This is a genomic window from Streptomyces sp. NPDC052687, assembly GCF_040678395.1.
GTDB lineage: Bacteria > Actinomycetota > Actinomycetes > Streptomycetales > Streptomycetaceae > Streptomyces.
Map to the genome: position 1 here is coordinate 169272 of NZ_JBFATR010000004.1, position 55548 is coordinate 224819.

The window sequence follows — 55548 nt, forward strand, 5'->3', positions numbered from 1 at the left end:
GAGATCCGCAAGGCCGCCCCCGACACGGTGGTGCGCTGCGAGAACTGCCGCCGCATCCTCGTGCGTACGGCCGAGTCGGGGCTGTAAGGGATCTCGGGGTGCGGGAGTTCATCGTCGAGGCCGACGGCGGGTCGCGGGGCAACCCTGGGCCCGCGGGCTACGGGGCCGTGGTGACCGACGCGGCCACGGGCGAGACGCTGGCCGAGCGGTCGGATTTCCTGGGCACGGTGACGAACAACGTCGCCGAGTACCGGGGCCTGCTCGCCGGGCTGCGCGCCGCGCACGGCCTCGACCCGGCCGCCCGCGTCCACGTCCGCATGGACTCCAAGCTGGTCGTCGAGCAGATGTCCGGCCGCTGGAAGATCAAGCACCCCGACATGAAGCCGCTCGCCATGGAGGCGTCCCGGATCTTCCCGCCCGGTCAGGTGACGTACGAGTGGATCCCGCGCGAGCTGAACAAGCACGCGGACCGGCTGGCGAACGAGGCGATGGACTCCGGGACCGCCGCGCAGGCCGGGACCGCCGCACAGGGCGAGGCCGCCGTTCAGGCTGGGAGTGCCGCTCAGGGTTGGGCCGCCGCTCGGGCCGGGATTGGCGCTCAGGCGGGGACTGCCGCTCAGGGTGAGGCCGCCGCGCAGGCCGCGAGTGCCGCGCAGGGTCAGCCCGTCGCGCCGGCCGGGACCGACGCTCAGGCGGGGACTGCTGCTCAGAGTGGAGCCGCCCCGCCGGCCGGGACCGCCGCTCAGGGCGAGGCTGCCGCCCAAGCCGGGACCGGCGCACAGGCGGGGACCGCCTCTCAGGGCAAGGCTGCCGCCCAAGCCGAGACCACCACGCAGAACGAGGCCGCCCCCGGTGACGGTGGTGAGAAGGCGCGGGCCGACCTCCGGGCGGCCCGTACCGTCGCCACCCCCTCCGTCGGTTGGGGCTCCGCCCCGGACCTGGGCGCGCCGGCCACCTTCGTGCTGCTGCGGCACGGCGAGACACCGCTCACCCCGGAGAAGCGCTTCTCCGGCAGCGGCGGCAGCGACCCGTCCCTCTCCGCCGTCGGCCGTGAGCAGGCCGAGCGGGTCGCGGCGGCGCTGGCGCGGCGGGGCACGATCCAGGCGATCGTGTCGTCGCCGCTGGCCCGCACCCGGGAGACCGCCGGGATCGTCGCCGCCCGCCTCGGCCTGGAGGTCGGTATCGACGACGGGTTGCGCGAGACGGACTTCGGAGCCTGGGAGGGGCTGACCTTCGCCGAGGTGCGCGAACGCCACCCCGAGGACCTGACCGCCTGGCTGGCCTCCCCGGACGCCGAGCCCACCGGCGGCGGCGAGAGCTTCGCCACGACCGCCACCCGGATCGCCGCGACCCGCGACAAACTGGTCGCCGCCTACGCGGGCCGCACGGTCCTCCTCGTCACCCACGTGACCCCGATCAAGACACTGGTCCGCCTCGCCCTGGGCGCCCCGCCGGAGTCCCTGTTCCGCATGGAACTGTCGGCGGCCTCCCTGTCGGTCGTCGCGTACTACGCCGACGGCAACGCCAGCGTCCGCCTCCTCAACGACACGTCCCACCTGCGCTGAGCGAGAGCGCGCCGCGCGCCCGCCTGCGTCAGGCCGCGCCCGCCGCGCCCACCCGCGCCAGGCCACACAGCGCCACGCGCACCTGCGTCAGGCCGTGCCCGCCACGCGCACCTGCCCCAGGCCACGCCCCACCGCGCGCACCCGCCCTCGCTACCCCCGCCTCGCCCTCTCGCCGCCCCACCCCGCCCCCTCGCCACCCAGCGCCGCGGCCTCCCGGGCCAGGTGCTCGATCCGTGCCCAGTCCCGTGCCGCCAAGGCATCCGCCGGCAGCATCCAGCTGCCGCCGACACAGCCGACGTTCGGCAGGGCGAGGTAGGCGGGCGCGGAGCCGGGGCCGATTCCGCCGGTGGGGCAGAACCGGGCCTGCGGCAGCGGTCCGGACAGGGAGCGCAGGTAGGCCGTACCGCCGGCCGCCTCCGCCGGGAAGAACTTCATCTCCCGGACGCCGCGTTCCAGCAGCGCGACCACCTCCGACGTGGTGGACACCCCCGGCAGGTACGGCACCCCGGACGCCCGCATCGCGGCCAGCAGCGCGTCGGTCCAGCCGGGGCTGACGAGGAACCGGGCCCCGGCGGCGACGGACTCCTCGGCCTGCGCGGGCGTGAGGACGGTCCCCGCGCCGACCACGGCCTCCGGCACCTCGCCGGCGATCGCCCGGATCGCCTCCAGCGCGCCCGGCGTCCGCAGCGTCACCTCGATCACGGGCAGCCCCCCGGCGACGAGCGCGCGGGCCAGCGGCACGGCGTCGGCGGGGTCGGCGACGACCACGACGGGGACGACGGGCGCGAGATCCAGCACGGACGGGGACGAGGACATGACCATGCCCCTCATCCTGCCCACCGCGAAGCGCACTGCGCAAAGGTTGTTGCACATGCTGCAATCGCCCTCGTGGCTGCCTCGGCGGAAGCATCAGGGCCGACTCAGTGCAGCTAAGTGCAGCTAAGACACCGTTTCATGCGGCTGTTGCGAGTGCTGCATGTCTGTCAGTGCGGTGTGAGAGCCTCCAGGCATGAGCTACGACCTGGCCGTCTGGGAAGGCGAGCGGCCGGCGGATGACAAGACCGCCAGCCGGGTCTTCAACGACCTGTACGACCGCTATCTCAATGGTGAGGACGAGGAATCTCCGTCCGAACGCATCGCGGCCTACGTCGCAGCCCTCTTGGAGCGGTGGTGTGACATCACCGAGGATGTGGAGGAAACGTCCCCTTGGGCTGCGGGACCGTTGATCGGTGAAGCCAGGGGCCCAGTCATCTACTTCGCGTTGCGGTGGGACAGGGCAGAAGAGGCGTCCGCCTATGCGGCAGCCCTCGCCGATTCGATGGGGCTGGTCTGCTTCGATCCCCAGCAGAGACAACTCAGGCCCTGATGCTCCTGGTCAGACGGCGGTAGCCGATCAGAAGGGCTGCTAGACCGACGAAGGCGAGGAAGTGCTCGGCCCTGCGTTCGTAGCGGCGATGCAGGCGGCGGCAGCCGACCAGCCAGGACACCGTTCGCTCGACGACCCAGCGGTGGTGGCCCAGCCGTTTGGAGGACTCGATGCCCTTGCGTGCGATGCGGTGCCGGATTCCGCGCTTACGGAGCCATCGGCGCAGGTGGTCGTAGTCGTAGCCCTTGTCGTCCCCCGCACGAGCGGCTTGAGGCCGAGGCTGTCGTGCAGGTTGGCGCCGGAGATACCCAGCGACAGCGGGACACCGTTTCGGTCGGTGATCAGGTGGATTTTCGATCCACTCTTGCCGCGATCGGTCGGATTCGGTCCCGTCAGTGGCCCCCTTTTGCCGCCCGGACACTGACAGAGTCGATCGCGCACCGCGACCAGTCCAGCTCGCCCCGGGCGCCGAGCTCATCGAGGATGACGCGGTGCAGCCGGGCCCAGACCCGCTCCCGGCTCCACCGGGCGAAGCGCCGGTAGACCGTGGGCCAGGCCGGCCCGAACACCGGCGGCAACTGCCGCCAGGAGCAGCCCGAAGTGGCCACGAAGATGATCGCCGCCAGGCACTCCCGGTCCCGGGCCCTCCGTCGCCCACCGTCCTGCGGACGTATGACCTCCGTCGGCGGCACCACCCGCCGAAACAGCACCCACAACTCGTCCGGCACCAACCGCTCCACCAGATCCGTCATGCACGGCTCAACGAACGATCACGCCATCAGAAACGACGTCTAAGTGCAGCTCAGTGCACCTCAGTGCACCTCCTCCACCAGCACATCCAGCGCCCACGCCCGCCCCGCCGTCGCCGGAGCCTGCGCCTCCACCTCGTAGCCGAGATCCCGCAGCGCCTCGACCAGCTCCGCCGGCCCCGACGGCTCCGCCCCGGCGGTCAGCAGACTCCGCACGATCCGGCCCTTGGTCGCCTTGTTGAAGTGGCTGACGACCTTCCGGGTCGGCGCGTGCAGCACCCGCACGGTCGCCGTCCGCCCCGCCGTCTCGCCCTTCGGCTTCCACGCCGTCGCGTACGCCGCCGACCGCAGATCCAGCACCAGCCCGTCCCCCGCCGCCTCGGGCAGCGCCGCGGCCATCGGCGTACGCCAGTACGCGCCCAGCGCGCCGAGCCCCGGCAGCCGCACGCCCATGGAGCACCGGTACGACGGGATCCGGTCCGTCACCCGCACCGCCCCCCAGAGCCCCGAGAACACCAGCAGCGAGCGCGCGGCCCGCTCCCGCGCGGCGCTCTCCAGCGAGGCCAGGTCCAGGGCGTCGTACAGCACACCCGTGTAGATCTCCCCGGCGGGCCGCGCGCCGGCCGTGCGCAGCTCCGCGTTCTTCGCGACCTCCCCGCGCAGGCCCTCGCTCAGCCCCAGCACCTCGCGCGCCTTGTCCTCGTCACCCGCGCACAGCTCGACCAGCTCGCCGAGGACGGCCGCACGGGCCTCGGTCAGCGCGGGCAGCGACAGCGACTCCAGCTTCAGCGGGGCGCCCGGGCCGGAGGGGGCCTTTCCCTCCGAGGGCGGCAGCAGGACCAGCACGCGTACTCCTTATGTCTCAGCTCCCCGCCAGCGTACGGCGTGCCACCCCGCGCCCCCCGCCCTACGCTCGCTGTATGCCCCGCCGCCCCCTCCGCGTGACCGGCGCCGCCCCCGACGACCCGCTGCGGGCCGCCCTCACCGCGCTGCGCGCCCGACTCGGCATCCCCGCCGGCTTCCCGCCCGAGGTCCTGGCCGAGGCGGAACGGGCGGCGCGGGAGCCGCGGCTGCCGGCGTACGACGCCACCGGCATCCCTTTCTTCACCATCGACCCGCCCGGCTCCACCGACCTCGACCAGGCGATGCACCTCTCCCGCCACGGCACCGGCTACCGCGTCCGCTACGCCATCGCCGACGTCGCCGCCTTCGTCACCCCCGGCGGGCCCCTGGACGCGGAGACCCACCGCCGCGTGATGACCCTCTACTTCCCCGACGAGCGCGTCCCCCTCCACCCGCCCGCCCTCGGCGAGGCCGCCGCCAGCCTGCTCCCCGACGGCCCCCGCCCCGCCGCGCTGTGGACGATCGACCTCGACGCGGACGGCCGCACCCGCGCCGTCGACGTCCGCCGCGCCCTCGTCCGCAGCCGGGCCCGGCTGGACTACGCCTCGGTCCAGCGGCAGATCGAGGACGGGCGCGCGGAGGAGCCCGTCGCCCTGCTCAAGACGGTCGGCGTGCTGCGCGAACGCCTGGAGGCCGAACGCGGCGGGATCTCCCTCGGCGTCCCCGAGCAGGAGATCGTCCCGCGGGACGGCGGCTACGCCCTCGCCTACCGCGCCCCGCTCCCCGCCGACGCCTGGAACGCCCAGATCTCCCTGCTCACCGGCATGGCCGCCGCCGACCTCCTGCTCGCCTCCGGCACCGGCGTCCTGCGCACCCTGCCCGCCGCCCCCGACGGCGCCGTCGGCCGGCTGCGCCGTACCGCCCGCGCCCTGCGCATCGACTGGCCGCACCACGTCTCGTACGCCGGCCTGATCCGCACCCTGGACCCGCACCGGCCCCACCACGCCGCCTTCCTCCTCGAATGCACCACCCTCCTGCGCGGCGCCGGCTACACCGTCTTCCGCGACGGCGCCCTCCCGCCCCTCACCACCCACTCCGCCGTCGCCGCCCCCTACACCCACTGCACCGCCCCGCTGCGCCGCCTCGCCGACCGCTACACCACCGAGCTGTGCCTGGCCGCGGCGGCCGGACAGGACCCACCGGACTGGGTGCTCGCCGCACTGGAGAGGCTGCCCGCCGAGATGACGGCGGGCGCGCGGCGGGCGGGCACGGTGGAACGGGAGTGCGTGAACGCCGTCGAGGCGGCGGTGCTGGCCGACCGCGTCGGCGACACCTTCGACGCCTGCGTCGTCGACCTCGACGAACGCCGCCCCACCACCGGCACGGTCCAGCTCACCGACCCCGCCGTCATCGGCCGCGTCGACGGCGAACATCTTCCGCTGGGAGAACGCGTCCGGGTCCGGCTGACGGAGGCGGACCCGGCGCGGGCGACGGTGCGGTTCGTGCCCGCGTAGCGGCACGGGCTGTGCCACGATCGAGGGAACGGTTCCCGAACCACGGTCAGGTGATCGGCCCATGTCCCAGTCTGGCGAGCGACCGAAGGAGGGGCGTGACATGACTGCCATGGCCCACCAGCCGCTGACGCAGGAAGAGATCCTGCTGGAGGGCTTTCTCGCCCTGGACACCCCGGAGGGTTTCCGGGCCGAGCTGATCGAGGGGGAGATCGTCGTGACGCCGCCGCCGGACGGGGATCACGAGCACTGCATCAGCAGGATCGTGAGGCAGGTGATCAGGAGGTCCGTGACCGACATGGATTTCTCGGGCAACAAGGGGGTGAGACTGCGTTTCGCCGCGGACTGCCTCCGTGACCACGTGATCCCGGACGCGACCTTCGCCCCTGCGGAGCTGGACCTCTACAAGAGCGCCGATCCCTGGATGCCCTGCGACAGCGTCGCCATGGTGCTGGAGGTCACCTCCACGAAACCCCAGGTCGACCGCGAGACCAAGCGCCACTGCTACGCCCGGGCCGGCATCCCCCTCCACCTGCTCGTCGACCGGGACGTCGCCTCCGTCACGCTGTTCAGCGACCCGGGAAAGCGCGACTACCGCGAGCTGCGCACCGTCCCCTTCGGCAAGTCCCTCACCCTCCCCGACCCCTTCGGCTTCGACCTGGACACGAGCGACTTCCTCTGATCCCCTGTCCCCGGGGGTGCGAGGTGAGCGTACGGATACGGGAAGACGCCCGGTGGACACGGGCCAGGCTCGGGCGGTGCGGGCCGGCCCTCGACCTGCTCACCGCCCGCTTCGACCGGCACGTCTACGCCCCGCACGCACACGACGAGTTCACGATCGGGGTGACCGTCGGCGGGCTGGAGGTCATCGACTACCGCGGCGGACGCATCCAGTCCGGACCGGGCTCGATCGTCATCCTGGAACCCGGAGAAATGCACACCGGCGGCCCCGCCTGCCCCGACGGCGGCTACGCCTACCGCGCCCTGTACGCCGCCCCCGCCCTCCTCGCCGACGGCACCCTCGGCACCGGCCCGCGCCACTTCCGCGAACCCGTGGTGGACGACCCCGAGCTGGCCGCCGCGCTGCTGCGCACCCACACCGACCTGAGCGCCTGCCCGGACCCGCTCGAGGCGGAGTCCCGGCTGCCCTGGCTGCTCACCGCGCTCGCCCGCCGCCACTCCACCGCCCGCGCCGCGAGCGACACCGTGCCGGGCGCCCACGCCATCGCGCACGCCGTCCGCGACCGCCTCGCCGACGAACTCACCGACCCGCCCTCCCTCGCCGCCCTCGCCACCGACCTCGGCCTGTCCCGGTACCAGCTGCTGCGCGCGTTCCGTACGGCGATGGGAGTGCCGCCGTACGCCTGGCTCGCCCAGTACCGGGTGCACCGGGCGCGCGGCCTGCTGGAGTGCGGACTGCGCCCGGCGGACGTCGCCCCGCTCGTCGGATTCGCCGACCAGGCGCATCTGACGCGCTGGTTCCGGCGGGTGCTCGGGGTGACCCCGGCGGCGTACCGCAACAGCGTTCAAGACGGCGGGTGAGCGCCGGCCCGACACTGTGGGGCATGACCGCACGTGGCTGGGCCCTGTTCTCCGTGATGGGAGTCGTCTGGGGCATCCCCTATCTGATGATCAAGGTGGCGGTGGACGAGCTGTCCCCGTCCGTGGTGGTGTTCGCGCGGTGCGCGCTCGGCGCCGCGCTGCTGCTGCCCTTCGCGCTCCGCCAGGGCGGCCTCGCCCGCACCGTGCGGACGCGCTGGAAACCGATGCTGGCCTTCGCCGTCATCGAGATCGTCGGCCCCTGGTGGACCCTGACCGACGCCGAGCGCCACCTGTCCAGCTCCACCGCCGGGCTCCTCATCGCGGGCGTGCCCATCGTCGGCGTCCTCCTGGCCCGCTTCTTCGGCGCCGAGGAACACGTCGGCGCCCGCCGGATCACCGGCCTGGCCCTCGGCCTCGCGGGCGTCGCCGTCCTCACCGTGCCCCACCTCACCGGCGGCGACGCGCGCTCGCTGGCCGAGGTGCTGGTCACGGTCGTCGGCTACGCCGCCGCCCCGCTGATAGCCGCCCGGCACCTGAAGGACGTCCCCACCCTCCAGCTGATCACCCCCTGCCTCGTCCTGGCCGCCGTCGTCTACGCCCCCGCCGCCTTCCTGACCCGGCCCGCCGCCATGCCCTCGGGCGAGGTCCTGGCCGCCCTCGCCGGCCTCGGCGTCATCTGCACGGCCGTCGCGTTCGTGGTGTTCCTTGAGCTGATCAAGGAGATCGGCCCGACCCGCGCCGGAGTCATCACGTACGTCAACCCGGCGGTCGCCGTCGCCGCGGGCGCCCTCTTCCTCGGCGAGGACCTCACCCTCGGTATCGGCGTCGCCTTCACCCTGATCCTGGCCGGCTCCGTCCTCGCGACGGCCGCCACCGGTCCGCGGCGGGAGGTCCGCCGGGTACCATGGTCGACACGGCAGACGAGCCGGGCGGACGGCCGCGTGGAGTCCCCCTAGGGGACTTCCCGAGGAACGTCCGGGCTCCACAGGGCAGGGTGGTGGCTAACGGCCACCCGGGGTGACCCGCGGGACAGTGCCACAGAAAACAGACCGCCGGGGGCCTCGGCCCTCGGTAAGGGTGAAACGGTGGTGTAAGAGACCACCAGTGCCCAGGGTGACCTGGGCAGCTAGGTAAACCCCACCCGGAGCAAGGTCAAAAGGAGACACCTGGTGTCTCTGCGCGGACGCATGAGGGCTGCCCGCCCGAGTCCGCGGGTAGACCGCACGAGGCCGGCGGCAACGCCGGCCCTAGATGGATGGCCGTCACCCCGACGACCGCGAGGTCCCGGGGCACAGAACCCGGCGTACAGCCCGGCTCGTCCTGTCGCACCCCCTCCGGCTTATGTCAGAGGGGGTGTCCAGTCTGCCATTCGGCTCCGGGGTCGAATCGGGATCGGATCGGGGTCGAATCGGGTGGCCAGACCGTTCGACGGGTCAACTCACCCTCGCGCCACGATGGTTCGCCTCGTTGCGTCGAAGAGACTTGCACCTGCGGTGCGGTCGGTGTCAACTCCCGCATCGACGTCATGCGGCCGCGCGCCTGACGCCGTCGGCCCGCTGCTGGGTGCCGGGCTGAGAGTTGTCCCGTAACTCCTGGTCGGGGGTTAGATGATCTTGACGTGGCTGGTGGGATCGCGGCGTCGGAGCCGTCCTGGCCGGCACCGTTCACCGGGCTGAGCCCGCGTCGGATCACCCTTCCTCCTGACCTTGACCGGCAAGGCCAGGGTCGGACGAAGATCACCAAGTGGGTCACTTTCGATACGCCGCCAGAGGGTCGGAGTTCGACCCGTCGCCGAGATCAGCCCTCGGTCGCGGATGCCGGCGAAGAAACCCTGGGCAAGTCAGTGCTGCATCCAGCGCCAGTCCGGCATGGGCGGCATATGCGCCATGGAGGGCATGTGCGGCGTCCTGCTCATGGCCCGCTGCCACATCCCCCTGGCCTGTTCCTCGGGGCGCTGCTGTTCTCCGTGTAGCGCGTTGAGGACGAGCAGCCCGCCTGTCAGCGCTGGGATTGTCCACTGCAGGAAGGCGAGTTGCCGCTGTGCCTTTTCCGTGTCGACGGGGTGCTGCTCGGCCTTCTCGGTGTCCTCCGGGTCGCTGGAGGACGCCAGCTCGATCTTCTTGCCCAGCACCCGGCTGTACGCGGTGGCCGCCAGGGCGGCTGCGGTCAGGACTGTCTTTGCCGCGGTGGAGGCGGCCACTCCCTGCTGGTTTGCAACCCGTGCGGCGTTCGCCGCGAGCAGGCCACTGCTGCCGACCAGATGGGCACCGACGGCCGCGGCGTTCACTGGGGCCCACTTGGCCCAACCGGAGCTGGCGATCCGCGCGGGGGGCGCCTGCGTGCCGCCTTCAGCTCGTGCCGCGCCGTTGAGGCCCACTGCGCCCATCAACGAACCGCCGAACCACGCGGCCAGCCCCAGGTCGTGCAGACTGCGCATGACGGTATTGCGTTCCGACATCTCGTGACTTCCTTTCGACGGACAGCGAGGTCAGCAGCACATCGGCGCTGCGTCCACTGTCGCCCGACAGAAGACAGGCCGCACCTCGGGCGCTGACGAACGGACCACAGTCCGGAGCAGCCGTCGTGAGAGGCAGCCCATGAGCGACACGACCGGTCTTCCTGGTGTGGCTGTGGATCGCCGACCTGGCGATCCTGCTGGGCCTGGAGTTCGACGCCGGGACCGACGGAGGGGCGTCCCTCCGCGCGGCTGCCCGGCGCCGCGCTCCCGCACCTGCCCGGCGCGAAGTGCACAGCGGCTCCCGGCAATCATCCAGGCGTGCGGGGGGTACCCGGGCTGCTTGGAGTTCCGCCCCAGGAGCAGGTGCCTGGCTGGTACCGGCTGTTGAGCGGCGAACCTTCGCGGATCCTCGAACGGTCTCCGCCACACCCATACCCGGACCCCCGCTGGATCCACATCTGACCGGTTCAATGCCAGAAGGTAGGGCACGCCATGACAGCGGTGACGATGGATGCGCTTGTCCCCGCGCTTGAGGACGCCCGTGATGCCCACACTGCGGTCATCGACCGTTTCCGGACCGATATCGCCGTCCACGCCGCGGGACTTCGACGGGACGTTCTGGAACGTCATATCAACGACACGCACGACTGTGTGACCCGCATCGACGGACACCTGCGTGAACTTCGCCCCCGCCGCCCGCTGCGAGACACCGCCGACCGGGTCCGCCGCAATGCCCGGGCAACCGTCCGGATGGCCGGGCTGCCGCTCAGGATCGGTGCGGCGATCACGACCGCCCTGCTGCATCATCGCAACGGACCCAGCCCGCGCCAGATACTGAGACACACCGAGAACGAATACTCGATCACCGCCCGGGCGGTGGCGGCCTGCCGGGCCGGGGAGAGCGTCGCCGAGCAGGCGCATGACCAAGTCGCCGCCGACCTGCTCGCCGCGCTGCGCCGCCAGGACGAGGAACTGCTCACGACGCTTGAGGACAGCCTCACCCTGCAGGCCCGGGCCACGGCGGCCACCGGCAGCGGTTACCGCACGCAACCCGGTGACGACGGCCTGCCGCATGCCGCCACAAGCGCCATGCGCTCTGCCGTCGAACGGTTCCGAAAGGCGGCCGACGGCGGGGCGCGGCAGGCTGCGCCCACCACGAAAGGCGCGCTCCTTCACATGCCCGAGGAGGACGAGGAGGACGAGGGCGCGATCACCAGGGAACAGGAGCCGCCGATCCTCCGGTACGAGCACTTCAGCGTCGCCGAGATCATCCAGCGCCTGCCCGGGCTCTCCCAGGCGCAACTGTCCGCGCTCGACGGCTACGAGCGCGCCCATGCCGGCCGGCCGGAAATCCTGAAAGCCATTGAGCGGCTGCGCGGCAGCGAACCGTGGCCGGGGTACGACGCCATGATTTCCGACCAGATCACCGCCCGGCTGCAGACTGCCACCCCCGCCGAAGCCCGGCAGGTGCTGGACTACGAAAGGCGCCACCGCCGGCGCGGCACACTCATCGCCATCGCCAAGGCACGCAGCATCGCATGACCGGACAACCACTGACCGGCCCTGTGCGCCGAACCCCCTGGCAGAGGGCGCCCCGGGAGAGCTCGTAGATGCGGGCCGGGCGGCGGTGGAACATCAACCACCCGAGCGAGCACCCCACGGTCCACCTGCACGGGAGCGGTGCGAAGCCTCTGGGCTCGGCAGTGCGTTGGACGATCTCCTCCCCGAGCCGGAAAGTTCTCCGCACGCTCGGCGAGCACCGTGGGCACCGTGTCGTCGCCCGGAAAGGCGCCCCTCGGGGCGCGGGGGACTACCCCCCGGAACCACTGACGAGCACGTCCAGAGCTGTTTCGCATGTCATGACCCGGATACTCGCAAAGACGTCTCAACACGTCTCAATAGGTACATAAGCACACGGGTGTGGTAAGGCCCGGTACCGATGCGAGAGACGACGACCGTGGCGAGCGGGTGCAGCGATTCCCCCGCACGGTCTTCGGAGCCTGGAGGCCGACCGCGCCCGGAGAAAGGGTGAGGGCCATGAGTGCTCAGTCCGCCGACAGCGGGGCCGGGCGTGTACAGGCGGCCGGACAGACCGCGAAGGAGCAGGCATCGGCCACAGCCGGACAGGCCGGAGGAGCCGCCGGCCAGGTGGCGGGGACCGCGATGGATCAGGCCAGGACGGTAGCCGGGGAGGCGCGTCGCCAGACCGGAAGCGCCGTGGGCGACCTTCGAGGCCGTGTGACCGAAGAGGTGGAGGGCCAGACGCGGCGGGCGGCCGGGACGGTGCACCAGTGGGCGGACGATCTGGCGGAGTTGGCGCGCAACGCGCCCGGCGACTCCCCGGCCCGCAGCCTGGTGTCCAAGGCTGCGGATGGTGGCCACCGGGTGGCGGACTACCTGGACGACCACGGTTTGGAAGGCATGACCGAGGAGGTGAAGGGATTCGCGCGGCGCCGGCCGGGGGTGTTCCTGGCGGGGGCGGCGCTGGCGGGGTTCGCGGTCGGCAGGATGGCCAAGGCCGGCAGCAAGGCGCAGTCCGGACAGGGGGCGCAGCAGGATCAGGGCGTTGGGTCGTCAGGGGCGCCCGAAGGGGCCGTACGGCCGGAGTACCACGGTTACCCAGAGGCGCCCGAGAGGACCGTGGAGCCGGAGCCGCAGCCCTACCCGCAAGGGGCCGTAGAGCCGGAACCGCAGCCCTACCCGCAAGGGGCCGTAGAGCCGGAGCCGCAGCCCTACCCGCAAGGGGCCGTGAAGCCGGAACCGCGGGCCTACCCGGAGGTGTGACATGTCATCGATGGCACCGGAACCGCGGGGCCAGGACTCTTCGGTCGGCGAGCTGTTGTCGGAGGTGACCTCGGACATCCAGGCGCTCTTCCGGCAGGAGGTGGAGCTGGCCAAGGCCGAGATCCGTGAGGAGGCCGGCAAGGCGGGCAAGGCCGCCGGAGTGTACGGCGGAGCCGGGTTCGGCGGCTACATGGCCGCCCTGTTCGCCTCACTCGCGGCGATGTTCGCTCTGGCCAATGTGATGGACACCGCCTGGGCAGCACTGATCGTCGCCGCGGTGTGGGCGGTGATCGCGGCAGTGCTGTTCGTGATGGGCCGCTCCCGGATGCGGGAGGTGTCCCCGAAGCCGGATCAGACCGTGGAGACGCTGAAGGAGGACGCGCAATGGGCACGTCACCCGACCAGGTGAGAACCGAGATCGAGGCGACCCGCGAGCGCCTGTCGGAGAACGTCGACCGGCTGGCCGACCGCACCAGCCCGGGACGGATCGTGCGCCGCCGCACCGATCGAGTCCGTAGCGCGGTCTCCGGCGTGCGCGAGCGCGTCATGGGCACCGCTTCCGCAACCTCCGACAAGGCCAAGGGCCGCACTCAGCAGGCCGCAACTTCCGTCCAGGACAGCGTCGGCCAGGCCGCGGACACGGTGCGCCAGACGGCCGGCCAGGTCGGCGAAGCGGTCAGCAGCGCGCCGGAGCAGGCGGTCCGGCAGACGCAGGGCAATCCGCTGGCGGCCGGGCTGATCGCCTTCGGGGCCGGGCTGCTGTCCGCCTCGCTCCTGCCCACCTCGCAGGCCGAGGAGCAGGCGGCCTCCCAGCTCTCCGAGCGGGCCGGTGAAGCGATCGAGCCCGTCAAGCAGGCGGCGATGGAGTCCGCACAGCACCTGAAGGAAGACGCCACCGAGACGGCCAGGCAGGCCGCCCAGGAGGTGAAGGACACCGCTGCGGAAGCTGTTCGAACCACCAAGGAGGAGACAAGCGAGCAGGCCGGGCAAGTGACGGAGCAGGCCCGGCAGTCCGGCCGGCAGGTAGCCGATGAGGCGCGGCAGCGCCCTGGCGCCATGTGAACCACCAGTGACCGCCGCACCGCCCCGCATTCGCGCGCTGCTGGTGCGGCGGCACGATCAGAAGGGGTGAGCCATGGCCCGCCACCGCACCGGTCACAACGAGACCTCCCGCCTGGACAGCCACCCGACCTCCCCGGCAGAGAAGCCGACCGACCTGCCCAAAGGGTCCTGGGGAGGCGTCCTGAAACGCACCTTGAAGGAATTCAAGGAGGACAACCTCACCGACTGGGCGGCCGCCCTGACCTACTACGGCGTCCTGGCGATCTTCCCCGCCCTGCTCGCCCTGGTCTCGATCCTCGGGCTGCTGGGCAGCGCGACGATCAAACCGATGGTCGACAACCTCGGCAGCCTCGCCCCCGGCGCCGCCCGCGACATCCTCAACAGCGTCCTCAAGCAGATCCAGGGAAACCAGGGCGGGGCGAGCATCGCGCTGATCATCGGAATCGCGCTGGCGCTGTGGTCGGCTTCCGGGTACATCGCCGCGTTCATGCGCGCGTCCAATGCCGTCTACGACATCGGCGAAGGGCGGCCCGCCTGGAAGACCATTCCCACCCGGCTGGTCATCACCCTGGTCGTCGTGGTGCTGCTTGCCGCCATGGCGGTCGGCGTGGTCTTCACCGGCACCCTGGCACGGAAGACCGGCCAGGTCCTCGGCCTGGGCGACACCTTCATCACGGTGTGGAACATCGCCAAATGGCCCGTGATGGTCCTGCTCTTCGCCGCGATCGTCGCCCTGCTGTACTGGGCGGCCCCCAACGTGAAGCGCAAGTTCCGGTGGGTCAGCGCCGGCAGTCTCATCGCCATCGTCATCTGGCTCATCGCCTCCGCCGCGTTCGCCTTCTACGTGGCGAACTTCGGCAGCTACAACAAGACCTACGGCAGCATGGCCGCCGTGATCATCTTCCTGGTCTGGATGTGGATCTCCAACATCGCCATCCTGCTCGGCCTGGAATTCAACGCCGAACTCGAACGCGCCCGGGCCATCGACAGCGGCCACCCTCCTGGGGAAGAGCCCTACGTCGAACCCCGCGACACCCGCAAACTCTGACAAGCCCCCCGGCTGCCGTGCCGGCGGTCGGGACGTGGGTTACCCGGCCGGCCGCCGCTTCCCATCCGGCACACCGCCCGCCGGACGCGGCCCGCCGGACGCGGCCCGCCGGCCGGGAAGGACACGGGCAGATGACCATGCGAACCGCATCACCTCGCCCGTCCCCCGTGGGCGGCGGTGATTTGTCCGGTTCATCGTCGTGGGCATCGCCTACGTCGGCGGCTGGGCCGCTTTCGTCCTGGTCGGCGTCGGCTGGTGGACCCTGGGGGGCGCCGCGTTCCTCGCCGTGATCTTCGGGCAGGTCGCTCTGCTCGCCCACGATGTCGCGCACCGTCAGGTCCGCGTGCCCCGCACCGGCACGGGCAGGCCCCGGACCCGGCCCCTGGCCGTTCTGGCCGACCGCGCGTATTCCTCACGTGCCGTCCGCGCGCACCTGCGGCGCCGGGGCATCCGTGCGGTCATCCCAGAGCCGTCCGACCAAGTCGGCGACCGCCTGCGGCGAGGGCGACCCGGTGGCCGCCCGCCCTGGCACTGAGCCGCCTTGCTGTGCCTGTCGGCAGTGCCTATGCATCGATGAGCACTGGCCGGCGCAGGCCCGGGCGAAAGGGGCCCGGCCTGCGCCGGAGATCTCGGGTCAGTGGTGCTTGCAGTCCCAGTGACCCTTGACCCAGTGGTGGTCCCAGTGACCCGGGACATAGAACCACTTGTAGGAGTAGTGGTACTCGTAGTGCCCGTGGTGCCAGGTGCCGTGCTTGTCGTGGTGTCCCTGGTGCCAGGTCTTGTGAAGGACCCGCTTCTTCTCCCAGTGACCCTTGACCCAGGTCTTCTCCCAGTGGCCCTTCTTCCACTCGCACCTGTCGTGGTGGTCGCCCGTGACGACGGTGACAGCGGACGTGGGCGTCGAAGCCGCGCCGGCGGTGCCGGACACGCCGAGCGCGGTGCCTGCGGCCAGCAGTCCCGTCACGGCGGCGCTGGTCACCAGACGCCGGACTCGCATGGATGCGGTCATCGCACGCATCTCCTTACGAAGTTGAGATTGAACACGTTGAAGGGGTGGTGGCGTCCTTGCCGCACTCCGGTCACGCAGGTGCGTGGCCGGTGGTGGGGGGATATCGCTCTCCGCCTCGCTGTGCCTGATGTAAGGGATTCGAAGCCGCCGACGAGACAGATGAGAAGAAACAGGGAAATTTCCCGGGCTCGAAGAACGGCCACTTGTCGTGGTGATGAGGAGGGTCGGTCGGTACCGACGGGGTGCTGTGTCCGCGACAGCGGAAGCGCCTGGGCGAAAGCTACGTCGGCGGTTGCCGTGGATTTTCCGGCCTCAGGGGCGACAGCAGGCTCTCGCCCAGGGTGAGACGCAACAGACACCAAAAGGGTGCCTGGTCTCGCCATCCGTTGGATCTGCGGCTACGAATCAACCGCAAAGGGTGCGTTTGCATCGCTGAGTCTTACCGAGGAGCGGTCATGCCTGCCACCGCATCACAGCCGGCGACGGCGCAGCACGTCGTCGCCCTGCCCAACGGCCTGCGTGCCCCGGCCGTCGCCCGCCGCATCGCAGAACGGTGGCTGAAGGCAACCGAACCGGCTGACCATGTGGAGGACGCGGTGCTCGTTGTCTCTGAACTGGTGACCAACGCCGTCCGGCACACTCATGACTCTTGCCGGTTGACGCTCACTGTTCATGGAGGACAGCTGGACATCGCTGTCGCCGACCACAGCGAAGACCTGCCCGACCTTCGTCGGCAGTCGCCCGGCGACGAGCGCGGCGGCTTCGGTATGGACATCATCCGCCAGCTGGGTGGGCAGGTCACCGTGGTCCCCGCGATCGGCGGCAAGACGGTGCATGTCCTGCTCGAGCTGGAGTCATGAGCGCAACATCCCAGGGCCGCCCGGATGCGCCGGACAGCTCCCGGCTGTCAGTGCTGGTCTCACTCTCTTGCCGCCGCCACCCTGCGCCTTCCACCGACCGGTGCCAGAGTCGGACTCGGCAGACGACGGCAAACGATCAGCTGAGGGCACCAGCTGCGAGGAGAGCGGGGCGTGCTGCACAGAACCGAGCCGAACATGCGAGCGGAGGACCTGCTGACCCGTGTGGCCGATGGCGACAAGGACGCGTTCGCCGAGGTCTATGACGCCTTCTCACCCACGGTGATGGGGCTGGCCCGCCGAATCCTGCGGGACGCCGCGCAGGCGGAAGAGGTGACGCAGGACGTGATGGTCGAGATCTGGCGCACCGCCGATCGCTACCGCCCCGAGCGCGGAACGGCCAAAGCGTGGGTGCTCACCCTCGCGCATCGCCGTGCGGTGGACCGGGTGCGTGCCGCCCATGCCAGCTCGGAGCGCGAGCAACGCGCCGGACGGCTCCTTGCCGAACGCGCATTCGACCAGGTGGCGGAAACCGTCCAGGAGCATGACGAGCAGCGGCGCATCTACCGATGCCTGGCCGCTCTGGCACGTCTGCAACGGGTTCCTCTGGTGCTCGCGTTCTACCAGGGCATGACCTACCTGGAAGTGGCCGCGGCGCTGTCCACTCCCGAGGGCACGGTGAAGTCCCGCATGCGCGCGGGCCTGCGGCAGCTGCGGGCCTGTCTGGAGGCCGGCACATGACGTCGGAGGAGGATCCGCATCTCGCCGTCGGCGCCTACGTCCTGCACGCCCTGCCCCCGGCCGAGGAAGCCGCGTTCGAAAACCACCTCTCCGGGTGCGAGGACTGCCGGGCGGAAGTGTCCGCGTATCTGGAGATCACCACTCGCCTCGCCGAGGCGGAGTCGGCCTCTGTGCCGCCGCACCTGCGCGCCCGCGCGCTCGACGCCATCAGCCGGATCCCCCAGAGCCGCCCTCGGCGATTGCCGGCGGCCGGGCAACGTGCCGTGCGTTTCGCACTGGCTGCGAGCATCGCCGCAGCCGCCTTTCTCGGCGGACTCGCCGTATGGCAGTACTCCCGGGCCGAGGACGCCCGCGCCGAGGCCGCCCGAGCCCACACCGCCGCCCATACGCTCACCGACGTCGTGACCGCGTCCGACGCCACCCTCAACACCGCGGCACTGGCCGGCGGAGGTACGGCAGCCGTCGTCGTGTCGCGCGCCGAGGCCCGGGCGGTCTTCGCGGCTGATGGCCTTCCGGCGCTGTCCGAAGGCAAGGTCTACGAACTCTGGTACGCCGCAGAAGCGGGCGATCTGCGTCCCGCGGGCCTGCTTCCGGGCACTGCGGAACAAGTCTCTCGCGCGCTTGAAGGCCCTTTGGCCGGGGCTGTGGCTGTCGGCATCACGATCGAACCCGCCGGCGGCTCCCGGCAGCCCACCACCGACCCGCTCGCCCTCATCCCCCTCACCGCCTGAACGCCGGCCCGGGACAGCCGGAATTGGGCCGAAGCGTCCTGGGCTGGTATGACGTTCAACGACAAAGACCAGCAGAAGCGCGCCCCGAGGGACCCGGAGAACCGACCACACCACCGTCCGCGGCGCTGGGAGTGACCGGGGCGGCATACACGAACAACGACCTCAGCCCGGCGACCGCGACCACGCTGTTCGACATCGACATCGACATCGACATCGACATCGACATCGACATCGACATCGACATCGACATCGACACCGTCAACGACCGCGTCGTGGTGCAGTCACCCGCGAACGCCGGCAACCTCGCTCCCACCGGCAACCTCGGTGTCGTCGTCCGGTCACCCGGCAGCAGGCGATCGAGGCACTGCGCATCAGAAGCGTGCTTCTGCAGAACCCGGCGTACAGCCCGACTCGTCTGCTCCACACCCCGGATTTCTCCCCCACTCACCCCAGGCCTCACCCGCACCCACCCCCGCCCCCCTCCGCCGGCGCCAGCCACGCCCTGTTCGCGGGGAGTTTCACCGGCTGGTCGGTGGAGTGGTCCCACAGGACGATCGTGTCGCCGGTGACGTTGATGAGCAGGTAGGGGCGGTCGGGGTGCAGGGTGGGGCCCTCGCCGGGGATGGTGGGGAGGGTGGTGGTGGGGTGCAGGCAGGTCCAGGAGGGTTCGACGCCGAAGTACGCGGGCGGCCGCGTGCCGCGTTCGGCGGCGGTCCGGGTGCGTTCCGCCGCCGTACCCGCGGAGTCGAGGGCGAAGCCGCCCGCCACGGCCAGGACGGCGATGAAGAACAGCACGTGCAGGATCACGTTGGTGCGCTCGCCGGGCGCGGCGTAGGAGTGGTGGCGGTGCCGGGCCACACCCCACCAGGCGGGCAGGAGCAGCACGTACGCCAGGGTCGACAGCAGTTTCAGCGAGGCGAGGAGCTGCCAGACCGGCGGGACGTCGAGATCGCCGGTGCTCAGGTCGAGCGCGTCGGCGTACAGGGCGTGCAGCACGGAACCCGCGGCGACGAAGCTCGACACCGCCAGGGTGACCACGAGCGGCACCGCCCACGCGACCCACTCGCCCCACGTCCACTGCCGCACCAGCAGCCACAGACCCGTGACGACGCCCAGGACGAGAGCCGTGCGGACGAGGTCCGGCGGCGTCCAGCCGTCACCGCCGGCCAGGCCCAGGCCCGTCACCGTGAAGAAGCCGGAACCGGCGAGGGTCACGACGGCGCCCGTCAGCCGGCCGTCGGGGAACAGCCGCCAGCCGGCGCGGGCGGTGCCGACGGCGCCGACGGCCGTCAGCACACCCCAGAACCACCAGCTCGCCGGGACGGTGTGGGCGGCGCACACCAGGGCGAGGGCCGGTACGAACGCCCACGCGACCGCGTGCACGGCCCGGCGCTCGCCCTCCTCCTCCGGCCAGCGCCGTACCGGGTCCTTCCACATGCCGTCCAGCGGCCGCACCGCCACCGCGGACGGGTCCGCCGGACGTCCGGCGCGGGCCAGGCGCAGCGCCTGGCGCGCCGGGCCGGTCACGATGCCGCCGGTGTCGTAGGAGCCGCGCGTCAGCGCCCAGCCGGCCAGGCGCGAACGCCAGGGGGAGCGCAGGGCGCTCCGTCTGCGCCGCGCGTCGATGACGCGCCACGTCGAGCGCGTCTCCCGGTCCCGGTGGAGCGGGTCGGCGCGCAGCACGTACGCCTCCAGCCGCGCGGCGCGCGCCATCTTGCGGACCCGCGCCGCGGCGCCCCGGTCGCAGCCCCGGGCGATGCCGAAGAGGCGTACCTCGATCTCGTAGACCCGCGCGTCCGGGTCGGGGGCGACGGCGTTGCCCAACGGGCCGTGGCCTGCCGGGTGATGGGCGCGGACCGGCCAGCCGTGCCGGGCGAACCGGTCCTCGGCCTCCTGCCAGTCGTCCTGCCCGCCCCGGACCTCGACGAAGACCCGTACCCGCTGGTCGTAGCGGGTCTGTGTCATCGGACCGTCCCTCCCTTCCCGCGCCGCCGCCGAACCGCTGCCGGCGAAAGTCGCTCTCAGCGGAGTCGCTCTCAGCGAGTCGCTCTCAGCGGGGGAGGGTATGGGGGCGGGTGTGTCCGGGGCCAATTCCGGGGCGGGGATGAGCAGTCGGTAGGCCGGTGGCTGTGGGGGCGGGGCCGTCGGACTGGCCCTGAGGGCTTCCGGCTCACGTTCCGGGGCGGCCGGGAACCCGGGAACCCGGGAACCCGGGAACCCGAGAGCCCGGGTTCGGGCTCGTCGTTCAACGCCTTCGCGTGCCACTTGTTGAAAAATCGTCACATCGGTATACGGCGCCACCAACCGCCCGTATAGTGCCGAATATGGCTGCTGGCGGGGGAGTCGGAGCCGCCTCGTCGACGAGGACGCCGAGCTGGGCGGTGCGCATCCGGGGGGCGGACGGGAAGATCATGGGGGCCGGTGTTCTGCTGAGCCCCGACCGGGTCCTGACCTGCGCCCATGTCGTCGAACAGGCGGCGGACCGGATCACCGCGGAGTTCGTCGCCGCCGCCGGCCCCGGCAACGGCGCCGTGCCCGCGGCGGAAGCCCACGTGGAGGCGCTGGTCCCGAACGTCGTGGACGCCGACGGCGAATTCAGCGGGGACCTCGCCCTGCTGCGGCTGGCACGGCCCAGGCCGAAGGAGGCTCCGACCCGGCTGCACCGGCTGTCCGCCTCCGACCGCCAGGTGCGCATGTACGGCTTCCCGGCCGGCTACGACGGCGGCGTATGGTTCCGCGCCACCGCCGTCGGCGGCACGGGCCGCGACGGGCTCGTGCAGCTCGCCCCCGCCACTCCCGGCGAGGTGGCCACCCGCGGCTGCAGCGGCGCCGGAGTGGTCGACATCCTGACCGGCGAGGTCATCGGCATCATCCTGAACCGCAAGGTGGACCGGAACGGCAATCGGTTCTCGTACATGAGCCCCGCCGAGACCATCGTCCGGTACCTGCCCGGCGTGCACCGCTGGACCGAGGGCCCCACCGCCGTCGACGCCGCGCTGAGATCCACCGCGGACGACACCTCCGAGGCGCTGCTCGACGAGCCGTTCGCCCAGCGCCTCACCGCGTGGCTGCGCGGGGACGACGCCCGGCAGGTGAAGATCAGCGTGGTCCGCCACGACGAAGCCGCCCGCGACGCCACCCTGCGCCGCACCATCACCCTCGCCGACCGCGAGTTACGCACTCCCGTGTCCGTCGACCGCGCCTCGCTGGACCCGCCGGACACGGTCCCCTCGGCCGGCGGCCACGACCTGGCCCTGGACGCCACCCGGAAGACCACCGCAGAGATCGCCGAGCGCATCGCCGAACGCATGGGCCTGCGCAACCCCCCGGAGCGGCCCGCCGTCGACCGGATCAAGGACGCGAAGGTCACCGTCTCGCTCGTCGTCTTCGGCGTCGACGAGGCACGGGACCCGCGCGCCCTGCTGGACCTGCTGGACGTGCTGCGCTCCGGGGGCAGCCGGCTGCTCCTCGTCTTCCGCACCGCCGGTGACTGGCACGACGAGGCGTGCCGACGGCTGGTGACCGAGCCCGCGCTGGAGCGCCGGGCACGGCTCGTCGAACGGCTCAGGGAGATCACCGGCCCGCTCGCCCGGGCGCTGCACGAACGCCGGGCCACCGTGGTGCCGTACGGCGTCCGGCCCTTCGACGCCGACCTGGTGGCCGCGCACGCCGCCCTCGCCGATCTCACCCACGGGCGCACCCACGGCCGGGACGACCCCCCGCACGGCCCGGACCTCGGCGGCTACGAACGGCTGGCCGAGCGGGTCGCCGCCCGGCTCGCCGGGACCGTCGCCCGGCTCGACCGGCTGATCGACCGGCGCGAGGAACTCCGCGGCCGGCTGCGCAGCTACCACGTCCTGCACCAGCGCACCACCCACGGCAAGGAGGATCCGGCGGTGGACGCCCTGTACTTGCGGGCACACGAACTGCTCCAGAGCAGACCCTGTGACATCCGGGCGGCCGAGGCGGCGGTGCGCGCCTACACCCGCCGCGTCGAACAGCCGCACCGCGGCGAGGAGTTCTCCTCATGACCGGCCCGGCCTGCGTCAGACCCGACTGCGAGGGCGGCCACATCATGGGCACCGGGTTCTGCGACACCTGCCTGCGCCGGCCGCTCGCGCCCGCGACCCCGCCGGACGCGGCCGGCACCGCGCGGCCACCCGGCACCGCGCCCCCGGGCCAGGGCCCGGGCGAGGGGGACGGGGGCGGCGGCGGACGGTGGCCCTCCACGCCGGGCCCCGGCTCCGTCGAACTCGACCGCGACGGCCTGCCGGTGCTGCCGTACCTGCCGTCCCCCGCCCCGTCGGAGGCCGCCGAGACCACCGCCCGCCCGCCCACCGGGGGACGCCGCTGCGGCACCCCGAACTGCACCGGCGTCATCGGGATCTCCTACGACAGCGGCCCGGCACCCGACGAGGGCTTCTGCCCGCAGTGCGGCACCGCGTACTCGCTGCGGCCCAAACTGCACCCCGGCGACCTCGTCGGCGGCCACTACAAGGTGCTGGGCTACCTCGCGGTCGGCGGCCAGGGCTGGATCTACCTCGCCGAGGACACCCGCGTCCCCGGCCTCCACGTCGTCCTCAAAGGGCTGATCAACACCGGGGACGCCGTGGCCCGCCGGGCGGCCGTCGAGGAGCGCCGCTCGCTCACCACGCTCCACCACCCGGACATCGTCCGCATCATCACCTACGTCGAGCACCAGGCGCCGGGTGACGACCAGCCCACCGGCTACACCGTCATGGAGTACGTCGGCGGGCGCTCCCTCGCCTGGCTGCGGTACGCCCCCGACGAGGAGCTGACCCGGCTGCTCGGCGGCCCCCTGGAGTTCGGGCACGTGATCACCTACGGGTGCATGATCCTCGGCGCCCTGGAGTACCTGCACGGCCAGGGCCTGCTCTACTGCGACATGAAGCCGGAGAACGTCATCCACTACGGGCGCCGCATCAAGGTCCTCGACCTCGGCGCCATCCGCTCGATCGGCGACCGCAGTTCCACCCTGACCTACACGAGCGGCTTCGCGCCCCCGCCCACGGAGCTGAAGGAGCGCGGCTTCCACATCGACAGCGACCTGTACACCGTCGGCCGCACCCTGAAGTCCCTCGCCGACCGCGCCACCCCGCCGGTCGGACTGGCCGCCCGCTCCTTCGAGAAGCTGATCCACCGCGCCACCGAGCGCAACGTGACCGCCCGGTTCACCTCGGCGGCCGAGATGTCCCGCCAGCTCTGGGAGGTGCTGCGCGAACACCTGGCGCTCGGCGGCCACGAGCCGTACCCGGAGCGCTCCACCCGCTTCCAGCCGACCGCCGAGGTCTTCGGCGGCCGACTCGGCGCCGTCCCCGGACTGGAGCACTGGACCGGCCGGCCCGGCGGCGAGCCCCCGCGGCTGCCCGTGGACGCCCCCGCCCCGCGGGCGACGGCCGCCGCCCTGCCCGTGCCGGTCCCCGACCCCGCCGACGGCGCCGCCCTGCTGCTCGACGGACTCGCCGCCGACACCCCCGACCGCATCGCCGACCGGGCCCGCCAGGACACCCGGCTGCACACCGTCGAGGCCGCGCTGTGGCTGTGCCGCGCCTACCTGGACGCGGGGGAGACGGGCCGCGCCGAGGAGTGGCTGGAGACGGCCGAGAACCGCAACGGCCGCCTCGACTGGCGGACGCACTGGCACCGCGGCCTGCTCCATCTCGTGCGCGGTGACGTCGAGAAGGCCGAAGGCGCGTTCGCCGCGACCTACGACGCGCTCCCCGGGGAGGCCGCGCCCAAACTGGCCCTCGGCTACTGCGCGGAGTACCTCTCCGGGCGGCTGCGGGAGACGGCGGCGCGGGAGAGCGCGGTGGCCGTGGACACCGGGACGGCCGCGGGGCGGCCGCACCGCCCCGACGAGACGCAGACCCGGCGGGCCCAGGCCCGTGAACGGCAGGCCGAGGAGTTCTACGAGGCCGTCCGGCGACGCGACCCCACCCAGGGCAGCGCCGCCTTCGGCCTGGCCCGGATCCGGCTGCGCGGCGGCGACCGGCGTGGGGCCGTCGCCGTACTCGACGAGGTGCCGCCCACGGCACGCCACCACGACGCCGCGCGCGTCGCCGCGATCCGGGTGCTGGCCGGGCGGCTGCCCGACGGGACCGGTCCCGGCACCGGGGAACTCGCCGAGGCCGCCCGGCGGCTGGCCGAGCGGCTGCCCGACGCGAGCGAGCCCGGCACCGCGCGGGCGACCGCGGCCGCCGCCGCCGCCGAGCGGCCGGCCGGACCGGGCCTGGACGGCGCCGGCTCCCGCGAGCAGCCGGCGCGCGACCGGCTGGTCACCGAAGTACGGGAGTACGCGCTGGTGTGCCGGCCGCCCGGTGGCTGGGGCGACGGCTTCCCCACCGGGGCACTGTTCGGCCCCGAGGACACCCCCGAGGCGCTGCGCGCCCTGCTGTCCCGGTCGCTGAAACGGCTCGCGGATCAGGCCGGCAGCGCGGACGAGCGCGGCGACCTGCTCGACCGGGCGTACGCGGTCCTGCCCGAACCTGCGGGCCTGCGGGAGCGACTGCGGGTGCGCCGGCAGCGGCGGCCCCGGCGCGCGGCCTGACGGGCGGCCTGGCAGGTGGCGGCACGGCGGTGACAGGGCGGGGGTGGGTGGCAGGGCGCGGCGAGTGACGGGATGCGGGGGTGACGGGAGCGGCGAGTGACGGGGTGCGGGGGATGACATGGCGCGGTGGGTGACAAGGCGCGGTGGGTGACGGGACGCGGCGGATGGCACGGCACGGCAGGTGACACGGCACGGCGGAAGACACGGCACGGCGTGAGACGGCGTACGGCGGCGACGACGAGGGCGAGGTGCACGGACGTGGAGACGGGAGAGCCCCGGGCGGGCGGAACGGCCGGGCAGGTCACGGTCGGGCTGGAGATCAGCCAGTGGAAGTACCTGTCGAGCGAGGCGGACGACCCGCAGATGCACGCCATCCTCAGCGTGCGCGTGGACGGCACCGGGGGCGGCGGGTCTGCCGGGCCGCTGCTCGCGCAGGTGCTGGCGGTGGACTGCTCCAGCTCCATGACCTGGCCCCCGGACAAGCTGCACGCCGCCCAGCAGGCGGCCGTCGCCGCGATCCGGATGCTGCCCGACGGCACCCCGTTCGCGGTGGTCCGCGGCAACGACCAGGCGGGCATGGTGTATCCGGACACGCCCGGCATGGCCCGCGCCGACGCCCGGCGGCGGGCCGAGGCCGAGCGGGCCGTGCTCCGGCTCGTCGCGGGCGGCGGCACCTGCATCGGCGCCTGGCTCGACCTGTCCCGCCGGCTGCTCGCCGAGCAGGACGCACCCATCGGACACGTCCTGCTGCTCACCGACGGCAAGAACCAGCACGACGAGCAGATGCCGCTCGCCCGGGTGCTGGAGACCTGCGCGGGCCGGTTCGTCTGCGACGCCTGGGGCATCGGCGACGGCTGGGACGCCCACGAGCTGCTGCGGATCACCAGCAGACTGCACGGCAGCGCCTCCTCCGTGCACGACGAGGCCGAACTGCCGGCGGAGTACGAGAAGCTGATGGCCCGCCTGCTCACCAAGACCGTGCCCGAGCTGGCGGTCTCCGTGACCCCCATGGGCGGGTCAGCCGTGCGCTACCTCAAGCAGGTCTTCCCGACCGAGGTGGAACTCCTCGCGGAGCCGGCCGAGGAGGGCACGGACGGTACGGACGGCAGGGACGGCATCCGGTTCGTCACCCGCGCCTGGGGCGACGAGACCCGCCGCTACCAGCTGTGCCTGTCCGCCGACCCCACCGGCCACCCGCGCGGGGAGGACCTGCAGCTCGCCGTCGTCTCCGTCGGCGTCCCCGGCGGCGAGGCGCTGCTGCCGCCCCCGCAGGCCTGCGTCGTCCACTGGACCGACAACCCCGCCCTGTCCCGGCACACGGACGCCCAGGTCGAGCACTTCGAACACCACCAGCGGCTCGGCGAGGCCGTCGCCGCCGCGGCCGACGCCCACCGCCGCGGCGAGCGCGACCTCGCCGAACACCAGCTGGGCCGGGCCGCCCAGCTCGCGCAGGCCATGGGCGCCGACGAGCAACTGGCGCGGCTGGCCCGCCTGGTGGAGATCGTCGACGCCCGGGCCGCACAGGTCAGGCTGCGCCCCGACGTGACGGCGGTCGACTTCCAGCGCCTGATCACCGGGACCAGCCACACTACCTACGGACCCGTCTCCGGCACCGGCGCCTCGGGCAGCTCGGGCGTCGGCGGGACGGGCGAGGCCGCGGGAGTGACCGTGCCCTGCCCGGCCTGCCACCGGAAGGTGCCGGCGAAGTCCCGGTTCTGCACCTTCTGCCGCCACTCCTTCGCGGAGCGGCCATGAGCACCACCCGCCAGGAACTCGTGCGCCGACTGCGGCGGTTGCTCGCCCTCATCCTCGCCACCACCTGCGCCCTGTTCGTCGCCTACCGCGGCGTCCACGACGACACCGTGCCGCTCGCCTCCTCCAGCACCCCCGGCATCCTCGCCGTCGACACCGCGCGGCACGCCATGCGCCAGGCCCACGAGGAGATCCGCGACAGCGGACCGGAGGGCGACATCAGCGGCGAGTTCCACACCTGGACCTCGGTCGCCCACCAGAGCCTCGCCCTCGCCGCGTCGGAGAACGTCACCGGTGCGAAGGGCCGCCACGACCTGCAGACCATCACCGGGCTGATCGCCGTCTACTCGGCCTGGGTGGAGCGCTGGGGCCAGGAAGCCGACACCGGTTCCCCGCTGCGCGCCGCGTATCTGCACTACGCGGAACGGGTGCTGGGCCTGGACAGCGCGCCCGGCACCGACGGGGACGTCATGAGCCGCCTCGACGCCCTGCGCGCCGAGCAGCTCGCCGAGGCCGAGCGGCAGGCGGCGTTCACCTGGCAGCAGGCCCTGTGGTGGAGCGCGGTCGCCGCCCTGTACGTCGCGCTGTGCCTGGCCCTGCTGGAGACCCAGCGGTTCCTGCGGCGCCGCTTCCGCAAGCCCGTGCAGCTGCGGCTGCTCGCCGCGACCGGGGTGTGCGCGCTCGGCGTGCCGGTGCTGGCGTGGCTGACGATCGAGGCGCACGGCGCGATGGCCGACACCCTCGGCTGGATCCGCGTACGCCGCCAGGACCCGGACCTCGTTCCGGAGGTCGCCGACAACGTGGAACGCTCCCTGGCGGACGCCGGCCTGTGGTCGTCGCTGTCCGACTGGGTGCTGTGGGGAGGGGCCGTGGTGATGGCACTGACACTGTGGGGGCTGCGGCCGCGGATCGCCGAGTACCGGTTCCGGGGGACACGATGAACCGGCCCCTGCCCCAGGACCCGCCCCTGCCCCAGGACCCGCCCGGTCCCCAGGCCCGGGCCCGGACCCGCCCCCGGCCGCGTACGCTCGTCGCGCTCGCCGTCTGCCTGGCGCTGCTCGCCGCCGGCGGGTACGCGGGGGTGCGGTGGGCGCAGGCCCGTGAGGGCACGGTCACCCTGCTCGCCAGCTGGACCGGCCGCGAGGCGACGGAGTTCGAGGAACGGGTCATCGAGGACTTCGAGGACGCCTACGACATCGACGTCGTCTACCAGGGCAGCTCCGCGCTCAGCCAGGTGCTGGCCGCCGACATAGCGGCCGGCAACCCGCCGGACGTGGTGGTCGTGCCCGGCCCCGGCGAACTGCTGACCTACGCCGGCGACGGCCGGCTCCGCCCCCTCGACGGGCTGTTCGACGCCACGCGGTACGACGAGATGTGGGCGCCCCGGGTCCCGGGCGAGCACGGCGCCCTCCACACCTACTGGCTGCCGGTCAAGACCAGCCTGAAGAGCATGGTCTGGTACACGGGCGACAAGCCGACCGCGGCGTCGGCGGACAGCCCCGGCCGGTGGTGCCTGGGCCTGGAGGACGGTGCCGCCTCCGGCTGGCCCGGCACCGACTGGGTCGAGGACATCCTGCTCCAGCAGGCCGGACCCGAACGGTACGAGGACTGGGTGAACGGCACGCTGGGGTGGACCCACGACGACGTGCGCGAGGCCTGGCGCACCTGGGGCGAGACGGTCGGCGCGGGCGACCGGGAGCGCGCCGCGAAGCTGCTGACGACCGGGTTCGCGCAGGACTGCGCCGACACCGGGCGCCTGGAGCACCAGGGGTCCTTCCGCGCGGACCACTGGCGGGCGGCGGGCGGCGACTACGTCCACTCCGCCCAGGTGATCCCCGGCGCCGGGCCCGAGGCCGGGGCCTGGGAGGTCTCCGGCGACCTCGCGGCCCTGCTGACCGACAACCCGGACGCCCGGCAGCTGATCCGCCACCTCGCCGACCCCGCCACCGACCTGCCCGACCACACCGTCAACCGGGCCGCGACCGAGGACCCGGGCACAGACACCATCGAGGCCCGGATCGCCGGGACACTGCGCGAGGACGGCCCGACCCGCTGCTGGGACGCCTCCGACGCCATGCCCCGCACCCTGCGCGACGCCTTCCACCAGGCGGTGCTGCGCCACCTCGTCGAACCGGAGGCGCTGGACGAGCAGTTGAGACACCTGCAGGAACTCAGCGTCGAGCAGCGGCTGCCGGTGTGCGGCGGCGACGGCTGAGCGGGGGGGGGGTGAGCCGGGGGGACCGCTGAGCCAGGGGGTGTCCGCGGAGCCGCGAGCCCTCAGCTCTCCGTCGTCTCCTCGAACAGCGCCTCCTGCTCGCCGCCCTCCTGTTCCGCCTCCCGCTGGAGCCGCTTGACCCGGGCGCCGACCACGACCGCGGTACCGGCGGCCACCGCGCCGAGCGCCACCGGGACCATCCAGCCGCGGTCCAGCACATGGCCGAGGGCGTGGTCGAGGGAGAGGCGGCCGGGGCCGGCGACGGCGATGCCGGTGGCGGCGAGGCCGAGGGTGGCGGCGTACTCGTAGCCGCCGCCCTGGTTGAAGAAGCCGTTGGGGGTGTGCACGGCCGCGGCGCCCGCCATCGCGCCGGCCGCAGCCGCGCCCGCCGCCGGAGTGGCCAGGCCCAGCGCCAGCAGGGTGCCGCCGCCGGTCTCGGCGAGGCCCGCGGCGGTGGCGCTGGCCTTGCCGGGCCGGTAGCCGACGGACTCCATGAACTGGCCGGTGCCCTCGATGCCGTGGCCGCCGAACCAGCCGAACAGCTTCTGCGTGCCGTGCGCCACGAGCACCCCGCCCGTGCCCAGCCGGAGCAGCAGCATGCCCAGATCACGTCGGTCGTAGAACGTCACGTTGACTCCCGGAGCGAACGAACGGAACAAGCGTGTGAGGCGACCCCGCCCCGGTTCCCCCGGCCCACGGTTCCATCCCCGCCGCCCGGGGACCCGTCCGCGACGGCCGTTCGGGTGAGGGCGGGCGCACACGCGCGCACGACACGACCGCGAGCGATGCGAAGGATGCGAGGGACTTCTCCTGCCGCGGGCACCTTCCAGACGGCCCTGAACCGCGTACCGCCGACGGTGTGACACGGCAGCCGTTCCACGGCCCGGTGCCCGCCCCGCGGTGTGTCGCGGGGACCCCCCGGCCCGGTGCCCTGGAACGGCTGCCGTCTCTCCCCCCACCCCCCGGTGATGGTCTGCGGAAGCCCGGCACTCCAAGTGTGAAGTTCCTGTGGAGGAAGTTGAGCACATGTCACCCATCCGGGGCAATGGGGCGGATGGTGAAACTCCGTTTGCGCGGGCGGGCCCGGCCGCCGGTCAGCCGCGTCCCACGTACGGCATCGCCGTCGCCAGCACCGTCGCGAACTGCACGTTCGCCTCCAGCGGCAGCTCCGCCATGTGCCGCACGGTGCGCGCCACATCGGCCACGTCCATCACCGGCTCCGGCACGATCCGCCCGTCCGCCTGGAGCGCCCCGGTCTGCATCCGCGCCGTCATGTCGGTCGCCGCGTTGCCGATGTCGATCTGCCCGACGGCGATGCGGTACGGCCGCCCGTCCAGCGACAGCGACTTGGTCAGGCCGGTCAGCGCGTGCTTGGTGGCGGTGTAGGCGACCGAGTGCGGACGCGGCGTGTGCGCCGAGACCGAGCCGTTGTTGATGATCCGGCCGCCCTGCGGGTCCTGCTCCTTCATCTGCCGGTACGCCGCCTGCGCGCACAGGAACGCCCCGTTGAGGTTGGTGTCCACCACATGCCGCCACGCCTCGTACGGCAGCTCCTCGACCGGCACGCCGCCCGGCCCGAACGTCCCCGCGTTGTTGAACAGCAGGTCCACCCGTCCGAACCGCCCGACCGTCGCCGCGAACAGCGCCGTCACGTCCTCCGGGCGTGACACGTCCGTCCGTACGGCGAGCGAGGCGCCCTCCGGCACCAGCGCCGCCGTCTCCTCCAGGGTCTCGCTCCGGCGCCCCGCCAGCGCCACCGACCAGCCCGCGCGCAGCAGCTCCACGGCCACCGCCCGGCCGATGCCGGAGCCCGCGCCGGTCACCACGGCGATCCCCGGCCGGTCCGTCGCCCCGCTTCCCGTTCGCTTCTCGTTCATGGGCCCGCAGCGTACGGGAGGGTCCGCCATCCGGAACTCATCCATCCGACATGTGGTTGTCGTGAACGCGCCTATCGCGAGTCGTCCCCGGCCACTCCAATGCGTGAGGCATCCATCTGTCAGGGGAGGACCGGATGACTCACGCAGCCCGTCAGCCACAGCACGCCGCCGAACTGCGCGCCGCCGCCCGCCACATCGGCCGGCGCCGCTTCCTCACCGCCACCGGCGCCGCCGCCGCCCTCGCCTTCGCCGTCGGCCTCCCGGCCGCCGGCACCGCGAGCGCCGCCGAACTCGACGCCGCCCGCCTCACCGAGAACCCCTTCACCCTCGGCGTCGCCTCCGGCGACCCCCGGCCCGGCTCGGTCCTGCTGTGGACCCGCCTCGCCCCCGCCCCCTACCAGCCCGACGGCGGACTGCCCGCCCAGCGCGTCACCGTGCACTGGGAACTCGCCCACGACGAGCACTTCCGCCGCCCCGTCAGACGCGGCACCGCCCACGCCCACCCCGAGTTCCACCACACCGTGCACGTCGAGGTCACCCACCTCGCCCCCGGCCGCGTCTACTACTACCGCTTCCACGCCGGCGACTGGACCAGCGAGACCGGCCGCACCCGCACCGCCCCCGCCCCCGGCGACCCCACCACCGCGCTGCGCCTCGCCGCCGTCTCCTGCCAGGCCTACCACGACGGCTACTTCACCGCCTACGGCCATCTCGCCCAGGACGACGTCGACCTCGTCCTCCACCTCGGCGACTACCTCTACGAGTACGCCGTCGACGCCGCCGGCGGCCAGCGCCGCTACACCGACCGCGTCCTGCCCGCCCACTTCAACCGCGAGACCGTCACCCTCGAGGACTACCGCCTGCGCTACGCCCTCTACAAGACCGACCCCGACCTGCGCGCCGCCCACGCCGCGCACCCCTTCGTCGTCACCTGGGACGACCACGAGACCGAGAACAACTACGCCGGCGACACCCCCGAGAACGACGTCCCGCCCGAGGAGTTCCTGCTGCGCCGCGCCGCCGCCTACCGCGCCTACTGGGAGAACCAGCCCCTGCGCCGCCCCCAGCTCCCCGACGGCCCCGACATGCGGCTCTACCGCCGACTGCACTGGGGACGGCTCGCCCAGTTCGACATCCTCGACACCCGCCAGTACCGCACCAACCAGGCCTACGGCGACGGCGCCCGCGTCCCCGGCCCCGAGGTCGACGACCCGGCGCGCACCATGACCGGCGAGACCCAGGAGCGCTGGCTGCTCGACGGCTGGCAGCGCTCCAAGGCGCTGTGGAACCTCATGCCGCAGCAGGTCGTCTTCTCGCAGCGCAAGTTCGACCTCACCGAGCCGTCGCGGGTGTCGATGGACGCCTGGGACGGCTACCGCGCCTCACGCCGCCGGGTGCTGGACGGCGCGCGGGCGGCCGGCGTCGAGAACCTGATGGTCCTCACCGGCGACGTCCACGTCGGCTACGGCTTCGACATCAAGGAGGACTTCGACGACCCGGACTCCCGCACCGTCGGCACCGAGATCGTCGCCACCTCGATCGCCAGCGGCCGCGACGGCGCCGACAAGCCCGCCAACTGGGACACCTACATGCGCGCCAACCCGCACCTGAGGTTCTACAACGGCCGGCGCGGCTACGTCGCGGTCACCCTGGACCGCGAGCAGGCACGCGCCGACTACCGGACCGTGCCGTACGTGACCACGCCCGGGGCGCCGGTCACGACGGCCGCGTCCTTCGTCACCCGCGCGGGGGAGCCGGGGCTCACACCGGCATGAGGTCACCGGCGGAGTCCCCGGTGGGGTCCGCGTCGGGGTCCGCGTCGGGGGTCTCACCCGGGTAGCGGACGCCGACGCGGTCCCGGATCGCGTCGAGCGTCCGCATCACCGCGAGGGTGCCGTCGAGCGGGACCAGCGGGGACTCGGTCTCGCCGGCCCGCAGCGCCCGCATCACCTCGCGGGCCTCGTGCCTGAAGCTGTTGTGCGCGCCGGCCGCCTTGTCGTGCACGAACTCCTCCGGCTCGCGTCCCGCGCGGTGCAGCACGAACCGCTCCGGGTGGAAGAAGCCGTGCGGGATGTCGATCCGGCCCAGCGAACCGGTCACGGACGCCGCCGTCGGCGTACCGCCCACGATGGAGCAGTGCACCGAAGCGAGAGCACCGCTCTCATAGGAGAGCACCGCACCCGTCTGGAGATCGACGCCCTCCTCCGAGAGCACCGCACTCGCCGCGACCCCGGCCGGCTCACCCAGCAGCAACTGCGCGAACGACACCGGATACACCCCCAGATCCAGCAGCGCGCCCCCGCCCTGCAACGGATCCCGCAGCCGGTGCGAGGGCGGGAACGGGCCCGCCAGCCCGAAGTCCGCCTGCACACTGCGCACCTCGCCGACCGCCCCGTCCGCCACCAGCGCCTTCAGCCGCCGCATCAGCGGGGAGCAGTACATCCACATGGCCTCCATCAGGAAGCGCCCGTGCTCCCGCGCCAGCGCCACCAGCTCCCCGGCCTCCCGCGCGTTCAGCGTGAACGGCTTCTCCAGCAGCACGTTCCGCCCCGCCGCCAGACACAGCCCGGCCGCCGCCCGGTGCGCCGCGTGCGGGGTCGCCACGTACACCACGTCCACGCCCTCGTCGCGCGCCAGCCCCTCCCAGCCGCCGTACGCCCGCTCGATCCCGAACCGCTCCGCGAACGCCGCCGCCGACGCCTCGCTGCGCGACGCCACCGCCACCACCTCCGCGTCCGGCAGATCCACCAGATCCGCCGTGAACGCGGCGGCGATCCCGCCGGTCGCCAGAATTCCCCACCGCACGCTGTCCGCCGTCATTCCCCGCCCCACGCTCCACTCAGTGACACCAGGCACTCCGTTCGAGCTGAGAGCATAGGGACCGTACTGCGGAAAAAGGGAGGGCCACATGCCCGAAGGCGGGGCATCCATACCGGAACTGTCACAGGCGGCCGCCCCCGAGGCACGGCCGCCCCTGCGTGCCCGGCGCGCCGCCGGACTGCTGCTGACCCTGGTCCTCGGCGGCCTCACCGCCACGCCCCCGCTGGCGATGGACATGTACCTCCCCGCCCTGCCCGAGGTCACCCGCGCCCTGCACGCCCCCGCCGCCACCGTCCAGCTCACCCTCACCGCCTGCCTGGCCGGCATGGCGCTCGGCCAGCTCGTGGCCGGCCCGATGAGCGACCGCTGGGGCCGCCGCCGCCCGCTGCTCACCGGGCTCGCCGTGTACGTCGTCGCCACCGCCCTGTGCGCGTTCGCGCCCACCGTCGAGACCCTGGTCGCCTTCCGCCTGGCCCAGGGCCTCGCGGGCGCCGCCGGCATCGTCATCGCCCGCGCGATCGTGCGCGACCTCTACGACGGCGTGGAGATGGCCCGCTTCTTCTCCACCCTGATGCTGATCTCCGGGGTCGCCCCCATCGTCGCCCCGCTGATCGGCGGACAGGTCCTGCGGGTCACCGACTGGCGGGGCGTGTTCGTCGTCCTCACCGTCGTCGGCGCGCTGCTCGCCGTGGTGGTGTGGGCGAAACTCCCCGAGACGCTGCCGCCCGCCGGCCGGCACTCCGGCGGCGTCGGCGAGACCCTGCGCTCGATGCGCGGCCTGCTGTCCGACGCCCCGTTCACCGGCTACCTCCTCGCCGGCGGCTTCGCCTTCGCCGCGCTGTTCGCCTACATCGCCGCCTCCCCCTTCGTCATCCAGGAGATCCACGGCGCCTCACCGCAGACCTTCAGCCTGCTGTTCGGCCTGAACTCGGTCGGCCTCGTCCTCGCCGGGCAGATCAACGGCAGGCTGCTGATCGGGCGGGTCCGGCTGGACCGGGTCCTCGCCGTCGGCCTGACCACCGTCGTCCTGGCCGCGACCGCGCTGCTGCTGATGTCGCTCGGCGTCTTCGGCGAGATGGGGCTCACCCCCGTGGCCGCCGCGCTGTTCGTCCTGATGTCCGCGATGGGCATCACCCTGCCCAACACCCAGTCCCTCGCCCTCATGCGCACCCGGCACGCGGCCGGCTCCGCCTCCGCGCTGATCGGCACCTCCTCCTTCCTCATCGGGGCCGTCGCCTCCCCGCTCGTCGGGATCGCCGGGGAGGACACCGCCGTGCCGATGGCGGTCGTCCAGCTGGTGGCCGCACTGGTCGCCACGGCGTGTTTCGTGGCACTGTGCCGCCCCTGGAAGGCGGGCACGAGCACCGAAGGGGCGATTTCGCGCGCGCACGCGCCGAAGCGGAACGAGGAGGGGGAGGAGCGCTGAGCGCACCGAAACTGCGCAGCGGCACACCGGAACGGGCCGGGCTCGACCCGGCCGAACTGGACCACCTGGTCCGCGAGGTCCGCGACCTCACCACCGGCGACCGCCCCTGGGCGGCCGGCGCGGTCGTGGTCGCCGGACGCGGACCGGTGATCGCGGTCGAGGAAGCGGCGGGCTGGGCCGTGCGCTACGCCGCCTACGACCCGCAGCGCGACACCGGAGTGGAACTGCCCGAGACGGCCCGCGTCCCGATGACCGTCGACACCCCGTTCGACCTGGCCTCCCTGACCAAGCTGTTCACCTCGGTCGCGGCGGTCCAGCAGATCGAGCGCGGCACCCTCGGCATCGACGCGGCGGTCGGCGCGTACCTCCCCGAGTTCCGCGCCGCCGCCCGGCACGGCATCACCGTACGGCAGCTGCTCACCCACACCTCCGGGCTGCGGCCCGACCTGCCGCTGTACGACTGCGCCGACGACGCCGAACGGCTCGCCCTGCTGCGCGCCGAGCCGCCCACCGGCGAACCCGGCGTCCACCGCTACTCGGACCTCAACATGCTGCTGCTCCAGCACGTCCTGGAACGCGTCACCGGCCGCCCGCTGGACGCCCTCGTCCGGGACGGCATCACCCGCCCCCTCGCCATGACGGCCACCCACTTCGGCCCCTGCCCCGGCGCGGCGGCCACCGAGGACCAGCGGCGGCCGTGGGCCAAGGCGGACCGGGGCATGCTGCGGGGCGTCGTGCACGACGAGAACGCCTGGGCGCTCGGCGGCGTGGCCGGGCACGCGGGCCTCTTCTCCACGGGACGGGACCTCGCCGTCTTCTGCCGGGCCCTGCTGGCGGGCGGCGCGTACGGTCCCGCGCGCATCCTCGGCCCGGACTTCGTGGAACTCCTGCTCACCCCGCCCGGCCTCGGCTTCGCCCTCGACCAGCCCTGGTTCATGGGCGCCCTGGCGGGGCGGGGCGCGGCCGGCCACACCGGCTTCACGGGCACGTCCCTCGTCCTGGACCCGGCCACGGACACCTTCCTCATCCTGCTGGCGAACACGGTCCACCCCCGCCGCCGCGCCCCGGACAGCAGACCCAGGGCAGCGGCGGCGACACGGGTGGCCCGAGCGGTGCGGGGGGTGTCGGCGGTACGGGGGGTGTGAGCGGTGCGGGAAGTGCCGGCGGTGCCGGGGGGGGGAGCGGTGTGTGCGCGAACCGGACCCCCACTCGCCCCCACCGCCGCCCGCCCTAGAATCGCAAGGTGAACGCCCCCGCCCCCGCCCCCCTCTCCGCCCCCGCCGACACCCTGCGCGCCGCGCTCGCCGGGCTGCTCGACGGGCTGCCGCCGAAGCAGGCCGCGCAGGCCGTGGAGCGGCTGATCGCGAACTACCGGGGGGCGACCCCGACGCACGCGCCGATCCTGCGGGACCGGGCGGACGTGGCGGCGTACGCGGCGTACCGGATGCCGGCCACCTTCGAGGCGGTGCGCTCGGCGCTCGGGGCGTTCGCCGACGCGGTGCCCGGGTGGGTGCCCGGCAGCCACACCGACGTCGGCGGCGGGACCGGCGCCGCCACCTGGGCGGTCAGCGCCACCTGGCCGGGCGTGCGCCCGGTGACCGTGCTGGACTGGGCCGAGCCCGCGCTCGCCCTCGGCCGGGAGATCGCCGCCGCGAACCCCGCGCTGCGCGACGCCCGCTGGCAGCGCTCTCGCATCGGAGCGGTGCTCTCCTTGGAGAGCACTGATCTGGTCACCGTCTCCTACGTCCTCAACGAGCTGTCCGAGCCGGACCGCGCCGCCCTCGTCGACGCCGCCGCCGCGGCCGCGCAGACCGTCGTGATCGTCGAGGCCGGCACCCCCGACGGCTACGCCCGGATGCTCGCCGCCCGCGACCGCCTCGTCGCCGCCGGCTTCCGCGTCGCCGCCCCCTGCCCGCACAGTGCCGCTTGCCCCATCGCCCCCGGCACGGACTGGTGCCACTTCTCCGCGCGGGTCAGCCGTTCCTCCCTGCACCGCCAGGTCAAGGGCGGCTCCCTCGCCTACGAGGACGAGAAGTTCAGCTACGTCGCCGCCACCCGCCTCCCCGTCACCCCGGCCCCCGCCCGGGTCGTCCGCAAGCCGCAGATCCGCAAGGGCCAGGTCCTCCTCGACCTGTGCGAGACCGACGAACGGCTGCGCCGCGTCACCGTCACCAAGCGCCACGGCGACGACTACCGCGCCGCCCGCGACACCGACTGGGGCGACGCGTGGCCACCGGCGCGGGACACCGACGGCCACGACACCCCCTAGGGGACCTCTCTTCGATCATCCGGTAGTGCCGTTGTCCCGGCTGCCCTCCCGACCGCTGTCCCGATCGTTGTCACGGCTGTTCTCCCGGCCGTGCTCCTGAAGCCTGCGCAGCAGCTCCCGCTTCTGCGCCTGCGGGTCCTGGCCGCCGCCGATCCGGCCGCCCTTGCCGCCGCCCCGCAGGGCCGTGCGGCCGAGCTTCTGGCGCGTACCGCCGACGCCCAGCAGGTTTCCGGCTCCGCCTCGGGTCATGGTGTGCCTCCTCGCTCCTCGTGAGGTGATGGACTCCCTCGATGGTGAGATAGTGACGAGACGTCTCGTCTCGCAAGTCCATCCCGCTCAGCGTGCGGCGAGACGCACCGTCTTGTCAACCTGATAGATTCGAGCCATGTCCTCAGCCACCAGGAAGCCCGCCCCCGACGCCACCCGCCGCAGCGAGAAGTCGCGCCGCGCCATCTACGACGCCGCCCTCGCGCTCGTCGGCGAGGTCGGCTACCCCAAGACCACCATCGAGGGCATCGCCGCCCGCGCCGGCGTCGGCAAGCAGACGATCTACCGCTGGTGGTCCTCGAAGGCCGACGTCCTGATGGAGGCCTTCCTCGACCTGGCCGAGCAGGCCAACGAGCAGGCCGGCGGCAAGCCCGGCGACCGCGCCCTCCCCGACACCGGCGACCTCGCCGCCGACCTCAAGCTGGTCCTGCGCGCCACCGTCGACGAACTGCTCGACCCGCGCTTCGAGGTCCCCAGCCGCGCCCTCGCCGCCGAGGGGGTCGTCAACGAGGAGATGGGCCGCACCGTCGTCGCCCGGCTGCTCGAACCCTCGCTCCAGCTCTACGCCGACCGGCTGCGCGCCGCCCAGGACGCCGGGCACGTCCGCCCGGACGTCGACCCGCGCATCGCCCTGGAGCTCGTCGTCTCGCCGCTCGCCCAGCGCTGGCTCCAGCGCACGGGCCCGATCTCCCACGAGTACACCGACACCCTCGTCGACTACGCCCTCTACGGCCTCGTCCCGCGCTGAGCCCCCCGAAGCCACCGAGACCCTTGAAAGCCACCGAAGCCACCGAAGCCACCGAAGCCACCGAAGCCTTTGAAGCCACCGGAGCCCCGGAAGCGACCGGCCCCAGGCTCCGGCCCCTGCCCATAAATCCCGGCAAAGCCCTTCATGGGCCCTGATCCCGGTGTGGGGTATGTCTCGCCCCGCCTACCCCGGTTGGGGACTTCGGCCCCCCGGAGCGCACGATGGTGGGACGATAGGGCATGCTGTTCGGCACGACAGGCGAGGCGAGGGGATAGATGAGCGCGGAGTTCGGCGGCCGGACCGGCCTGCGGGGCAAACTCACCCAGTGGCTGCGCGGAGGCGGCCGCGAGGACGCCGCCGGCGACGGCGGCCGTGAGGCCCTGCTGCTCGCCGCCGCCGCCGCGGGGCTGCCACTGGCCCCCGCCGCGCACCCGGCGCCCGGCTACCGGTGCTCCTGCGACCGGGTCGGCTGTCCCACCCCCGCCCGCCACCCGGTCTCCTTCGCCTGGCAGACGCAGTCCACCACCGACCGCGCCCAGATCGAACGCTGGGCCCGCCACCAGCCCCAGGCCAACTTCATCACCGCGACCGGCATGGTCCACGACGTCCTCGACGTACCGCTGGAGGCCGGCCGCGAAGCCCTCGCCGGGCTGCTCGCCGCGGGGATCGACGTCGGCCCGGTCGCGGAGAGCGACGACGGCCGGATGCTGTTCTTCACCCTCACCCGGGGCACCCCGGAGGACGAGGACGAGTGGTGGCCGTGCGAGCTGGACTGTCACCCCGAGACCATGGACGAGCACCCGGGCCTGCGCTGGCACTGCCGCGGCTCCTACGTCCTCGTCCCGCCCGCGCGGCTGCCCGGCGACGACCAGACCGTGCACTGGGTACGCGGCCCCGAGCACGCGCTGCCCGACCCGCTGACCCTCCTGGAGCACCTCACCGACGCCTGCGCCCGGTACGCCGGCGCGGAGTCCGACCACGCGAGCGCGGCCTGGCCCCTGCGCCACTGACCGAACCGGACGCGGCGCACGGCACGGACACCACCGGACGGCACGCACACCAGGCCCGCCACGCACACCAGGGACACCACCGGCGCCCGGCCGCGCCTACTCGCCCTTCGCCGACGTCAGCCCCTGGATCCGCCCCAGCACGGACACCTGCGCCCCGGCACCCTTCCGCGGGTCGAGGGCCACCTCGTTGGAGACGTACTCCATCGTCAGCGACTGCTTGATCTCGCCGGTCGTCAGCGCCAGCACGTCCTCGTCCGGCGTGGGCACGGTGGCGCCCGAGTGGGCGGTCTGCTTCACGTAGTGGCGGGTGCTGAAGAACACCAGCGCCCCGCCGTCCTTCGTGCGCAACGCCACCGGGGCGTACGCGCCCTCGGTCAGCGGCGTGTCGATGTACTGGGTGGCCAGACCCGGCTTGCGCGCGTTCTTCTGCCGCTGGGTGCGCCACTGGCTGGTGTGCAGGCCGGGCGCGAAGTCCGGGCCGTTCTCCTTGAGGTACGTCGTGTACGCCTTGCTCAACCCGCCCGGGGAGAAGGCCAGTCCGGGCGCGTTCGCGGGCACGGCCTCGGCCCAGCCGTCCTTGTCGGTCTTGAACTCCGGTACGGCGTCCGGCGCGACGAGCGTCAGGTACGACACCTCCCACGGCGCGTCGAGCGCGTTGCGGGTGAAGACCATCAGCCAGCGGGCCTGCCCGCCCTTGTTCGCCTTGGCGTCGGCCAGGAACCAGCGCGGCCAGCCGGCCTTCTTCGGGATGGTGTACTCGGCGTCGGAGAACTCCAGCGGGCTGTGATCCGGGTTGCCCGCCGGGTTGTTGGCCCGGCCCGCCTTCAGCCGGGCGCCGTCGATGTCGGCGAGCGGGCCGGTGACGTAGTCGGCGTCGAGGGTGCTGTCGTAGTCCTTGTCGGCCCTGTTGTACGCGGTCGTGAACTTCTCCAGCGCCTTCGCGGCCTCGGCGCGGGTGGTCGCGGGCAGCACCTCCCGCTCACCGTGCACGACCACACACCCGCTCGCCGTCAGCGACAAAGCGGTCAACGAGGCTGCTATGAGAGCGATTCGGGCACGCCTGCGATCCCTGGTCATCGGGCTCCTTCACCTTCCCCTTCCCGGGGGCGAACCCTACCGGGGCCGGACGCCCGGCCCCGCACGGGCTTCGGTTCCGGGACGGCGACTCCCGCGCGCCCCGCCGGCCGGGGGAGCCGCCCCGCGGTCAGACGTCCCGGTGCGGAGTCACCTCACCGGTCAGGTGTCCCGGCGCGGAGTCACCAGCACCGCTCCCGTGCGCGGATGCGGCAGCACCTCGACGGGCTGGTCGTAGACCTCGGACAGCATCCGGCCGGAGAAGACCCGCGCGGGCGGGCCGTCCGCGGCCACCCGGCCCGCCCGCAGGACGGCGGCCCGGTGCGCGTAGGCGGCGGCCAGGCCCAGGTCGTGCAGGACGACGACCACCGCGTCCCCGGCCGCGGCCCGCTCCCGGCACAGCCGCAGCACCAGCTCCTGGTGTCTGAGGTCGAGCGCGGCGGTCGGCTCGTCGAGCAGCAGCAGCGGGGCCCGCTGGGCGAGCACCCGGGCGAGCGCGACCCTCGCCCGCTCGCCGCCGCTGAGCGCGGAGAACGGCCGTACGGCCAAGGCGGTCACCTCGGTCGCGGCCATCGCCGCCGCCACCGCGGCGTCGTCCTCGTCCTCCAGCGGCGTCCCGGCCCACGGCGCCCGGCCCATCCGGACCACCTCCGCCACCGTGAACGGGAAGGACAGCGCCGCCGACTGCGGCAACACCGATCGCCGAAGCGCCAGTTCGGCGCGGACCAGTCGCCCGCCGGGCGGCCGTGCAGGCGTACGACGCCCCCGGCGGCCGGGAGGTCGGCGGCCAGCGCGCCGAGCAGCGTGGACTTGCCCGCGCCGTTGGGAGCGACCAGGGCCAGCACCTCGCCCGCGCGGACGGTGACGTCGACGCCGCGCAGCACCTCGCGCGCGCCGAGCCGCACACGCAGGCCCTCGGTCCCGGCGAGGACGTCGCCGGGGGCCGGGGCGGACGGGGGAGCGGGGCGCCGGGAGCGCAGCGGTGCCATCAGGCCCAGCCTCCTTGCCTGCGCCGGGTGCGGCGCAGCAGCCAGAAGAAGAACGGACTGCCGACCAGGGCGGTCAGCACGCCGAGCGGGAGTTCGGCGGGCGCGGCGAGGGTGCGGGCCGCGAGGTCGGCGGCGAGCAGCACCACCGCGTCGCCCAGCGCGCCGCCGGGGACGAGGAAGCGGTGGCCCGGCCCGGCGGCCATGCGCGGCAGGTGTGGTACGACGAGCCCGACGAAGCCGATCACGCCGGAGACGCTGACCGCGGCGGCCGTCAGCAGCGCCACGACCAGGACGAGCGTGATCCGCAGCCGTTCCACGTCCACGCCGAGGTGCCGGGCGGGCCGGTCGCCGAGCGCGAGCAGGTCCAGGCGGCGGGCGTAGAGCGGGGTGACGGCGAGACCGGCCGCCGCGCACGGCAGCACGGCGAGCACCTTGGGCCAGGTGGCCTGGGCGAGCGAGCCCAGCTGCCGGAAGGTGATCCGGTTCACCGCGGCGGTGTCGGCGAGGAAGATGAACAGCCCGACCAGTGCCCCGGCGAAGGCGTTGACGGCGATGCCGGTGAGGATGAGTGTCACGACCTCGATGCGGCCGCCGGAGCGGGACATCGCGTACACCAGCGCGACGGTGACCAGTCCGGCGGCGAACGCCATCGCGGGCAGGGTCCAGTTGCCGAGGAAGTCCAGGCCGAGCGAGATCGCGGCGACCGCGCCGACCGCCGCGCCCAGCGAGACACCGATGGTGCCCGGCTCGGCGAGCGGGTTGCCGAACACGCCCTGCATCAGGGCGCCCGCGCAGCCCGGCGAGACGCCGATGAGCAGGGCGAGCACGATCCGCGGGAACCGCACGTTCCACAGCACGGACTCGGCGCCCGGTCCAGTTCGCCGCCGCCGAGTCCGGCCCGGTGCTGCACGGAGGCGAGGACGTCTCCGACGGGGATCGGATAGGCGCCGACGCCGCCGGCGACCGGTACGAGCGTGAGCAGCAGGGCGGCGAGCCCGGCGGTCAGCAGCCACGCCGTGCCGCGGCGCGCGCGGGCCGGGGGGCCGGCGGCGGCCGTGTCCTCGGCGGGGGTCTTCTCCAGAACCGTCACCCGATCAAGGAGGCTCACCTAACTTCGCTGACGAATCGGGGCGTGCCCTCTGGCCGGATCTCGCCCTCGGCCCGGTCGTGAGGCCGCCGTTGTCGGCCACCGCGGTCATATTGTCGGCCCGCCGGTCATCCCGCCCGGATACGATCACGGCCTCCGCCCGCGAGAACTGACGCCGCATCACCCCGAGGAGCCGTCCACCATGCCCACCAGACCTCGCCGCCGTGCCACCGCTCTCGCCGCCGCCGTCGCCACGGCCGCCGCGCTGGGCGCCACGGCGCTCGCCACCGTCGGCGCCCCGGCCGCCGCGGCCGCCGAAGAGCCGCTGACCGGTTACGAGGTGACCTGGGGCATCAACCAGTCGTACCGCACGTACGTCACCACCTTCGCGGCCGGGACCTTCACGCCCGCCGAGGGCGCCTCGCAGGCCGAGGACAACGGCGCCTTCACCTTCGTCGACGGCACCGGCACGCACGACTCCACCGCGCACACCCTCCGGCTCGGCTTCCGGGGCAGCCTCGCGATCGAGTCCAAGGCGCACGGCTTCGCCCTCACCCTCTCCGACGTGCGCTTCGACAGCGGCGACGGCGAACTCACCGCCGACGTCACCCGGGGCGGCACCACCACGCAGGACGTGCCGCTCGCCGAGGTCACCGTCACCCGCGAGATGACGGACATGGCGACCACCCTGACCAAGGAGACCGCGGACATCCTCGGCAGCAAGAGCTACGAGGGCGCGCAAGGCGACCCGCTGACCGTCCGCAAGGCGGCCTCGTCCCCCTCGCCGACCGGCTCGGCGACGGCCACCGCCACGCCCACCTCCTCCGCCACCCCGACCGCGACGCCCACCGGTTCGGCCTCCGCGACCCCGTCCCCGACCGCCACCGGCGCCCCGTCCCCGACGCCCGGCGAGCCGACCCGCCCCGCCCCCACGGCCGACGACCCCGACGCGCCGATCGGCGCCGAGATAGCCGACGGCAGGCTGAGCTGGGGCGTGAAGAAGGCCTTCCGCGCCTATGTCGTGGGCGGCGTCGCCCAGGGCCGGATCACCGTCGCGGACGGCGCCTCCCAGGCCCCCGGCAACGGCGTGTTCACCTTCACCGACGCCAAGGGCACCTACGACACCGGCGCCGACACCCTCACCGCCGCCTTCGAGGGCGCCGTCACCTTCCAGGGCCACCGGCACAACGGCGCCCACGGCCTCGACCTCACCCTCACCGACCTCACCGCCACCCTCGACGCCGGCACCGGCGAACTGACCGCCGACGTCACCAGCCTCGGCGAGACGACCCAGGACGTCGTCCTCGCCGAACTCACCGCCCGGTCCGCCGAGCTGACCGCGAAGAAGGACGTCATCACCCTCGACGACGTCACCGCGGAGCTGACCGAGGACGGCGCCGACGCCTTCGGCCGCTTCTACCCGGCCGGCACCGAACTCGACCCGCTGGACCTGTCCGTCGCCCTCACGCCGGGCGCCGGCCTCCCCGGCGGCGGCCAGACCGGCACCCCGACCGCCACCGCCACCCCGACCGCCACCACCGGCACCACCGGCGCGGCCGGCGGCTCGACCGGCGGCGGCCTGACCGGGAACCTCGCCTCCACCGGCTCCGACGTGCCCGTCGGCGCCCTCGGGGCCGCCGCCGCGGTGACCGTGGCCGCGGGCGCCGGCGTCGTCCTGGCCGTGCGCCGGCGCCGTACGGAGGCATGATCCGCTGTCGGGAAAGGGAGCGGCTCCCTGAGACCGGCCCCCTGCACAGGGCACCCAGAGAGCCGCTCGGACCGGGCCGGCTGGTCCTCACCGTCCGGGACAGGCCCGGTCCGCCGCCGCTGCGCTTCGAGACCGACGGCGGCGGCCGCATCCTGCTGCGGCAGGGCGGCCGGCCCGTCCTGACCGGCCGCCACGAGGGCGAGGGCTGCTGCCGCGACCTCCTCCTGCACCGCCTCGACGGCTACCGCTCCCCGCTGCCGCCCCTGTCCGCGGCCCTGCAACGCTCGCCGGTCAACTGGCGTCACCAGTACGCGCGCCGGCTGGAGGACGCCCCCGAAACGCCGCTGCACGACGGCCGCTGGCAGCTCGCCCGGCGTGAGGTCTTCGAACCCGGCATCTGGGGCGAGGACTTCGTCCGCGAGTGGCCCGGCGCCCGCCTGGAACTGCTGTGCGGCGGCGGCTGGCACGGCGTCCTGCCCCTGCGCCCGCTGTCACCGCCGGACGCGGCCCGCGTCAAGGCGTACCGCAAGCACGCCCGCGAGGGCACCCTCGCGCCCGTCCTGCTGTGGTGGGTGTCGTTCCTCGACGGCTGGGTCATCCTCGACGGCCACGACCGGGCGGTCGCCGCGCTCGCGGAAGGGCGGCAGCCGCCGTGCGTGGAGCTGACCCTGCTGCGCGACGAGGCCGCCTGGCGCCGCACCGCCGACGAGCTGACCGAGGCCCGCGAGCGCGACCGGGAACGCCTGGCGGCCCTGCCCGAGCGGCAGCGGGCGGCCATGGAACGCGGCCACGGCGACATCGTCGCCGACCTGCCCTACGAGGCCGGCCCCACCCCGCTGTGGCCCGCTGATGTTTCAATGCCCCGGTGACTGACTACGACGTGCTGCGCGTGTTCTGCGCGGCCAATGGCGGATACGGCAACGAACTCGGGGTCGTCCGCGACGGATCGGTGCTGCCCGGGGAGAGCGAGCGGCAGGCGCTCGCGGCCAAACTCGGCTTCAGCGAGACGGTCTTCGTCGACGACCCGGAGCGCGGCGTCGTCGACATCTGGACCCCCACCCTGCGGCTGCCCTTCGCCGGCCACCCCTGCGTCGGCGCCGCCTGGCTGCTGGACCTGCCCGAACTGGTCACACCGGCCGGGGTGGTGGGGGCCCGGCAGGACGGGGAGTTCAGCTGGATCGAGGCCCGCGCGGAGTGGGCGCCGCCGCGCACCCTGCGCCGATACGCGACCGCAGCCGAGGTCGACGACCTCGCCGTCCCGCCCAAGGGGGAGTGGATCTATGCCTGGGCGTGGGAGGACGAAGCCGCCGGCCGGATCCGCGCCCGCGCCTTCCCCGGCCGCGACGACGGCATCGACGAGGACGAGGCGACGGGCGCGGCGGCCCTGCTGCTGACCGAGCGGCTGGGCCGGGCCCTGAACATCACCCAGGGCGCCGGCTCCCAGATCCTGACGGCGCCGCAGCCGGGCGGCTGGGTGGAGATCGGCGGACGCGTCGTCCTGGAGCGCTAGCCAGGGAGTGTCCTGGGGTGTGCCGCGTGTCCTAGGCGCTCAGCGGGAACTCCTCGCCGAGCGCCCGGAAGACCGCCGTGTTCAGGGCGAACGCTCGCTTGCACTCGGCGACGATCCGCTGCCGCTCCAGCTCGTCCGCGTTCACCGCGTCCAGCAGCTCCCGGTAGGCCCGCTTGAACGCGGCCGGGTTGGGGATCTCCTCGAAGACGTAGAACCGGACGCCGTCGCCCTTCTTCGCGAACCCCCAGGTCTTCTCCGCCTTGTCGCGGATGATCTGCCCGCCGGAGAGGTCGCCCAGGTAGCGCGTGTAGTGGTGGGCGATGTACCCGCCGGGCCACCGCTCGGCGCACTCCCGCACTCGGTCCGCGTACGCCCGGGTCGCGGGCAGCGCGCTCAGCGAGTCCCGCCAGCCGGGGCCGCGCAGATGCCCCAGGTCCCGCTCCAGCGCGGGCAGCCGGAACAGCTCGCCGCGGATGAAGGGCCCCGCCACCGGATCCGACGCCAGCCGCCGCGCCCCGCCCTCCAGCGCCTCGTAGACGAACCACAGCTGCTCGGTGTAGCGCGCGTACGCGGCGACGCCGAGCCGGCCGCCCAGCAGGTCGCTCATGAAGGTCGAGGTCTCTGCCTCCACGTGCTGCTCCTGGGACGCGGTGCGGATGAGAGTGGAGAACGAGTCCATGGCCCCGGATTCTCTGAGTCAGGTTGCCTGAGTCAATGCCTTGCCGACGCGCTGTCGGTAAATCCTTACCCCTCATCCTCACCCGCCGCACCCGGCACCGCACGCGAAAGGGCCCGCCCTCCGCGGGAGAGCGGGCCCGATGACCAGGGGGAGCGAGCGCTAAGGGAGGGTGAGGATCTCCGCCCCGGTCTCCGTCACCACCAGCGTGTGCTCGAACTGCGCCGTGCGCTTGCGGTCCTTCGTGACCACGGTCCAGCCGTCGTCCCACATGTCGTACTCGTGCGTGCCGAGCGTCAGCATCGGCTCGATCGTGAACGTCATCCCCGGCTGCATGACGGTGGTCGCGTGCGGGCTGTCGTAGTGCGGGATGATCAGGCCCGAGTGGAACGACGAGTTGATGCCGTGCCCGGTGAAGTCCCGCACCACGCCGTAGCCGAACCGCTTGGCGTACGACTCGATGACCCGGCCGATGACGTTGATCTGCCGGCCCGGCTTGACCGCCTTGATCGCCCGGTTCAATGCCTCCCGTGTCCGCTCGACCAGCAGCCGGCTCTCCTCGTCCACGTCACCCACCAGGTACGTGGCGTTGTTGTCGCCGTGCACCCCGCCGATGTACGCGGTCACGTCGAGGTTGACGATGTCGCCGTCGCGCAGCACCGTCGAGTCCGGGATGCCGTGGCAGATCACCTCGTTGACCGAAGTGCACAGCGACTTCGGGAAGCCCCGGTAGCCGAGGGTGGACGGGTAGGCGCCGTGGTCGCACATGTACTCGTGCGCCACCTTGTCCAGCTCGTCCGTGGTGACGCCCGGGGCGATGATCTTCGCGGCCTCCTCCATCGCCCGCGCGGCGATCCGCCCGGCGACCCGCATCGCCTCGATGGTCTCCGGGGTCTGCACCTCCGGCCCGGTGTACGGGGCCGGCGCGGGCTTGCCGACGTACTCGGGGCGGCGGATGTTTCCGGGTACGGAACGGGTGGGAGACAGCTCCCCTGGTACGAGCAGCGACTGGCCAGACATGCCAGCGAGTCTAACCAGCGGGCATGGGGGCACCATGTCCCTGGCGAAAGGAGCCGGTCATGGCCCTGTTCAAGAAGCGCACCGCGGGCAAACCGGGCGAGTGGTACTACTGCCTGGAACACAAGAAGGTCGAGGAGGGACCGGACTGCCCGGGCAAGGACCGCTTCGGTCCCTACACCAGCCGCACCGAGGCCCAGCACGCGATGGAAACGGCCCGCGAACGCAACCTGCAGTGGGAGAACGACCCCCGCTGGCACGACGCCCCGAGCCCGGGCCGCCCGGACGAGAACTGACCGGCCCGAGCGGGCCGACCAGCCCGAGCGGGGGCCGACCGGGCCGAGCGGAGACCGATCGCCCCGAGCGGGCCGACCAGCCCGAGCGGGGGCCGACCGGGCCGAGCGGAGACCGATCGCCCCGAGCGGAGACCGATCGCCCCGAGCGGAGACCGATCGAGCGGGAACCGACCGGGGCCGACGAGGACCGATCGAGTCCGCCCGGCGCCCCGGCATCCCGTGCCCAGGCGCCCCGGCGCCCCGGCACTCCGGCGCCCCGGCACTCCGGCGCCCCGGCACCCCGGTGCCCCGGCATCCCGGCACTCCGGTGCCTCGGGACCCCGCCGCCCTCAGGCCACGCTGGTGCTACCGGGTGCCTTGGCACCCCCGCCCCAGGCCCCCCCGGTGCTACCAGCGCGGTGGCGGTGGTTCCGTCAGCTGGTCGGCGAGGCGGGCCAGGCGGTCGCGGAAGCGGCGGCGGCCCCGGGGCTGGGGCAGCGAGTTCTCGCCGGCCGCCGCGCTGACCAGGTGCTGCACGGTGTCGAGGTCCAGCTCGCCGCCGTCGGGCACGGCCAGCGCCTCATGGGCCATCGTGGCCAGGTCGTCGCCCTCCCCGGGCGTCAGGGCCAGCACCGTCACCCCGGCCCGCCGCGCGTCGTGCACCCGCTCCAGCAGCCGCGCCTCCGCCGGAGCCGGGGCCACCACGAGCAGCGTCTCGCCCCGCCGGGCCGCCTCGATCCGGCCCGGCCCGACGGCCAGATGCGCCGGATCCGCCGGACGCGCGCCGTACCGCACGAGCGTCGGCGCCAGCTCCGGCGTACCCGACCAGGCGGCCTCGTCCACCAGGTGCGCGGCGAGATGCCACGGCTCGTACGCGGGCGTCCCCACCAGCAGCAGCCCGCCGCCGTGCGACACCACCGAGCCGCGCAGCGCCCCCGCGAAGCGCCGCGTGGCCGTCAGCCACTCGGTCCCGGCGAGCACCTCGCGCAACAGCGCCACCCGTACCGCGTCCATGTGCCGCATCCTGCCGCAACCGGCCACCCGGCACCGGCCGTTCACCGCGCATTCGCCCGACCCGGGCAACGCGCGCCGGCGGCCGTGACCCGGCTCACCATGATCCCGTCCGGCGGCGGGGCGGACGGACGGCGGACGTAGAGTCGGCGCATGACCTCTAGCGACAGTGCACAGACCCCCGCGAAGGCCCCCGCCAAGGACCCCTGGGACCTGCCCGACGTCTCCGGGCTCGTCGTCGGCGTGCTCGGCGGTACCGGCCCGCAGGGCAAGGGCCTCGCCTACCGGCTCGCCCAGGCCGGCCAGAAGGTGATCCTCGGTTCGCGGGCCGCCGACCGAGCCGTGGCCGCCGCCGAGGAGCTGGGCCACGGCATCGAGGGCGCCGACAACGCCGAGTGCGCCCGGCGCAGCGACATCGTGATCGTCGCCGTGCCGTGGGAGGGGCACGCGAAGACCCTGGAATCGCTGCGCGGGGAACTGGCCGGGAAGCTGGTCGTGGACTGCGTCAACCCGCTCGGCTTCGACAAGCAGGGCGCCTACGCGCTGAAGCCCGAGGAGGGCAGCGCCGCCCAGCAGGCCGCCGCCCTGCTCCCGGACTCGCGGGTCACCGCCGCCTTCCACCACCTGTCCGCCGTCCTTCTGCAGGACCCGGAGACCGAGCGGATCGACACCGACGTGATGGTGCTCGGCGAGGCGCGGGCCGACGTGGAGATCGTGCAGGCACTGGCCGGGCGCATCCCCGGCATGCGCGGCGTCTACGCCGGCCGGCTGCGCAACGCCCACCAGGTGGAGGCCCTCGTCGCCAACCTGATCTCCGTGAACCGCCGCTACAAGGCGCACGCGGGGCTCCGCGTCACGGACGTATGAGGCCATGGGGGACACTGGTGGGGCACCACCCCGCAGTGTCCCCCGCAAGGAGCCGACCGACATGTCCGTTACGTCCTCGCCCGGCCCGATCCCGCGTCTCGCCCTCTACGCCGCCGTGGTCTGCGTGCTCGCCGTCGTCGCGGCCGTGCTCTCCTTCGCGCGGGGCAGCTGGATCGGCATCGTGTGGGTCCTCATGGCCGGCGTGTCGTCCAACATGTGCTGGTACTACCTGCGGCGCCGCAAGGTCAGCCCGTGACCGAGCAGACCCCGCTGCCCTCCCGCCAGAACCGGTAGAGGTCGTAGCCGCAGTAGGTGTCCAGCTCGCTGATCCCCAGCCCGCGCAGCAGCGCGTCGATCACGTCGAAGAACGCGCCGTTCACCGCCGGGATCCACAGCAGCGCGAACACGATCAGCAGCCCGAACGGGGCCAGCGGCTCCACCTGGCGGCGCACGTTGTACGACAGCCACGGCTCGATCACGCCGTACCCGTCCAGGCCCGGCACCGGCAGGAAGTTCAGGATCGCGGCCGTGACCTGCAGCAGCGCCAGGAACGCCAGCGCGTACCGGAAGTCGCGCGGCACGCCGTCCAGCGCGTCCAGCCAGAACGGGGCCGTGCACACCACCGCGAACAGCACGTTCGTCAGCGGGCCCGCCGCCGAGATCAGGCTGTGCCGCCAGCGGCCCCGGATCCGGCCGCGCTCGATGAAGACGGCACCGCCCGGCAGACCGATCCCGCCCATGATCACGAACAGCACGGGCAGCACGATGCTGAGCAGCGCGTGCGTGTACTTCAGCGGGTTCAGCGTGAGATAGCCCTTGGCGCCGACCGTGATGTCCCCGCCGTGCAGCGCCGTGCGCGCGTGCGCGTACTCGTGCAGGCACAGCGAGACGATCCACGCCGCCGTCACGAACAGGAACACGGCCACCCCGGGCCGGGCCGCGAACCCCGTCCAGGTCGCCCAGCCGGTGACCGCCGTCACGGCGAGGATCCCGACGAAGACGGCACTGGGCCGCCGCTCGCTCGGGCGGATGGTGGCGGTGGTCATGGGGCTCCTGTCGGGAGGGCCAGAGGCAGGGTCGACCGTATCGGTGACAGGGGTTGAACGTTCCGCGCGCGGTACGGGTTCCTGGTAGCCAGGTAGCCTTGAACCGACTCGACCAAGGAGGTGCCGTGACCATCGCCGAGGACTGGGTGGCGGATGCCGTGGAAACCCTGCGGGTGCCCAGGAGGATGCGCCTCCGACTGACCCGGAACGGACTCACCGTGGTACCTGTCACACAGGCGCACGTCACGACACAGATGCGCATCTTCAGCCAGGTCGATGCCCGCCTGCCGGGCTGGATGCCCATCGGCGAGTTCAAGGTGGTCCCCGCTCGCGAGGGGTACACACCGGAGCCCGACGTCTCGGCGCTGCCGGAAGGACAGTGGGATTCCGGAAGCAGTGAGTTCGACGAGGGGCTGCTGCCTTTCGTGGTCGAGGTCGTGTCGCCGGAGAGCAAGAACCGCGACTACAGCACCAAGCCCGACCACTACGCCGCACGCGGCATTCCCGCCTACCTCATCGTCGACGTGCTCTCCGCCCGCTGGACCCTGCTGACCCGCCCTCGGCAAGGCCAGTACCAGCACGAGGAGTCCGGCGTCTTCGGCGACGAGATCGAGGTACCCGTCGCAGATCAGACCCTGACGCTCGACTCCTCGCAGTTCGTGCGGATCTGAAACCCGCGGGCGGCGCCGGGAGCCCCCGGAGAGAATGGACCCCGTGCGCTACCGGATCCTCGGCACCACCCAGGCACTCCGCCCCGACGGCACGGCCGTCCCCGTGGGCGGGGCGCGGCTGCGCGCGCTGCTCACCGTGCTGGCGCTGCGCGCCGGACGCGCCGTGCCCGCCGGGCTGCTCGTCGACGAGGTGTGGGACGGCGACCCGCCCGCCGACGCGCCCGGCGCCCTCCAGGCACTGGTCGGCCGGCTGCGGCGGGCACTCGGCGCGGACGCCGTGGAGTCCGTCGACGGCGGCTACCGGCTCGGCGCGAGCCCCGACGACGTCGACCTGCACCGTTTCACCCGCCTCGCCGACGAGGGTGCCCGCGCCCTCGCCGACGGCGACCCCGACAAGGCCGCCGTCCTCCTCGACGACGCCCTCGCCCTGTGGCGCGACCCGGTCCTCGCCGACCTGCCCGACCGCACCGCCGAGGCGGCCCACTGGGAGACCCGCCGCCTCGACGCCCGCCGCGCCCGCCTCACCGCCGCCCTCGCCCTCGGCCACGCCGAGCAGGCACTGCCCGAACTCACCGCGCTGTGCGACGCCCACCCGCTGGACGAACCGCTCCAGGCGCTGCGGCTGCGCGCCCTGCGCGACGCCGGCCGCCCGGCCGAGGCACTGGCCGCCTACGAGGGCGTACGCCGGCTGCTCGCGGACCGGCTCGGCTCCGACCCCGGAGCCGAACTGCGGGCGCTGCACGCCGAACTGCTGCGGCGGCAGGACACCCCGCCGGCCGCCCCGGCCGCCCGCCCGCCGGGCAATCTGCGGGCCCGGCTGACCTCCTTCGTCGGCCGCGACACCGACATCGAGACGATCCGCGACGACCTCGCCACCGCCCGCCTCGTCACCCTGCTGGGACCCGGCGGCGCCGGGAAGACCCGGCTGTCGCAGGAGGCCGCCGAGAGCGCCGGGGACGTCGCCCGGGACGGGGTGTGGCTGGCGGAGCTGGCCCCGGTCGACGACCCGGCCGCCGTCCCCGAGGCCGTGCTCACCGCGATCGGCGCCCGCGAGACCGTGCTGCACGGCGCGGGCGCGGAGGAACTGCGGGCCGTCACCGACCGCCACGACGACCCCGTCGAACGCCTGGTCGAGCACTGTGCGCGGCGGCGCATGCTGATCGTCCTCGACAACTGCGAGCACGTCGTCACGGCCGCCGCCCGGCTCGTCGCCGAACTGCTGGAGCGCTGCCCGCACCTGACGGTGCTGGCCACCAGCCGCGAACCCCTCGGCGTCCCCGGCGAGGTGCTGCGGCCCGTGGAGCCGCTGCCCGAGCGGTACGCGCTGCGGCTGCTCGCCGACCGCGGCGCCGCCGCCCGGCCCGGCTTCCGGGTGGAGGACGACCCCGAGGCCTGCGCGGAGATCTGCCGCCGCCTCGACGGACTGCCCCTCGCCATCGAACTGGCCGCCGCCCGGCTGCGCATCCTCACCCCCCGGCAGATCGCCGACCGCCTCGACGACCGCTTCCGCCTGCTCACCTCCGGCAGCCGCACCGTCCTGCCCCGCCAGCAGACCCTGCGCGCGGTCGTCGACTGGTCCTGGGACCTGCTCGACGAGGACGAACGGGGCGTCCTGGCCCGGCTGTCCGTCTTCGCCGGCGGCTGCGAACTCGCCGCCGCCGAAGCCGTCTGCGGCCCCGCCGCCCTCGACGCGCTCGGCTCCCTCGTCGACAAGTCCCTGGTGGTCGCCGCCCCCTCCGGCGACGGCGAGATGCGCTACCGGCTGCTGGAGACCGTCGCCGAGTACGCCCGCGAACGCCTCGACGCCTCCGGCCGGCGCGCCGAGACCGAGCGCGCCCACCTCATGTACTACCGCGAACTGGCCCGCACCACCGACCCGTTGCTGCGCGGCCCCGACCAGCTCGCCGCCGTCGAACGGCTGCAGCGCGAGTACGAGAACCTGCGCACCGCGCTGCGCCACGCCGTCGCCGCCCGGGACGAGCAGGAGGCGCTCTGCCTGGTGCTGTCGCTGTGCTGGTACTGGCAGATGCGCGACCTGCGCATCGAGGCCCGCAACTGGTGCCGCGCCGTCATGGACCTCGGCCCCGACCCGTTCGCCGAGCCCGTCCGCAAGGCCGCCCCCGTGTGGGAGCGCTGCACCGACGCGCCGCCGCCCATGACGGGGGAACTCCTCCAGGAGGCCCGGCGCGGCGTCCACCTCGCCCATCTCGCCTGCATGGACACCGAACTGGACTCCTGGCAGAGCCCCGAGGCCCGGCGCAAACTGGAGATCATCGCCCAGGTCTACGAGCCCGGCCTCCCGCAGACCTGCCGCAGCCCCGGCATGCTGTCCTTCTACGCGGTGATGCTGACCGGCGGCATGGACCGGCTCGGCACGATCCTCGACGCCGCCGTCGACACCTGCCGCCGCACCCCCGGCTTCGACTGGGAACTGGCCGCCAGCCTCCAGCTGCGCGCCAACGTCCTCGCCAACCGCGCCGAACACGCCGGCGACGCCGGCCGGGACGCCGACGAGTCGCTGGAGATCTACGAGCGCCTCGGCGACGCCTGGGGCAGCGCCGAGGCGCTGGCCGCGCGCGCCGAGAGCCACGAGCGCAAGGGCCGCTACCGGGAGGCCGCCTTCGACTACGAGGCCGCCATGGAGCACGCCCGGCGCCTGGGCGCCCGCGCCCAGCTGGCGATCCTCTCCGCCCGGCTGGGCAGCGCCCTGCTGGAGGCGGGCGAGACCGAGCGCGGCGAGCGGCTGCTGCGCGAGGCGCTGGACAGCCCGGAGGGCAGCCACAACGAGGCGATGCCGTTCGGCCGGGTCATCCTCGCCGGCTGGCTCAGCATCACCGGCCGGACCGGAGAGGCGCGGGAGCATCTGCGGGCCCTGCGCTCGGACTTCGCCATCGCCCACTTCGCCGTCTTCGACGCGTTCATCCTCGGCCAGGAGGCCTGGGTGGACGCCCTCGACGGCCACTACGAGCAGGCCAGGGAGAAGATCCGACGCGGTCTGGAAAGGGCCGACGACCCGCTGTCGAAGGCGATGGCCCCGCACCTGGTCTCGGCGTATCTCGTCATCGCCGCCCTCGCCCTGGCCGGCTGCGACGGCGGACGCGACGCCCGCGACGCCGCCCGCTGTCTGGGCGCGGCCGACGCGCTGCTGCCGCGCGACCATCTGCCGCCCACCCTGGAGCGCGAGGCCCACGGCCGGGCGGTGGCCGCCGTGCGGGCCGCGCTGACCGCCGAGGAGTACGCGGCGGCGTACGCCGAGGGCGGCCGCCTCACTCTGGAGGAGGCCGCCGCCCTGGTGTGACTCACCTGTGACCCACCGAATGCCCGGTCAGTTCTTGTTCTTGAACTTGTGGATGGCGATCGGCGCCATCACCGCGGTGATCGCCACCGACCAGCCCACGGTCATCAGCAGATCGTGTGCGACCGGGCCGCCCACCATCAGTCCGCGCGCCGCGTCGGCGAGCGTGGACAGCGGGTTGTAGTCGGTGAAGGCCTGGAGCCAGCCCGGCATCGACTGCGGCGGCGCGAACACCGACGAGCCGAACTGCAGCGGCATCAGCACCAGGAACCCCATGCCCTGCACGGCCTGCGCGTTCTTCAGCACGACACCGAGGGTCAGGAACACCCACATCAGCGAGGAGCCGAACACCACCGCGAGGCCCACGGCCGCGAGCAGCCCGCCCCAGCTGGTGACGTCGAACCCGACCAGCATGCCCACGACGAGCAGGATCGCGACTGCGACCAGCATCCGCAGCAGCTCCACCGCGATCTTCGCGAAGAGCACCGAGCCGCGGCCGATGGGCAGGGAGCGGAAGCGGTCCATGACACCGGAGTTGAAGTCCTGGTTGAACCCGGTGCCCACCCCCATCGCCATGTTCATCCCCATCATGGCGAGCAGTCCGGGCACCACGTACTGCACGTACTCGTCCTGCCCGCCGCCCAGCGCCTGCCCGATCGACCCGCCGAAGACGAAGACGAACAGCAGGGTGAACACGATCGGCATCAGCACCGCGTCGAACATCGACTCCGGGTCCTGCCGGATCCACAGCAGATTGCGGCGGACCAGCGCGCCGGTGTGACGCAGATGCCCGCGCAGCGGGATCGGGGTGTCGGAGGCCGGGGCGGTGGTGGTGGTGACGGTGGTGGCGCTCATACGGCGACCTCCTCGCGGGCGTCGGCGGGCGTGGCGTCCTGCGGGGCACTGGCGCGGTGGCCGGTGAGGGACAGGAACACCTCGTCCAGGCTGGGCAGTTCGGTGGTGACGGAGGACAGCGTGATGCCGAGTCCGACGGCCGCGGAGATCACCGCGGTCAGCTGCTCGTCGCTGAGGATCGGCACCAGGACGACGCCGCGCTCGGTGTCGACGGTGGTGGTGGCGAGGCCGGTGATGCCGAGGTCGTCC

Annotated in this window: 50 protein-coding genes, 1 other RNA gene and 6 pseudogenes (2 of these 57 running past the window's edge); 37 read left to right on the forward strand and 20 right to left on the reverse strand. The window is 73.4% G+C overall.

Annotation, left to right across the window (positions count from 1 at the left end; all coding sequences use genetic code 11):
• Together AB0K92_RS07010 and AB0K92_RS07015 are read left to right on the forward strand one after the other, a co-directional pair.
• Positions 1–87: the end of a C4-type zinc ribbon domain-containing protein gene (locus tag AB0K92_RS07010; protein ID WP_365920350.1), read on the forward strand. Its footprint begins 657 nt before the window's first position; 87 of the gene's 744 nt are visible here — the last part of the coding sequence; the start codon falls outside the window, past its left edge; the stop codon is at positions 85–87.
• Between the two features lie 11 nt (positions 88–98).
• The gene (locus tag AB0K92_RS07015) at positions 99–1565 is read left to right on the forward strand and encodes a bifunctional RNase H/acid phosphatase (RefSeq protein WP_365920170.1); all 1467 of its coding nucleotides are present in this window, start codon (positions 99–101) and stop codon (positions 1563–1565) included.
• 150 nt (positions 1566–1715) lie between these two features.
• Here the strand turns inward: AB0K92_RS07015 and eda are convergent, their stop codons facing one another.
• Positions 1716–2381, reverse strand: a complete 666-nt coding sequence (gene eda / locus AB0K92_RS07020) for a bifunctional 4-hydroxy-2-oxoglutarate aldolase/2-dehydro-3-deoxy-phosphogluconate aldolase (protein WP_365920172.1) — start codon at positions 2379–2381, stop codon at positions 1716–1718.
• Between the two features lie 193 nt (positions 2382–2574).
• Here eda and AB0K92_RS07025 point away from each other — a divergent pair, with 193 nt between their 5' ends.
• Positions 2575–2931: a hypothetical protein gene (locus AB0K92_RS07025; RefSeq protein WP_365920173.1), complete on the forward strand. Its 357-nt coding sequence runs from the start codon at positions 2575–2577 to the stop codon at positions 2929–2931.
• On the opposite strand, the pseudogene AB0K92_RS07030 reads toward AB0K92_RS07025, so the two are convergent.
• The 3 genes and pseudogenes from AB0K92_RS07030 to yaaA form a co-directional block, all read right to left on the reverse strand.
• Positions 2921–3372: pseudogene (locus AB0K92_RS07030) on the reverse strand (transposase). The gene AB0K92_RS07025 and the pseudogene AB0K92_RS07030 sit on opposite strands and share 11 nt — an antisense overlap.
• Positions 3324–3683, reverse strand: a complete 360-nt coding sequence (locus tag AB0K92_RS07035) for a transposase (protein ID WP_365920174.1) — start codon at positions 3681–3683, stop codon at positions 3324–3326. The pseudogene AB0K92_RS07030 and the gene AB0K92_RS07035 overlap by 49 nt, the downstream one beginning before the upstream one ends.
• Positions 3684–3743: 60 nt before the next feature.
• Positions 3744–4526 carry a peroxide stress protein YaaA gene (yaaA, locus tag AB0K92_RS07040; protein WP_365920176.1) on the reverse strand — a complete coding sequence of 261 codons (783 nt, stop codon included), beginning with the start codon at positions 4524–4526 and terminating at the stop codon, positions 3744–3746.
• Between the two features lie 74 nt (positions 4527–4600).
• On the opposite strand from yaaA, the gene AB0K92_RS07045 reads away from it, so the two are divergent.
• The 5 genes and pseudogenes from AB0K92_RS07045 to rnpB all read left to right on the forward strand — a co-directional run bounded on the left by AB0K92_RS07045 (position 4601) and on the right by rnpB (position 8898).
• On the forward strand, positions 4601–6037 hold the full coding sequence (locus AB0K92_RS07045) for an RNB domain-containing ribonuclease (protein WP_365920178.1): 1437 nt from the start codon (positions 4601–4603) through the stop codon (positions 6035–6037).
• Positions 6038–6137: 100 nt separating this feature from the next.
• Entirely contained in the window at positions 6138–6716 is a 579-nt protein-coding gene (locus tag AB0K92_RS07050; RefSeq protein WP_365920180.1) for a Uma2 family endonuclease, read from the forward strand.
• Between the two features lie 23 nt (positions 6717–6739).
• Positions 6740–7576: an AraC family transcriptional regulator gene (locus AB0K92_RS07055; protein ID WP_365920182.1), complete on the forward strand. Its 837-nt coding sequence runs from the start codon at positions 6740–6742 to the stop codon at positions 7574–7576.
• 86 nt (positions 7577–7662) lie between these two features.
• A pseudogene (locus AB0K92_RS07060) lies at positions 7663–8379 on the forward strand (DMT family transporter); the annotation flags it as partial.
• Between the two features lie 118 nt (positions 8380–8497).
• An RNA gene (gene rnpB, locus AB0K92_RS07065) (RNase P RNA component class A) lies at positions 8498–8898 on the forward strand.
• A gap of 518 nt (positions 8899–9416) precedes the next feature.
• On the opposite strand, the gene AB0K92_RS07070 is transcribed toward rnpB, so the two are convergent.
• The gene (locus AB0K92_RS07070; protein WP_365920184.1) at positions 9417–10034 is read right to left on the reverse strand and encodes a hypothetical protein; all 618 of its coding nucleotides are present in this window, start codon (positions 10032–10034) and stop codon (positions 9417–9419) included.
• Between the two features lie 492 nt (positions 10035–10526).
• Between AB0K92_RS07070 and AB0K92_RS07075 the strand changes: the two genes are divergently transcribed.
• The 6 genes and pseudogenes from AB0K92_RS07075 to AB0K92_RS07100 form a co-directional block, all read left to right on the forward strand.
• Positions 10527–11576, forward strand: a complete 1050-nt coding sequence (locus tag AB0K92_RS07075) for a hypothetical protein (RefSeq protein WP_365920186.1) — start codon at positions 10527–10529, stop codon at positions 11574–11576.
• A gap of 495 nt (positions 11577–12071) precedes the next feature.
• Positions 12072–12818, forward strand: a complete 747-nt coding sequence (locus tag AB0K92_RS07080) for a hypothetical protein (RefSeq protein WP_365920188.1) — start codon at positions 12072–12074, stop codon at positions 12816–12818.
• 10 nt (positions 12819–12828) lie between these two features.
• Positions 12829–13227: a phage holin family protein gene (locus AB0K92_RS07085; protein WP_365920190.1), complete on the forward strand. Its 399-nt coding sequence runs from the start codon at positions 12829–12831 to the stop codon at positions 13225–13227.
• Positions 13203–13880: a DUF3618 domain-containing protein gene (locus tag AB0K92_RS07090; protein WP_365920192.1), complete on the forward strand. Its 678-nt coding sequence runs from the start codon at positions 13203–13205 to the stop codon at positions 13878–13880. The genes AB0K92_RS07085 and AB0K92_RS07090 overlap by 25 nt, the downstream gene beginning before the upstream one ends.
• 73 nt (positions 13881–13953) lie before the next feature.
• Positions 13954–14928 (forward strand): YihY/virulence factor BrkB family protein, encoded by a 975-nt coding sequence (locus AB0K92_RS07095; RefSeq protein WP_365920194.1) that lies wholly within the window; start codon positions 13954–13956, stop codon positions 14926–14928.
• Between the two features lie 337 nt (positions 14929–15265).
• Positions 15266–15451: pseudogene (locus AB0K92_RS07100) on the forward strand (IS5/IS1182 family transposase); the annotation flags it as partial.
• A 111-nt stretch (positions 15452–15562) separates the two neighbouring features.
• On the opposite strand, the gene AB0K92_RS07105 reads toward AB0K92_RS07100, so the two are convergent.
• Positions 15563–15937 carry a hypothetical protein gene (locus AB0K92_RS07105; RefSeq protein ID WP_365920196.1) on the reverse strand — a complete coding sequence of 125 codons (375 nt, stop codon included), beginning with the start codon at positions 15935–15937 and terminating at the stop codon, positions 15563–15565.
• A gap of 455 nt (positions 15938–16392) precedes the next feature.
• On the opposite strand from AB0K92_RS07105, the gene AB0K92_RS07110 reads away from it, so the two are divergent.
• From AB0K92_RS07110 to AB0K92_RS07125, 4 genes and pseudogenes are all read left to right on the forward strand, one after another.
• Positions 16393–16797 carry an ATP-binding protein gene (locus tag AB0K92_RS07110; protein ID WP_365920198.1) on the forward strand — a complete coding sequence of 135 codons (405 nt, stop codon included), beginning with the start codon at positions 16393–16395 and terminating at the stop codon, positions 16795–16797.
• A 195-nt stretch (positions 16798–16992) separates the two neighbouring features.
• Entirely contained in the window at positions 16993–17535 is a 543-nt protein-coding gene (gene sigK, locus AB0K92_RS07115) for an ECF RNA polymerase sigma factor SigK (protein ID WP_365920352.1), read from the forward strand.
• Positions 17532–18266 (forward strand): anti-sigma factor, encoded by a 735-nt coding sequence (locus AB0K92_RS07120; RefSeq protein WP_365920200.1) that lies wholly within the window; start codon positions 17532–17534, stop codon positions 18264–18266. Before sigK ends, AB0K92_RS07120 begins: the two co-directional genes overlap by 4 nt.
• 101 nt (positions 18267–18367) lie before the next feature.
• Positions 18368–18595 (forward strand): annotated as a pseudogene (locus tag AB0K92_RS07125) (hypothetical protein); the annotation flags it as partial.
• 127 nt (positions 18596–18722) lie between these two features.
• On the opposite strand, the gene AB0K92_RS07130 reads toward AB0K92_RS07125, so the two are convergent.
• Positions 18723–20231, reverse strand: a complete 1509-nt coding sequence (locus tag AB0K92_RS07130) for a hypothetical protein (protein WP_365920202.1) — start codon at positions 20229–20231, stop codon at positions 18723–18725.
• 359 nt (positions 20232–20590) lie between these two features.
• Between AB0K92_RS07130 and AB0K92_RS07135 the strand changes: the two genes are divergently transcribed.
• From AB0K92_RS07135 to AB0K92_RS07155, 5 genes are all read left to right on the forward strand, one after another.
• On the forward strand, positions 20591–22297 hold the full coding sequence (locus AB0K92_RS07135) for a serine protease (protein WP_365920204.1): 1707 nt from the start codon (positions 20591–20593) through the stop codon (positions 22295–22297).
• Complete coding sequence (locus tag AB0K92_RS07140) at positions 22294–24834, forward strand: tetratricopeptide repeat protein (RefSeq protein ID WP_365920206.1); 2541 nt, start codon at positions 22294–22296, stop codon at positions 24832–24834. The genes AB0K92_RS07135 and AB0K92_RS07140 overlap by 4 nt, the downstream gene beginning before the upstream one ends.
• 258 nt (positions 24835–25092) lie before the next feature.
• Entirely contained in the window at positions 25093–26589 is a 1497-nt protein-coding gene (locus AB0K92_RS07145; RefSeq protein ID WP_365920208.1) for a VWA domain-containing protein, read from the forward strand.
• A complete protein-coding gene (locus AB0K92_RS07150) occupies positions 26586–27527 on the forward strand; it encodes a hypothetical protein (RefSeq protein WP_365920210.1) in 942 nt (313 codons plus the stop codon). The genes AB0K92_RS07145 and AB0K92_RS07150 overlap by 4 nt, the downstream gene beginning before the upstream one ends.
• On the forward strand, positions 27524–28801 hold the full coding sequence (locus AB0K92_RS07155; RefSeq protein WP_365920212.1) for an extracellular solute-binding protein: 1278 nt from the start codon (positions 27524–27526) through the stop codon (positions 28799–28801). Before AB0K92_RS07150 ends, AB0K92_RS07155 begins: the two co-directional genes overlap by 4 nt.
• 62 nt (positions 28802–28863) lie before the next feature.
• On the opposite strand, the gene AB0K92_RS07160 is transcribed toward AB0K92_RS07155, so the two are convergent.
• Entirely contained in the window at positions 28864–29430 is a 567-nt protein-coding gene (locus AB0K92_RS07160; protein WP_365920214.1) for a DoxX family protein, read from the reverse strand.
• A gap of 465 nt (positions 29431–29895) precedes the next feature.
• Positions 29896–30678: an SDR family oxidoreductase gene (locus AB0K92_RS07165; protein WP_365920216.1), complete on the reverse strand. Its 783-nt coding sequence runs from the start codon at positions 30676–30678 to the stop codon at positions 29896–29898.
• 134 nt (positions 30679–30812) lie between these two features.
• Here AB0K92_RS07165 and AB0K92_RS07170 point away from each other — a divergent pair, with 134 nt between their 5' ends.
• On the forward strand, positions 30813–32453 hold the full coding sequence (locus AB0K92_RS07170; RefSeq protein ID WP_365920218.1) for an alkaline phosphatase D family protein: 1641 nt from the start codon (positions 30813–30815) through the stop codon (positions 32451–32453).
• Here the strand turns inward: AB0K92_RS07170 and AB0K92_RS07175 are convergent.
• On the reverse strand, positions 32440–33498 hold the full coding sequence (locus AB0K92_RS07175; protein WP_365920220.1) for a Gfo/Idh/MocA family oxidoreductase: 1059 nt from the start codon (positions 33496–33498) through the stop codon (positions 32440–32442). The genes AB0K92_RS07170 and AB0K92_RS07175 overlap by 14 nt on opposite strands.
• Positions 33499–33586: 88 nt before the next feature.
• On the opposite strand from AB0K92_RS07175, the gene AB0K92_RS07180 reads away from it, so the two are divergent.
• The 3 genes from AB0K92_RS07180 to AB0K92_RS07190 all read left to right on the forward strand — a co-directional run bounded on the left by AB0K92_RS07180 (position 33587) and on the right by AB0K92_RS07190 (position 37193).
• Positions 33587–34924, forward strand: a complete 1338-nt coding sequence (locus AB0K92_RS07180) for a multidrug effflux MFS transporter (RefSeq protein WP_365920222.1) — start codon at positions 33587–33589, stop codon at positions 34922–34924.
• Positions 34925–34935: 11 nt separating this feature from the next.
• Positions 34936–36069, forward strand: a complete 1134-nt coding sequence (locus AB0K92_RS07185; protein ID WP_365920354.1) for a serine hydrolase domain-containing protein — start codon at positions 34936–34938, stop codon at positions 36067–36069.
• A 98-nt stretch (positions 36070–36167) separates the two neighbouring features.
• Positions 36168–37193, forward strand: coding sequence for a small ribosomal subunit Rsm22 family protein (locus tag AB0K92_RS07190; protein ID WP_365920224.1), 1026 nt, complete (start codon positions 36168–36170; stop codon positions 37191–37193).
• Positions 37194–37208: 15 nt separating this feature from the next.
• Here AB0K92_RS07190 and AB0K92_RS07195 read toward each other — a convergent pair whose 3' ends face one another.
• Positions 37209–37442, reverse strand: a complete 234-nt coding sequence (locus AB0K92_RS07195) for a DUF6243 family protein (RefSeq protein ID WP_365920226.1) — start codon at positions 37440–37442, stop codon at positions 37209–37211.
• A gap of 136 nt (positions 37443–37578) precedes the next feature.
• On the opposite strand from AB0K92_RS07195, the gene AB0K92_RS07200 reads away from it, so the two are divergent.
• Together AB0K92_RS07200 and AB0K92_RS07205 are read left to right on the forward strand one after the other, a co-directional pair.
• Entirely contained in the window at positions 37579–38208 is a 630-nt protein-coding gene (locus AB0K92_RS07200; RefSeq protein WP_365920228.1) for a TetR/AcrR family transcriptional regulator, read from the forward strand.
• A gap of 275 nt (positions 38209–38483) precedes the next feature.
• Positions 38484–39218, forward strand: a complete 735-nt coding sequence (locus AB0K92_RS07205) for a bifunctional DNA primase/polymerase (RefSeq protein WP_365920230.1) — start codon at positions 38484–38486, stop codon at positions 39216–39218.
• 96 nt (positions 39219–39314) lie between these two features.
• Here AB0K92_RS07205 and AB0K92_RS07210 read toward each other — a convergent pair whose 3' ends face one another.
• The 3 genes and pseudogenes from AB0K92_RS07210 to AB0K92_RS07220 form a co-directional block, all read right to left on the reverse strand.
• Complete coding sequence (locus AB0K92_RS07210) at positions 39315–40295, reverse strand: hypothetical protein (protein ID WP_365920232.1); 981 nt, start codon at positions 40293–40295, stop codon at positions 39315–39317.
• Positions 40296–40454: 159 nt separating this feature from the next.
• Positions 40455–41281, reverse strand: a pseudogene (locus AB0K92_RS07215) (heme ABC transporter ATP-binding protein).
• Positions 41281–42371 (reverse strand): annotated as a pseudogene (locus tag AB0K92_RS07220) (iron ABC transporter permease). The pseudogenes AB0K92_RS07215 and AB0K92_RS07220 overlap by 1 nt, the downstream one beginning before the upstream one ends.
• 199 nt (positions 42372–42570) lie before the next feature.
• Between AB0K92_RS07220 and AB0K92_RS07225 the strand changes: the two are divergent.
• From AB0K92_RS07225 to AB0K92_RS07235, 3 genes are read left to right on the forward strand one after another with little or no spacing between them, the layout of a single operon-like run.
• A complete protein-coding gene (locus AB0K92_RS07225) occupies positions 42571–44076 on the forward strand; it encodes an HtaA domain-containing protein (protein WP_365920234.1) in 1506 nt (501 codons plus the stop codon).
• A complete protein-coding gene (locus AB0K92_RS07230; RefSeq protein ID WP_365920236.1) occupies positions 44073–44945 on the forward strand; it encodes a hypothetical protein in 873 nt (290 codons plus the stop codon). Before AB0K92_RS07225 ends, AB0K92_RS07230 begins: the two co-directional genes overlap by 4 nt.
• Positions 44942–45586, forward strand: coding sequence for a PhzF family phenazine biosynthesis protein (locus AB0K92_RS07235; protein ID WP_365920238.1), 645 nt, complete (start codon positions 44942–44944; stop codon positions 45584–45586). Before AB0K92_RS07230 ends, AB0K92_RS07235 begins: the two co-directional genes overlap by 4 nt.
• A gap of 31 nt (positions 45587–45617) precedes the next feature.
• Here AB0K92_RS07235 and AB0K92_RS07240 read toward each other — a convergent pair whose 3' ends face one another.
• Together AB0K92_RS07240 and map are read right to left on the reverse strand one after the other, a co-directional pair.
• Positions 45618–46265 (reverse strand): biliverdin-producing heme oxygenase, encoded by a 648-nt coding sequence (locus AB0K92_RS07240; protein ID WP_365920240.1) that lies wholly within the window; start codon positions 46263–46265, stop codon positions 45618–45620.
• A gap of 159 nt (positions 46266–46424) precedes the next feature.
• On the reverse strand, positions 46425–47282 hold the full coding sequence (gene map, locus AB0K92_RS07245) for a type I methionyl aminopeptidase (RefSeq protein ID WP_165997825.1): 858 nt from the start codon (positions 47280–47282) through the stop codon (positions 46425–46427).
• A gap of 59 nt (positions 47283–47341) precedes the next feature.
• Between map and AB0K92_RS07250 the strand changes: the two genes are divergently transcribed.
• Positions 47342–47575, forward strand: coding sequence for a hypothetical protein (locus AB0K92_RS07250; RefSeq protein WP_165997824.1), 234 nt, complete (start codon positions 47342–47344; stop codon positions 47573–47575).
• Between the two features lie 387 nt (positions 47576–47962).
• Here AB0K92_RS07250 and AB0K92_RS07255 read toward each other — a convergent pair whose 3' ends face one another.
• Positions 47963–48568, reverse strand: coding sequence for a hypothetical protein (locus AB0K92_RS07255; RefSeq protein ID WP_365920242.1), 606 nt, complete (start codon positions 48566–48568; stop codon positions 47963–47965).
• A gap of 150 nt (positions 48569–48718) precedes the next feature.
• On the opposite strand from AB0K92_RS07255, the gene npdG reads away from it, so the two are divergent.
• Complete coding sequence (npdG, locus tag AB0K92_RS07260; RefSeq protein ID WP_165997821.1) at positions 48719–49432, forward strand: NADPH-dependent F420 reductase; 714 nt, start codon at positions 48719–48721, stop codon at positions 49430–49432.
• Positions 49433–49493: 61 nt separating this feature from the next.
• Positions 49494–49688 (forward strand): hypothetical protein, encoded by a 195-nt coding sequence (locus AB0K92_RS07265; RefSeq protein WP_365920244.1) that lies wholly within the window; start codon positions 49494–49496, stop codon positions 49686–49688.
• Here the strand turns inward: AB0K92_RS07265 and AB0K92_RS07270 are convergent.
• A complete protein-coding gene (locus AB0K92_RS07270) occupies positions 49678–50478 on the reverse strand; it encodes a site-2 protease family protein (RefSeq protein ID WP_365920246.1) in 801 nt (266 codons plus the stop codon). The genes AB0K92_RS07265 and AB0K92_RS07270 overlap by 11 nt on opposite strands.
• Positions 50479–50603: 125 nt before the next feature.
• On the opposite strand from AB0K92_RS07270, the gene AB0K92_RS07275 reads away from it, so the two are divergent.
• Both AB0K92_RS07275 and AB0K92_RS07280 read left to right on the forward strand, forming a co-directional pair.
• Positions 50604–51149 carry a Uma2 family endonuclease gene (locus AB0K92_RS07275; RefSeq protein WP_365920248.1) on the forward strand — a complete coding sequence of 182 codons (546 nt, stop codon included), beginning with the start codon at positions 50604–50606 and terminating at the stop codon, positions 51147–51149.
• A 34-nt stretch (positions 51150–51183) separates the two neighbouring features.
• Positions 51184–54447 carry a BTAD domain-containing putative transcriptional regulator gene (locus tag AB0K92_RS07280; protein WP_365920250.1) on the forward strand — a complete coding sequence of 1088 codons (3264 nt, stop codon included), beginning with the start codon at positions 51184–51186 and terminating at the stop codon, positions 54445–54447.
• A gap of 27 nt (positions 54448–54474) precedes the next feature.
• Here AB0K92_RS07280 and AB0K92_RS07285 read toward each other — a convergent pair whose 3' ends face one another.
• On the reverse strand, positions 54475–55299 hold the full coding sequence (locus AB0K92_RS07285; RefSeq protein WP_365920252.1) for an ABC transporter permease: 825 nt from the start codon (positions 55297–55299) through the stop codon (positions 54475–54477).
• Positions 55296–55548, reverse strand: the 3' end of a protein-coding gene (locus AB0K92_RS07290) for an ATP-binding cassette domain-containing protein (RefSeq protein ID WP_365920254.1). Its footprint extends 767 nt past the window's final position; only the last 253 of its 1020 coding nucleotides appear in the window; its start codon lies off the right edge, out of view; its stop codon occupies positions 55296–55298. The genes AB0K92_RS07285 and AB0K92_RS07290 overlap by 4 nt, the downstream gene beginning before the upstream one ends.

What these genes read in the sequence shown, in the direction of transcription:
- eda (WP_365920172.1), bottom strand. Translation starts at nt 2,381, where the DNA reads ATGTCCTCGTCCCCGTCCGTGCTGGATCTCGCGCCCGTCGTCCCCGTC.
- AB0K92_RS07025 (WP_365920173.1), top strand. Translation starts at nt 2,575, where the DNA reads ATGAGCTACGACCTGGCCGTCTGGGAAGGCGAGCGGCCGGCGGATGAC.
- AB0K92_RS07035 (WP_365920174.1), bottom strand. Translation starts at nt 3,683, where the DNA reads ATGACGGATCTGGTGGAGCGGTTGGTGCCGGACGAGTTGTGGGTGCTG.
- AB0K92_RS07045 (WP_365920178.1), top strand. Translation starts at nt 4,601, where the DNA reads ATGCCCCGCCGCCCCCTCCGCGTGACCGGCGCCGCCCCCGACGACCCG.
- AB0K92_RS07050 (WP_365920180.1), top strand. Translation starts at nt 6,138, where the DNA reads ATGACTGCCATGGCCCACCAGCCGCTGACGCAGGAAGAGATCCTGCTG.
- AB0K92_RS07070 (WP_365920184.1), bottom strand. Translation starts at nt 10,034, where the DNA reads ATGTCGGAACGCAATACCGTCATGCGCAGTCTGCACGACCTGGGGCTG.
- AB0K92_RS07075 (WP_365920186.1), top strand. Translation starts at nt 10,527, where the DNA reads ATGACAGCGGTGACGATGGATGCGCTTGTCCCCGCGCTTGAGGACGCC.
- AB0K92_RS07080 (WP_365920188.1), top strand. Translation starts at nt 12,072, where the DNA reads ATGAGTGCTCAGTCCGCCGACAGCGGGGCCGGGCGTGTACAGGCGGCC.
- AB0K92_RS07085 (WP_365920190.1), top strand. Translation starts at nt 12,829, where the DNA reads ATGGCACCGGAACCGCGGGGCCAGGACTCTTCGGTCGGCGAGCTGTTG.
- AB0K92_RS07090 (WP_365920192.1), top strand. Translation starts at nt 13,203, where the DNA reads ATGGGCACGTCACCCGACCAGGTGAGAACCGAGATCGAGGCGACCCGC.
- AB0K92_RS07095 (WP_365920194.1), top strand. Translation starts at nt 13,954, where the DNA reads ATGGCCCGCCACCGCACCGGTCACAACGAGACCTCCCGCCTGGACAGC.
- AB0K92_RS07105 (WP_365920196.1), bottom strand. Translation starts at nt 15,937, where the DNA reads ATGACCGCATCCATGCGAGTCCGGCGTCTGGTGACCAGCGCCGCCGTG.
- AB0K92_RS07110 (WP_365920198.1), top strand. Translation starts at nt 16,393, where the DNA reads ATGCCTGCCACCGCATCACAGCCGGCGACGGCGCAGCACGTCGTCGCC.
- sigK (WP_365920352.1), top strand. Translation starts at nt 16,993, where the DNA reads ATGCGAGCGGAGGACCTGCTGACCCGTGTGGCCGATGGCGACAAGGAC.
- AB0K92_RS07120 (WP_365920200.1), top strand. Translation starts at nt 17,532, where the DNA reads ATGACGTCGGAGGAGGATCCGCATCTCGCCGTCGGCGCCTACGTCCTG.
- AB0K92_RS07130 (WP_365920202.1), bottom strand. Translation starts at nt 20,231, where the DNA reads ATGACACAGACCCGCTACGACCAGCGGGTACGGGTCTTCGTCGAGGTC.
- AB0K92_RS07135 (WP_365920204.1), top strand. Translation starts at nt 20,591, where the DNA reads ATGGCTGCTGGCGGGGGAGTCGGAGCCGCCTCGTCGACGAGGACGCCG.
- AB0K92_RS07140 (WP_365920206.1), top strand. Translation starts at nt 22,294, where the DNA reads ATGACCGGCCCGGCCTGCGTCAGACCCGACTGCGAGGGCGGCCACATC.
- AB0K92_RS07150 (WP_365920210.1), top strand. Translation starts at nt 26,586, where the DNA reads ATGAGCACCACCCGCCAGGAACTCGTGCGCCGACTGCGGCGGTTGCTC.
- AB0K92_RS07155 (WP_365920212.1), top strand. Translation starts at nt 27,524, where the DNA reads ATGAACCGGCCCCTGCCCCAGGACCCGCCCCTGCCCCAGGACCCGCCC.
- AB0K92_RS07165 (WP_365920216.1), bottom strand. Translation starts at nt 30,678, where the DNA reads ATGAACGAGAAGCGAACGGGAAGCGGGGCGACGGACCGGCCGGGGATC.
- AB0K92_RS07170 (WP_365920218.1), top strand. Translation starts at nt 30,813, where the DNA reads ATGACTCACGCAGCCCGTCAGCCACAGCACGCCGCCGAACTGCGCGCC.
- AB0K92_RS07175 (WP_365920220.1), bottom strand. Translation starts at nt 33,498, where the DNA reads ATGACGGCGGACAGCGTGCGGTGGGGAATTCTGGCGACCGGCGGGATC.
- AB0K92_RS07180 (WP_365920222.1), top strand. Translation starts at nt 33,587, where the DNA reads ATGCCCGAAGGCGGGGCATCCATACCGGAACTGTCACAGGCGGCCGCC.
- AB0K92_RS07195 (WP_365920226.1), bottom strand. Translation starts at nt 37,442, where the DNA reads ATGACCCGAGGCGGAGCCGGAAACCTGCTGGGCGTCGGCGGTACGCGC.
- AB0K92_RS07200 (WP_365920228.1), top strand. Translation starts at nt 37,579, where the DNA reads ATGTCCTCAGCCACCAGGAAGCCCGCCCCCGACGCCACCCGCCGCAGC.
- AB0K92_RS07205 (WP_365920230.1), top strand. Translation starts at nt 38,484, where the DNA reads ATGAGCGCGGAGTTCGGCGGCCGGACCGGCCTGCGGGGCAAACTCACC.
- AB0K92_RS07210 (WP_365920232.1), bottom strand. Translation starts at nt 40,295, where the DNA reads ATGACCAGGGATCGCAGGCGTGCCCGAATCGCTCTCATAGCAGCCTCG.
- AB0K92_RS07225 (WP_365920234.1), top strand. Translation starts at nt 42,571, where the DNA reads ATGCCCACCAGACCTCGCCGCCGTGCCACCGCTCTCGCCGCCGCCGTC.
- AB0K92_RS07230 (WP_365920236.1), top strand. Translation starts at nt 44,073, where the DNA reads ATGATCCGCTGTCGGGAAAGGGAGCGGCTCCCTGAGACCGGCCCCCTG.
- AB0K92_RS07240 (WP_365920240.1), bottom strand. Translation starts at nt 46,265, where the DNA reads ATGGACTCGTTCTCCACTCTCATCCGCACCGCGTCCCAGGAGCAGCAC.
- map (WP_165997825.1), bottom strand. Translation starts at nt 47,282, where the DNA reads ATGTCTGGCCAGTCGCTGCTCGTACCAGGGGAGCTGTCTCCCACCCGT.
- AB0K92_RS07250 (WP_165997824.1), top strand. Translation starts at nt 47,342, where the DNA reads ATGGCCCTGTTCAAGAAGCGCACCGCGGGCAAACCGGGCGAGTGGTAC.
- AB0K92_RS07255 (WP_365920242.1), bottom strand. Translation starts at nt 48,568, where the DNA reads ATGGACGCGGTACGGGTGGCGCTGTTGCGCGAGGTGCTCGCCGGGACC.
- npdG (WP_165997821.1), top strand. Translation starts at nt 48,719, where the DNA reads ATGACCTCTAGCGACAGTGCACAGACCCCCGCGAAGGCCCCCGCCAAG.
- AB0K92_RS07265 (WP_365920244.1), top strand. Translation starts at nt 49,494, where the DNA reads ATGTCCGTTACGTCCTCGCCCGGCCCGATCCCGCGTCTCGCCCTCTAC.
- AB0K92_RS07270 (WP_365920246.1), bottom strand. Translation starts at nt 50,478, where the DNA reads ATGACCACCGCCACCATCCGCCCGAGCGAGCGGCGGCCCAGTGCCGTC.
- AB0K92_RS07280 (WP_365920250.1), top strand. Translation starts at nt 51,184, where the DNA reads ATGGACCCCGTGCGCTACCGGATCCTCGGCACCACCCAGGCACTCCGC.
- AB0K92_RS07285 (WP_365920252.1), bottom strand. Translation starts at nt 55,299, where the DNA reads ATGAGCGCCACCACCGTCACCACCACCACCGCCCCGGCCTCCGACACC.